46 protein-coding genes (2 of these 46 cut by a window edge) are annotated in these 57671 nt (G+C 71.1%); 22 read left to right on the forward strand and 24 right to left on the reverse strand.

What is annotated here, in order from left to right; all coding sequences use genetic code 11:
- Positions 1–490 carry the 3' portion of a substrate-binding domain-containing protein gene (locus tag Q9S36_RS16450; protein ID WP_311286045.1) on the forward strand. It extends 497 nt beyond the left edge of the window, so only the last 490 of its 987 coding nucleotides appear in the window; its start codon lies off the left edge, out of view; its stop codon occupies positions 488–490.
- A gap of 108 nt (positions 491–598) precedes the next feature.
- Here the strand turns inward: Q9S36_RS16450 and galE are convergent, their stop codons facing one another.
- Entirely contained in the window at positions 599–1576 is a 978-nt protein-coding gene (gene galE, locus Q9S36_RS16455) for a UDP-glucose 4-epimerase GalE (protein WP_311286046.1), read from the reverse strand.
- A gap of 45 nt (positions 1577–1621) precedes the next feature.
- Entirely contained in the window at positions 1622–2299 is a 678-nt protein-coding gene (locus Q9S36_RS16460) for a ThuA domain-containing protein (protein ID WP_311286047.1), read from the reverse strand.
- Between the two features lie 59 nt (positions 2300–2358).
- Here Q9S36_RS16460 and Q9S36_RS16465 point away from each other — a divergent pair, with 59 nt between their 5' ends.
- Entirely contained in the window at positions 2359–3480 is a 1122-nt protein-coding gene (locus Q9S36_RS16465; protein WP_311286048.1) for a glycerate kinase, read from the forward strand.
- Between the two features lie 113 nt (positions 3481–3593).
- On the opposite strand, the gene Q9S36_RS16470 is transcribed toward Q9S36_RS16465, so the two are convergent.
- From Q9S36_RS16470 to Q9S36_RS16505, 8 genes are all read right to left on the reverse strand, one after another.
- Positions 3594–4175, reverse strand: coding sequence for a fasciclin domain-containing protein (locus tag Q9S36_RS16470; RefSeq protein ID WP_311286049.1), 582 nt, complete (start codon positions 4173–4175; stop codon positions 3594–3596).
- Between the two features lie 94 nt (positions 4176–4269).
- Positions 4270–5715 (reverse strand): aldehyde dehydrogenase (NADP(+)), encoded by a 1446-nt coding sequence (locus tag Q9S36_RS16475; RefSeq protein WP_311286050.1) that lies wholly within the window; start codon positions 5713–5715, stop codon positions 4270–4272.
- Positions 5716–5815: 100 nt separating this feature from the next.
- A complete protein-coding gene (locus Q9S36_RS16480) occupies positions 5816–6904 on the reverse strand; it encodes a mandelate racemase/muconate lactonizing enzyme family protein (RefSeq protein ID WP_311286051.1) in 1089 nt (362 codons plus the stop codon).
- On the reverse strand, positions 6901–7800 hold the full coding sequence (locus tag Q9S36_RS16485; protein WP_311286052.1) for a 5-dehydro-4-deoxyglucarate dehydratase: 900 nt from the start codon (positions 7798–7800) through the stop codon (positions 6901–6903). The genes Q9S36_RS16480 and Q9S36_RS16485 overlap by 4 nt, the downstream gene beginning before the upstream one ends.
- Positions 7797–8738 (reverse strand): NAD(P)-dependent oxidoreductase, encoded by a 942-nt coding sequence (locus Q9S36_RS16490; protein WP_311286053.1) that lies wholly within the window; start codon positions 8736–8738, stop codon positions 7797–7799. Before Q9S36_RS16490 ends, Q9S36_RS16485 begins: the two co-directional genes overlap by 4 nt.
- Positions 8735–10114 carry a Gfo/Idh/MocA family oxidoreductase gene (locus Q9S36_RS16495; RefSeq protein WP_311286054.1) on the reverse strand — a complete coding sequence of 460 codons (1380 nt, stop codon included), beginning with the start codon at positions 10112–10114 and terminating at the stop codon, positions 8735–8737. The genes Q9S36_RS16490 and Q9S36_RS16495 overlap by 4 nt, the downstream gene beginning before the upstream one ends.
- 74 nt (positions 10115–10188) lie before the next feature.
- Complete coding sequence (locus tag Q9S36_RS16500; RefSeq protein ID WP_311286055.1) at positions 10189–11187, reverse strand: LacI family DNA-binding transcriptional regulator; 999 nt, start codon at positions 11185–11187, stop codon at positions 10189–10191.
- Between the two features lie 14 nt (positions 11188–11201).
- Positions 11202–12236, reverse strand: coding sequence for a LacI family DNA-binding transcriptional regulator (locus Q9S36_RS16505; protein ID WP_311286056.1), 1035 nt, complete (start codon positions 12234–12236; stop codon positions 11202–11204).
- A gap of 71 nt (positions 12237–12307) precedes the next feature.
- Here Q9S36_RS16505 and Q9S36_RS16510 point away from each other — a divergent pair, with 71 nt between their 5' ends.
- Positions 12308–14644 carry a beta-L-arabinofuranosidase domain-containing protein gene (locus tag Q9S36_RS16510; RefSeq protein WP_311286057.1) on the forward strand — a complete coding sequence of 779 codons (2337 nt, stop codon included), beginning with the start codon at positions 12308–12310 and terminating at the stop codon, positions 14642–14644.
- Between the two features lie 78 nt (positions 14645–14722).
- The gene (locus Q9S36_RS16515) at positions 14723–15760 is read left to right on the forward strand and encodes an aldo/keto reductase (protein WP_311286058.1); all 1038 of its coding nucleotides are present in this window, start codon (positions 14723–14725) and stop codon (positions 15758–15760) included.
- A 66-nt stretch (positions 15761–15826) separates the two neighbouring features.
- Here the strand turns inward: Q9S36_RS16515 and Q9S36_RS16520 are convergent, their stop codons facing one another.
- Genes Q9S36_RS16520 through Q9S36_RS16530 form a run of 3 tightly spaced genes read right to left on the reverse strand, consistent with a single transcriptional unit; the run spans position 15827 to position 19151 of the window.
- A complete protein-coding gene (locus Q9S36_RS16520; RefSeq protein ID WP_311286059.1) occupies positions 15827–16720 on the reverse strand; it encodes a sugar phosphate isomerase/epimerase family protein in 894 nt (297 codons plus the stop codon).
- Positions 16717–17934: a dihydrodipicolinate synthase family protein gene (locus tag Q9S36_RS16525; RefSeq protein WP_311286060.1), complete on the reverse strand. Its 1218-nt coding sequence runs from the start codon at positions 17932–17934 to the stop codon at positions 16717–16719. The genes Q9S36_RS16520 and Q9S36_RS16525 overlap by 4 nt, the downstream gene beginning before the upstream one ends.
- Positions 17935–17939: 5 nt before the next feature.
- Positions 17940–19151 (reverse strand): Gfo/Idh/MocA family oxidoreductase, encoded by a 1212-nt coding sequence (locus tag Q9S36_RS16530; RefSeq protein ID WP_311286061.1) that lies wholly within the window; start codon positions 19149–19151, stop codon positions 17940–17942.
- Between the two features lie 434 nt (positions 19152–19585).
- On the opposite strand from Q9S36_RS16530, the gene Q9S36_RS16535 reads away from it, so the two are divergent.
- Positions 19586–21772: an alpha/beta hydrolase-fold protein gene (locus Q9S36_RS16535; protein WP_311286062.1), complete on the forward strand. Its 2187-nt coding sequence runs from the start codon at positions 19586–19588 to the stop codon at positions 21770–21772.
- Between the two features lie 83 nt (positions 21773–21855).
- Here the strand turns inward: Q9S36_RS16535 and Q9S36_RS16540 are convergent, their stop codons facing one another.
- Together Q9S36_RS16540 and Q9S36_RS16545 are read right to left on the reverse strand one after the other, a co-directional pair.
- Positions 21856–23382 (reverse strand): alpha-N-arabinofuranosidase, encoded by a 1527-nt coding sequence (locus tag Q9S36_RS16540; protein ID WP_311286063.1) that lies wholly within the window; start codon positions 23380–23382, stop codon positions 21856–21858.
- A gap of 105 nt (positions 23383–23487) precedes the next feature.
- Positions 23488–24540, reverse strand: a complete 1053-nt coding sequence (locus Q9S36_RS16545) for a LacI family DNA-binding transcriptional regulator (protein ID WP_311286064.1) — start codon at positions 24538–24540, stop codon at positions 23488–23490.
- A gap of 145 nt (positions 24541–24685) precedes the next feature.
- On the opposite strand from Q9S36_RS16545, the gene Q9S36_RS16550 reads away from it, so the two are divergent.
- From Q9S36_RS16550 to Q9S36_RS16595, 10 genes are all read left to right on the forward strand, one after another.
- Entirely contained in the window at positions 24686–25345 is a 660-nt protein-coding gene (locus Q9S36_RS16550) for a GntR family transcriptional regulator (protein ID WP_311286065.1), read from the forward strand.
- A 139-nt stretch (positions 25346–25484) separates the two neighbouring features.
- The gene (locus tag Q9S36_RS16555) at positions 25485–26471 is read left to right on the forward strand and encodes a sugar phosphate isomerase/epimerase family protein (RefSeq protein ID WP_311286066.1); all 987 of its coding nucleotides are present in this window, start codon (positions 25485–25487) and stop codon (positions 26469–26471) included.
- Positions 26468–28270 (forward strand): dihydroxyacetone kinase family protein, encoded by a 1803-nt coding sequence (locus Q9S36_RS16560; RefSeq protein WP_311286067.1) that lies wholly within the window; start codon positions 26468–26470, stop codon positions 28268–28270. The genes Q9S36_RS16555 and Q9S36_RS16560 overlap by 4 nt, the downstream gene beginning before the upstream one ends.
- 2 nt (positions 28271–28272) lie before the next feature.
- Positions 28273–29226, forward strand: a complete 954-nt coding sequence (locus Q9S36_RS16565) for a 3-hydroxyacyl-CoA dehydrogenase family protein (protein WP_311286068.1) — start codon at positions 28273–28275, stop codon at positions 29224–29226.
- Positions 29227–29425: 199 nt separating this feature from the next.
- Positions 29426–30778 carry an extracellular solute-binding protein gene (locus Q9S36_RS16570; RefSeq protein WP_311286069.1) on the forward strand — a complete coding sequence of 451 codons (1353 nt, stop codon included), beginning with the start codon at positions 29426–29428 and terminating at the stop codon, positions 30776–30778.
- Between the two features lie 71 nt (positions 30779–30849).
- Entirely contained in the window at positions 30850–31800 is a 951-nt protein-coding gene (locus Q9S36_RS16575) for a carbohydrate ABC transporter permease (protein WP_251452070.1), read from the forward strand.
- Complete coding sequence (locus tag Q9S36_RS16580) at positions 31797–32681, forward strand: carbohydrate ABC transporter permease (RefSeq protein WP_311286070.1); 885 nt, start codon at positions 31797–31799, stop codon at positions 32679–32681. Before Q9S36_RS16575 ends, Q9S36_RS16580 begins: the two co-directional genes overlap by 4 nt.
- Positions 32682–32767: 86 nt before the next feature.
- Entirely contained in the window at positions 32768–34279 is a 1512-nt protein-coding gene (locus tag Q9S36_RS16585; RefSeq protein WP_311286071.1) for an alpha-N-arabinofuranosidase, read from the forward strand.
- A complete protein-coding gene (locus Q9S36_RS16590; protein WP_311286072.1) occupies positions 34276–35682 on the forward strand; it encodes a glycoside hydrolase family 5 protein in 1407 nt (468 codons plus the stop codon). The genes Q9S36_RS16585 and Q9S36_RS16590 overlap by 4 nt, the downstream gene beginning before the upstream one ends.
- Before the next feature lie 15 nt (positions 35683–35697).
- Positions 35698–36675, forward strand: a complete 978-nt coding sequence (locus Q9S36_RS16595) for a LacI family DNA-binding transcriptional regulator (RefSeq protein ID WP_311286177.1) — start codon at positions 35698–35700, stop codon at positions 36673–36675.
- Between the two features lie 49 nt (positions 36676–36724).
- Here Q9S36_RS16595 and Q9S36_RS16600 read toward each other — a convergent pair whose 3' ends face one another.
- The 6 genes from Q9S36_RS16600 to Q9S36_RS16625 form a co-directional block, all read right to left on the reverse strand.
- Positions 36725–39307 (reverse strand): glycosyl hydrolase, encoded by a 2583-nt coding sequence (locus Q9S36_RS16600; protein WP_311286073.1) that lies wholly within the window; start codon positions 39305–39307, stop codon positions 36725–36727.
- Positions 39304–41391 carry a beta-galactosidase gene (locus Q9S36_RS16605; protein ID WP_311286074.1) on the reverse strand — a complete coding sequence of 696 codons (2088 nt, stop codon included), beginning with the start codon at positions 41389–41391 and terminating at the stop codon, positions 39304–39306. Before Q9S36_RS16605 ends, Q9S36_RS16600 begins: the two co-directional genes overlap by 4 nt.
- Before the next feature lie 57 nt (positions 41392–41448).
- On the reverse strand, positions 41449–42102 hold the full coding sequence (locus Q9S36_RS16610; RefSeq protein WP_311286075.1) for a DUF624 domain-containing protein: 654 nt from the start codon (positions 42100–42102) through the stop codon (positions 41449–41451).
- 24 nt (positions 42103–42126) lie between these two features.
- Complete coding sequence (locus Q9S36_RS16615; protein ID WP_311286076.1) at positions 42127–43062, reverse strand: carbohydrate ABC transporter permease; 936 nt, start codon at positions 43060–43062, stop codon at positions 42127–42129.
- Positions 43059–44057 carry a sugar ABC transporter permease gene (locus Q9S36_RS16620; protein WP_311286077.1) on the reverse strand — a complete coding sequence of 333 codons (999 nt, stop codon included), beginning with the start codon at positions 44055–44057 and terminating at the stop codon, positions 43059–43061. The genes Q9S36_RS16615 and Q9S36_RS16620 overlap by 4 nt, the downstream gene beginning before the upstream one ends.
- Positions 44058–44149: 92 nt before the next feature.
- Positions 44150–45442 carry an extracellular solute-binding protein gene (locus Q9S36_RS16625; RefSeq protein ID WP_311286078.1) on the reverse strand — a complete coding sequence of 431 codons (1293 nt, stop codon included), beginning with the start codon at positions 45440–45442 and terminating at the stop codon, positions 44150–44152.
- Positions 45443–45778: 336 nt separating this feature from the next.
- Between Q9S36_RS16625 and Q9S36_RS16630 the strand changes: the two genes are divergently transcribed.
- Genes Q9S36_RS16630 through Q9S36_RS16655 form a run of 6 tightly spaced genes read left to right on the forward strand, consistent with a single transcriptional unit; the run spans position 45779 to position 53202 of the window.
- Positions 45779–46444, forward strand: coding sequence for a DUF624 domain-containing protein (locus tag Q9S36_RS16630; RefSeq protein ID WP_311286079.1), 666 nt, complete (start codon positions 45779–45781; stop codon positions 46442–46444).
- A gap of 31 nt (positions 46445–46475) precedes the next feature.
- Positions 46476–48002 (forward strand): extracellular solute-binding protein, encoded by a 1527-nt coding sequence (locus Q9S36_RS16635; RefSeq protein WP_311286080.1) that lies wholly within the window; start codon positions 46476–46478, stop codon positions 48000–48002.
- A 58-nt stretch (positions 48003–48060) separates the two neighbouring features.
- Positions 48061–49035, forward strand: coding sequence for an ABC transporter permease subunit (locus Q9S36_RS16640; RefSeq protein WP_311286081.1), 975 nt, complete (start codon positions 48061–48063; stop codon positions 49033–49035).
- Positions 49035–49916 carry a carbohydrate ABC transporter permease gene (locus tag Q9S36_RS16645; protein WP_311286082.1) on the forward strand — a complete coding sequence of 294 codons (882 nt, stop codon included), beginning with the start codon at positions 49035–49037 and terminating at the stop codon, positions 49914–49916. Before Q9S36_RS16640 ends, Q9S36_RS16645 begins: the two co-directional genes overlap by 1 nt.
- Positions 49913–50560 carry a DUF1961 family protein gene (locus Q9S36_RS16650; RefSeq protein ID WP_311286083.1) on the forward strand — a complete coding sequence of 216 codons (648 nt, stop codon included), beginning with the start codon at positions 49913–49915 and terminating at the stop codon, positions 50558–50560. The genes Q9S36_RS16645 and Q9S36_RS16650 overlap by 4 nt, the downstream gene beginning before the upstream one ends.
- On the forward strand, positions 50557–53202 hold the full coding sequence (locus Q9S36_RS16655) for a Tat pathway signal sequence domain protein (protein ID WP_311286084.1): 2646 nt from the start codon (positions 50557–50559) through the stop codon (positions 53200–53202). The genes Q9S36_RS16650 and Q9S36_RS16655 overlap by 4 nt, the downstream gene beginning before the upstream one ends.
- A 10-nt stretch (positions 53203–53212) precedes the next feature.
- Here the strand turns inward: Q9S36_RS16655 and Q9S36_RS16660 are convergent, their stop codons facing one another.
- The 3 genes from Q9S36_RS16660 to Q9S36_RS16670 form a co-directional block, all read right to left on the reverse strand.
- On the reverse strand, positions 53213–54184 hold the full coding sequence (locus tag Q9S36_RS16660; RefSeq protein WP_311286085.1) for a hypothetical protein: 972 nt from the start codon (positions 54182–54184) through the stop codon (positions 53213–53215).
- Position 54185: 1 nt separating this feature from the next.
- The gene (locus Q9S36_RS16665) at positions 54186–55271 is read right to left on the reverse strand and encodes a Gfo/Idh/MocA family oxidoreductase (RefSeq protein ID WP_311286086.1); all 1086 of its coding nucleotides are present in this window, start codon (positions 55269–55271) and stop codon (positions 54186–54188) included.
- 116 nt (positions 55272–55387) lie between these two features.
- The gene (locus Q9S36_RS16670; protein ID WP_311286087.1) at positions 55388–57163 is read right to left on the reverse strand and encodes an ABC transporter ATP-binding protein; all 1776 of its coding nucleotides are present in this window, start codon (positions 57161–57163) and stop codon (positions 55388–55390) included.
- Between Q9S36_RS16670 and Q9S36_RS16675 the strand changes: the two genes are divergently transcribed.
- Positions 57162–57671, forward strand: partial view of a rhamnogalacturonan acetylesterase gene (locus Q9S36_RS16675; protein ID WP_311286088.1) — the 5' portion only. It continues 243 nt past the right edge of the window; only the first 510 of its 753 coding nucleotides appear in the window; the start codon lies at positions 57162–57164; its stop codon lies off the right edge, out of view. The genes Q9S36_RS16670 and Q9S36_RS16675 overlap by 2 nt on opposite strands.

Here is a 57671-nt window from a genome sequence, read left to right on the forward strand (position 1 = left end):
CCTCGCCGTCGAGCACCTGAGCGCCCTCGGCCACCGCACGGTGCACCACCTGGCGGGACCGGGCTCGTCGTTCGCCGCCGCCGAGCGTGAGCGGGGCTGGCGTGAGGCCCTTGCCGGGGTCGGGGCCCCGGCATCCGGTCTTCTTCGCGGTGATTGGACCGCGGGGTCGGGCTATCTCGCGGGGCTCGCTCTGCCCGCCGATGCCACCGCCGTGTTCGTCGCGAACGACCAGATGGCGCTGGGAATGCTGCGTGCCCTCGCCGAGACCGGGCGCGACGCCCCCGGGGCGGTGAGCGTGGTCGGCTTCGACGATGTCGCGGATGCCGCGCAGTACCGTCCGCCGCTGACGACGGTGCGGCAGGACTTCGACCTGCTCGGCGAGCGGGCCGTCGCGGCGCTGGTGGCGGGTATCGAGGCGGGCGGGGCCGTGGGCGCCGAGACGGTGCCGACGACGCTCATCGTGCGCGAGAGCACCGCCGCCCCGCGCTGACGGCCGCCGAGCCAGCCCCTGCCGTGCCGCGTGCGCACGTGTCACACCCGTGCGGGAGTTTCACGCACGCGGGGGCGGCGTGCGCACGCGCCCCCGCAACGGCGGGGGTCAGGAGGCGGTGCGGCGGGCCTCCCAGCCACTGCGGACCATCTCGTCGACGGAGTAGCGGTTCGCCCAGTCGAGGTCGCGTGCCGCGAGGTCGCCCGTGGCCACGATGCGGTCGGGGTCGCCGGCACGGCGCGGACCGATCTCGGGCAAGAAGTCGATGCCCGTGACGCGGGCCATCGCGTCCATGATCTCGCGGACCGACAGGCCGTTCTGCGAACCGAGGTTGTAGGCGGCCTCGACGGGCTCGGCGGCGACCATCCGCTGGGCGGCGACAACATGGGCGGCGGCGATGTCGGCCACGTGCACGTAGTCGCGCACGTTCGTCCCATCGGGAGTGTCGTAGTCGTCGCCGAAGATCTTCGGGGTGCGCCCCGCGACGAGAGCCTCGAACACGAGGGGGAAGAGGTTGTGGGGGCTGGTGTCGTAGACCGACGGGTCGCCGGAGCCGACGACGTTGAAGTACCGCAGCGACGTGTGGCGAAGCGGCGCCTCGGTGCCGGCGGTCGCGACCGCCTGGTCGCGGATCAGCCACTCGCCGATCAGCTTGGACTCGCCGTACGGCGACGCGGGCCGCTTGGGCAGATCCTCGGTGACGAGCTCCACGTCGGGCGTGCCGTAGACGGCGGCGCTGGACGAGAAGACGATCCTGCTCACGCCGGCTGCGGCCATCGCCTCGAGCACGACGCGCGTGCCGTCGACGTTCTGCTCGTACGTGTGCAGCGGGCGGGTGACCGAGACCCCCGCGTACTTGAAGCCGGCGACGTGGATGACCCCCTCGACCTGGTGCTCGCGCAGCGTCCGCTCGACGAGGTCGCGGTCGAGGATCGAGCCGCGCACGAGCGGCACGCCCTCGGGCACGAAGCCCTCGTGTCCGCTCGAGAGGTCGTCCAGGACGACGGGCGGGAGGCCGGCGGCGGCGAGTGCGCGGACGACGTGGGCGCCGATGTAGCCGGCGCCTCCGGTGACGAGCCAGGACATGGGTCTCCTCGGATCACGGTGGGGGTCGGCATCCATTGTGCCCGGTCAGCCGCGCGCGCGTCGGCCCGCCCAGTCGGCGGACTGCCGGATGAGGCGCTGCACGTCCGGCGAGTCGTATGCGCGGGCGTCGTGTCCGAAGGCCGAGACGACCGCCCGGGCGGGCGCCTCGCGGACCCAGACGAGCGGATGCCGCGTGCCCTCCAGCTCGTGCGCGACGAGCACCTCGATGTCGGTGTCCACGATGAGGTCGCTGTAGAGCTCGTCCGTCGCCGCGATCTCGTCGAGCCCGGCCACGACGGGGTGGGATGCCGCGACGGCGACCCGCGCCGGCCCGAGCGGCGGGTGCCACGACGTTCCGGGCAGCCACTCACCGCCGATGGCCGCGCGGTAGGCGGGGTAGTCGCGCAGCGACGCCGTCGCGCTGTGCAGGGCCAGGATGCCGATGCCGCGCTCCAGGGCGGCGTGCAGTCCCTCGGTTGCGGCCGCCGGGGGAGTGATCGCGACGTCCGGTCCGTCGCCGGGGTTCCGCCACGGGTCGCCCGCCGACACCACGAGGAGGTCGACATCGCGCAGCCGGGTGAGGGCACGGTCGACGTCGTCGTCGATGTCGACGGTCCAGCCGTCGTCGCGCAGGATCGTGGCGACCGCGGCGCCGGTCGCCTCGTAGGGGTGCCAGGGGTCGGCGTACCGTCCGGTGCCGACGGCGATGAGGGCGTGGGGCATGCCTCGACCTTATCCCAGGCGGGATAGCGCTTTCCCGACATTTCGGGGACAATGGGGGGATGCCACGCACCATCGTCCTCGCCCCCGACAGCTTCAAGGGCACGATCGGTGCGGTAGCGGCGGCGGCCGCCCTCGCCGAGGGCTGGCGCTCGGTCGACCCCGTCGCCCGCCTGCGCGCTCTGCCCATGGCGGACGGAGGCGAGGGCACGCTCGACGCTTTCGCCGCCGCCGTTCCCGGGGCCCGCCGCATGCCGGTGACCGTCACCGGGCCCGAGGGGACACCGGTCGCGGCATCGTGGCTGCTGTTGCCGCCGACCGCCGACACACCGGCAGGGACCGCCGTCGTGGAGCTGGCGTCCACGAGCGGCATCGAACTGCTCGGCACGCCGCCGCGGCTCCGCCCCTTCGACGCCGACACCCGCGGGTTCGGCGAGGCGATCGCCGCGGCCCTCGCACGCGGCGTCTCGCGCCTGGTTCTCGGGATCGGCTCGAGCGCCTCCACCGACGGCGGTGTCGGCATGCTGACCGCGCTCGGCGCGCGATTCACGGATGCCGCGGGCGAACCCCTCGTGCCCGGCGCCCGCGGGGTGGGCGCAGTCGTCCACGCGGACCTCTCGGGCCTCGCGCCCCTGCCCGTCGGGGGCGTGCACGTCCTCAGCGACGTGACAAATCCGCTCCTCGGCGACCGCGGAGCCGCCTCGGTCTTCGGGCCGCAGAAGGGCCTGCCTACCGCCGACATCCCTGCGACGGACCGCGCGCTCGCCCAGCTCGCGCGTCTCCTGCCGGCAGACCCCGAGACTCCCGGCGCCGGCGCCGCGGGCGGCACCGGCTTCGGCCTGCTCGCCTGGGGGGCACGACTTGTCCCGGGGTCGACCGCGGTCGCCGATCTCATCGGGCTCCCCGCCGCGCTGGAGGAGGCGGATCTCGTGGTCACCGGCGAGGGCTCGTTCGACGGTCAGTCGGCGGCCGGGAAGGTCCCGGCTCGCATCGCGGAGCTCGCCGATCGTTCGGCGACAGCGGTCGCGCTGGTGGCGGGGCGGATCGCGCCCGATGCCGACGCGGCGCGGTTCGCGGCATCCGTCTCGCTCACCGTGCTCGCCGGCTCGGCCGAGGCCGCGATGGCCGATCCCGCACGCTGGCTGCGGGAGGCCGGAGCGCTGCTCGCGCACAAGCCGGCCTGACCGCTCCCCGGCCCAACCCGGGCTGACCGCTCCACGTGCGTGCCCGCCGGGCGACCGGCACACGCCACGGGGCGGGCGACGCCTTGCACTCGTCGCCCGCCCCGTGGCGAGGGTCAGCTGCCGGGGACCAGCACCCGGTCGATCGTGTGGATGACGCCGTTCGAGGCCTGGATGTTGGAGGCCTTCACGACGATCTTCGGGTCTGTGAGCGCGGGCGACTCGTCGACGAGGTTGACGCCGCGCACGGTGACCGCTCCGCCGTTGGCCATCTCGATCGTGCCGGCGCGGACGGCGCCCGGGAAGGTGACCTCGCCGCCGACGGCGTGGTAGAGCAGGATGTTCCCGACCTCGGCCGGCGAGTACGCCGTGGCGATCGTGGTCAGCGCATCGGCCTCGCTCGCCGGCGCCGTGCCGGTGAGGTCGGTCACGAGCTTGAGGAACGCGGCGTCGGTGGGAGCGAAGACGGTGAGCGAGGCGTTCGGGTCGTCGAGGACCTCGACCAGCTCGGCGTAGATGACCGCCTGCACGAGCAGGTCGTAGTCGTTCGGGTTGTCATCCGGTGCGCCACCGCCGGAGGCGGCGATCGCGATGTCGACGATCGAGTCGTGGTCGTCCGCGTAGGCGGGCGCGGCGCTGAATGCGAGGGCGGCGACCGCGGTGGCGGCGGTGGCGACGGCGAGACGTGACTTCTTCATCGGAGTGCTCCTTCGTTGCGGGGGTGCGGCTGATGCCGACACCATGTGTTCCGCTGGACGGGCTCCGGTGGATGCACCTCGCGCCGAATTGCGATCAGGGCACGCGCAGCTCACCGTTCCGGCGGTGGGGGAGCAGGCTGAGGGTGTCGTCGCGCAGCACGGCGGGGAGGAGCCGCTGCGGCGCGTCCTGGAAGACCACCGGGCGCAGGAAGCGGCGGATCGCGGTGGCGCCGACCGAGGTGTGCAGCGAGGTCGTCGCCGGCCAGGGGCCCCCGTGGTGCTGCGACCACGTGACCGCGACACCGGTCGGCCAGCCGGCGAACAGCACGCGCCCCGCGCGGCGCTCCAGCAGCGCGAGCACGTCGGCGACGTCGTCCTCCTTCTCGCTGTGGATCGTGGCGGTGAGCGAGCCGGGCACCGCGCGGAGGGCGGCGAGCAGATCGTCGTCGCCGTCGTAGCGCACGAGCAGGGTGACCGGGCCGAAGCACTCCTCCAGAAGCGTCTCGGGGCGTGCCGCGACAGCCGCGGCATCCGTGGTCAGCACGATCGGTCGCGCCGATCCGTCCTCGGCGGGTGCGCCATGGGCGAGCACCTCGACCGACGCGTCGGCCTCGAGGTGTGCGATGCCCTCGGGGAAGGCGGCCGTGATCCGGTCGGTCAGAAGCGGTCCGCCGGCCGTGCTCGGCACGAGCGCCGCGACCAGGTCCTCGAAGCCGGCGTCCCGCGGCACGAAGACGACCCCGGGCTTGGTGCAGAACTGCCCGATGCCGAGGGTGAAGGAGCCCACGAGGCCCTGCGCGAGCGCGTCGCCGCGAGCGGCGACCGCCGCGGCGGTGACCACGACGGGATTGACGCTGCCGAGCTCGCCGTAGAACGGGATCGGGTCGGGGCGCCCCGACGCCAGATCGAACAGGGCGCGCCCTCCGCCGAGCGAGCCGGTGAACCCGGCCGCCTGGATGACCGGATGCTGCACGAGGGCGTTCCCGGCCTCGCGGCCTTCGACCAGCGCGAGCGAACCCGCAGGCGCGCCGGCGGCCTCGAGCGCGTCGGCGACGATCTCGGCGGTCCGCGCGGAGAGCCGCGGGTGCCCGGAGTGCGCCTTGACGATGACCGGGTTCCCCGCGGCCAGCGCCGAGGCGGTGTCGCCCCCGGCCACCGAGAACGCGAACGGGAAGTTCGACGCCGAGAACACCGCGACCGGCCCGACTCCGGTGAGCATGCGGCGCAGCTCGGGTCGAGGGGGCGTCGCGCCGGCATCCGCGTCGTCGACGGTGAGCTCGAGGTACGAGCCCTCCTCGACGACCGTGGCGAACAGGCGCAGTTGGCCGGTCGTGCGACCGACCTCGCCGCGCAGTCGGGCCTCGCCCAGCCGCGTCTCGGCGTCGGCGATCGCGACGAGGTCGTCGGCGTGGGCGTCGAGGGCGTCGGCCGCTGCGCGCAGCCACGTCGCGCGCTCGGCGGCGCGCGCGGCCCGCCATACCGGGGCGGCGGCCTCGGCCGCCGCGGCGTACTGGTCGAGCTGCTCGGTCGTGGTGGTCATGCGGGTTCCTTCCGGGAGGTCGGCGGGACGCGGGGAGGGTGGTGAGCCGTCGGCTGTGTCGGCTCGCTGGAGCAGAGGGCGACGGGCGTGACGGCTCGCGTCATGAGAATCGGATGCCGAGACCGACGTGCGGCACCTCGGTCAGTGCGCCGTCGGAGATGGACACGGGAGACGGGTCGGCGAGGGCCCCGAGCGCGCCGAACCCGGCGTCCTCGACGTCCTCGACCATCGGCTCGGCCACGCCCGGGACCGGCCGCAGGCTCAGCGCGAGCTGACCCGACAGCTCGGGCAGCAGATGGGGGTGCAGCGCGGCGCCGTACTCGGCGGCGATCGCGGCGATGCCCAGGAACGGCGTGATGCCGCCGACGCGCACGACGTTCGGCTGCACGATCTGCACCGCGCCGGCGCGCAGGAACTCGTCGAAGCGGTAGACCGTGTGCAGGTTCTCGCCGAGGGCGATCGGGATGCCGCTGGACGACGTCAATCGCCGGGCCAGTTCGGTGTGTCCGTACAGATCGTCCGCGCGCAGCGGCTCCTCGATCCACGCCGGAGTCACCTCGGCGAGCACCTCGAGCGAGTCGGTCGCGCGATCGAGTTCCCAGCGCTGGTTGGCGTCGATCATGAGCGCGCGGTCGGGACCGAGCACCTCCCGCACCGCGCGGAGCCGGTCGAGGTCCTCGGCCACGTCGGGCTTGCCGACCTTGACCTTGACGGCGTCGAACCCCGCAGCAACCCACCGCTGCGCCTGCGCGACGAGCTCGTCGGCCGAGTAGTGCAGGTTCACCCCGCTGCCGTACGCGCGGGCGCGGGTGCGTGGTGCGCGGAGGAAGCCGGTGAGCGACGAGCCGTCGCTGCGGCACGCGGCATCCCACAGCGCCAGGTCGAGTCCCGCGAGGGCGATCGTCGTGAGACCGCCGCCCCCGGCCTCGTGCAGGTGCCGCCATGCCGGCAGCCAGCCTTCGCCGGGTTCGCCCGGTCCGCCGACGGCGAAGCGCGGGATGTCGTGCTGGAGCAGCGCGAGCACCGCCTCGGCCCCGATCTGGGGAGTCCACGACAAGCCCCAGCCCTGGGCGCCGTCCGAGCGCACCACGTGCGTGGCGATCACGCCGACCGACGTGACATCCGCCGCCCACGGACGCGTGAGCGGCACGCGCACGAGGCGGGCGTCGAGGGAGCGGATCGTGATCACAGCAGCGCGCGCCCGGCCTCGAGGATCTCGGCCAGCCGGGCTTCCTGCGCCGGCGTGGGGTCGATCAGCGGGGCGCGCACCGGACCGACCGGCAGGCCCGACAGCCGCAGGCCGGCCTTGATGAGCGACACACCGAACCCGGGCGTCTCGTCGCGCAGGCGCACGAGCGGCGAGTAGAAGCCGTCCAGGAGCGCGGCTCTGCGGGTCTCGTCGCCGTCGACGTACGCCCGGTAGTAGGCGTTCGCCACCGCGGGGATCATCGCGAAGGCGGCCGACGAGTACAGCGGGATGCCGATGCCGCGGTACGCCCCCTGGGTGAGCTCGGCGGTGAGCAGACCGTTGAAGAACGCGAAGTCCTCACGCCCTTCGGCGGCGACCGCGCGCACGATCTGCTGCGCGAGACCGACGTCGCCGACGCCGTCCTTGAAGCCGACCACTTTCGGGTTGCGCGCCAGGGTGCGCACCGATTCGACCGAGTATTGGGCGGTGCCGCGGTGGTAGATGACGACGGGAAGATCGGATGCCGCGGCGACAGCCTCGACATAGGCCACGAGTCCCGCCTGCGGACCGCCGACGAGGTAGGGCGGCAGCACGAGCAGTGCATCCGCCCCCGCGTCCGCCGCCGCGCGCGCGAGGGCCGTGGCGTGACCGAGCGGGCCGCCGGTGCCGGCGACGACCGGGACGCGGCCGGACACCGTCTCGGCCGCCACGCGCACGACATGCGCGGCTTCGTCCGCCGACAGCGCGTGGAACTCGCCGGTTCCGCACGCGGGGAACACCCCGCCGGGGTCATGCTCGAGAGTCGTGGCGACGTGGGTGCGCAGCAGCTCGTCGTCGACGCGGCCGGCGGCGTCGAAGGGCGTGACGGGGAAGAAGAGGATGCCGTCGAAGTTCACGCCAGCACGTCCTTTCGCTCGGGGTCCACGGCCGTGGCGTCGGTTTGGTCCAGGGCGGTGCGCCACGTGTGGGCGGGCGACCAGCCGAGCACCCGCCGGGCTTTCGCGTTCGAGAAGGCCGGCGCGGTGCCGGTCAGCCCGGCGGCGAGGTCGCCGCTGCCGGGGACGAACCGCGGCAGCAGGTCGGCGAGCGGTTCGCGGGCGAGGGCGTCGTCGGCGCCGACGAAGAAGACCTCGGCGTTCGGGATGTGAGGGAGCGCCTCGAGCAGCGTGTCGACGAACGAGGCGACGTCGCGGGCGTCGACGTAGTTGAACAGCGCCGGCGCCGAGAGGGCGGGGTCGGCGAGACGTTCGCGCACCGTGTGACCCTGCTGCGTCGGCGCTCCCGCCCATTCCTCCGGCGCGATGACGTAGCAGGGCCGGAAGGCGGCGAACCGCGTGGCCTCGCCGGTCTGCCGCGCGAACATCGCGATGGTCTGCTCGGCCAGAAGCTTCGACAGGGCGTACGCGTTCCACGGCCGCGGTGCGGTGTCCTCGTCCAGGGGGAACCGGTCGGGAAGCCACCCGGCGGGGGCGCCGTAGCCGAGGACCGTGGGGCTCGATGCCGTCACGATGCGGGGGATGCCGGCTGCAACGGCTGCGCCGACGGTGTTGAGCGCCAGCGCGGCGTTGGTGCGCAGGATCACATCCTCGGGTGCGCTGAAGGGCACCGCGATCGCCGCCAGGTGGACGAGCGCGTCCGCACGGGTCGCGGCCACGGCGCGCGACGCGGCTTCGGCGTCGGTGAGGTCGACGGCCACCTGTTCGATCCCGTCGAGCTCGACGGCCTGCGACACCGCACGGTCGAGGCTGACGATCTCGTGGCCGACCGCCGCGAGGCCTGCGACGAGGCTGCGGCCGAGGCGACCGGCGCCTCCGGTGACGACGATGCGGCTCACGAGTGCGCCGCGGCGGAAGGGCCGGCGGTGCCGGCGGCGGCGGGCGCGGCATCCTCACGGAGGAAGCGGATGCCGAGATCGGCGATCTCGACGGGGAGCCCGGTGGCGAGCGAGCGGTTGCCGGCGATGCCGACGGCGATGGAGCGCACCCCGTCGCGCCAGCCGGCGGGGCGCGCGAGCGGGTCGTCGCCGGGGCCTTCGAACACGTCGGCCAGGAGGAGGCGGTCGCCGCCGCCGTGTCCTCCGGCGAGGTTCTCGATCGGCACCTCGTACGGCGCCTCCCAGTGGCGCTGGACGATGAGGCGCTCCCCCTCGGGACGCAGCGACCCGGACCCGCCGGCGTCGACGGCGCTGGGGTCGAGCACGGGGTGGAGGCCCTCGTCGGCGAGGACGGCGCCGCGCTCGACGACATCGAGCTCGGCCCGGCCCTCGGTGCCGTTGACGGCGACGCGGTATCCCTCCCATGGCGCGTGGGCGTTGAGGGAGTAGCTCAGCGTCGCACCCGAGAGGTAGTCCACGACGAGGGCAAGGTTGTCTTCGATCGTGATGCCGTCGGAGAAGACGTCGAGGTCGCGGTGGTAGCCGTCGTGCTGCGCGGCATCGAGGTAGAGGGCGGCGAGGCGCTCGTCCTGGCGGAGATCGAGTTCGAACGCGTCGGCCCCGTCGTGGGTGCCGCGGGCGGGGCGGCCGGTGATGCCGCGGGCGGCGGCGTTGTCGGCGCCGTAGAACCGCAGTCCGCCCGAGGCGTAGACCCGACGCGGGCCGGAGCGGATCCACCAGTTGACCAGGTCGAAGTGATGACTGGACTTGTGGACGAGCAGCCCGCCGGAGTTCGCCTTGTCCCGGTGCCAGCGGCGGAAGTAGTCCGCGCCGTGCTTGGTGTCGAGCATCCATGAGAAGTCGATCGAGGTGACCTGCCCGATCGTGCCGTCCTGGATGACCTGGCGCAGGGCCGAGTTGCGCGGCGAATACCGGTAGTTGAACGTGATGACGACCTCGCGGCCGGTGCGGTCGATCGCGTCCTCGATGGCCGCGGCGCTCGGGCCGTCGATCGTGAGCGGCTTCTCGACCACGACGTCGGCGCCGGCATCCAGGGAACGCACGATGAGCGGCGCGTGCAGGTCGTCGCGGGCGCAGATCACCACCCGGTCGATCTTCTCGTCGCGGACCATCCGCTCGAGGTCGTCGGGCCCGTAGACGGCGGGCGCCGCCGCACCTGCCGCCACGACGCGATCGACGTGGAACGCCGCGCGCACCGGGTTCGGCTCGCAGATCGCCGCCAGGACCGCGCGGTCGGCGTACGTGCCGGTGATCGCGTCGACGTACATCTGGGCGCGGTGTCCGGCTCCGACGACGGCGTAACGGCGATGACTCATCTCACTCCTCCAGGAAACGTTTTCTCAGGGTAGCACGACGATCCACCGGCCGGGCGGGTGCCGGGTGGATGCGGTCAGGCAGGGGCGGGCCCGGTCGAGCCTCGGGCGACGAGCTGCGGACGCAGCCACAGCGGCTCCCGCGGCTCGGCGCCGTCGAGCAGGTCCCGCATGCGCTCCCACGCCTGAGAGCCCAGCTCCGTGGCGGGCACGGCCGCGGTCGTCAGCGGGGGCGTGGTGTACGCGGCGAAGGGGATGTCGTCGAAGCCCACGATGGAGAGGTCGTCGGGAACAGGGCGTCCGGCGGACTGCGCGGCGCTCAGCAGGCCCATGGCCACCAGGTCGTTGAACGCGACGGCGGCCGTCGCCCCCGAGGCCAGCACGGCGGCCGCGGAGGCGGCTCCCGCGTCGAAGTCGACACCGCACGGCAGCTCATCGACGACGACATCGGGATGCGCGGCGCGGAAGTCCGCGATCGCCTCGAGACGGGCGGCGTTGGCGACGCTGCGCGCGACGCCGGCGAGGAAGACGATGCGCCGGTGGCCGAGGCCGTGCAGGTGGGCGAGCTCGTCCGCCAGTGCGCTGCGGTAGTCCGCGCGCACGGCCGGCGTGGCGCCCGCCGAGCGGTTGACGAGCACGACGGGGCGCAGGCCGCCGACGAGCCGCTCCAGCTCTTCCTGCGGCAGTCGCGGAGCGCACAGCACGATGCCGTCGGTGCGGCGGCGGGTGGCGGCGGCGAGCACACGCTCCTCGTCGACGGACTCGGCAGAGTCGGCGACGAGGACGTGGTAGTCGTCGGCGGCCGCAGCGCGGCTGAGTCCGCGGAGGATGGCCTGGAACGTCGGGTTGCCGAGGTCGGGCACGACGACGGCGACGGTCTGGGTCCGACCGAGCACGAGTGAACGCGCGACGGGACTGGCGGTGTAGTTCAGCTCCGCGGCGGCATCCTGCACCCGCGCGACGAGGGCCGGGTCGACGGTCGGGTTGCCGTTGAGGGCGCGCGAGACCGTCGACAGCGACACGCCGGCCTTCGCTGCGACGTCGTTGATGGTGACGCCCTTAGGGGGTCTGGGCATGGGGATCCGGACGATCAGGCGCGCTCAGGCGTGGAGCCGCGGACCACGACGTCGAGGGGCAGCGGCGGCAGCGACGGATCCCAGTCCTCCTCGAGCACCGCGTGAAGCGCCCGGTAGCCGAAGTCCTCGAGGGGGACGTGCACGGTCGTCAGGCCCGGGCGGATGTCGCGCCCGGTAGGGATGTCGTCGAAGCCGGCGACGGCGAGGTCGGACCCGACCTCGCGCCCGGCGTCGCGGATCGCGGACATGGCGCCGATGGCGACCACGTCGCTGATCCCGAAGACCACCGTTCCCGCCGGCACGCCGGCGGCGAGCATCCGCTGCGCCCCCTCGTAGCCGGCGTCGCGCGTGAAGCCCGCGCGGATGACATCTCGGACGACGCCGCCGCCGGCGGTGAAGCCCTCCGTGAAGCCGGTGACACGGTCGTCCGAGGTGCGCACGCCCTCGCGGGCTCCGACGATCACCGCGTCGCGGTACCCCAGCTGCGACAGACGCGTCGCGAGCGCGCGCGAGCCGCCGAGGTTGTCGACCGTTACCGAGCGGATGTCGGCGCCGACGGGTCCGAGCGCGACGACCCGGCCGCCCATGGACTGGAAGGCGTCGAGCTCCGACTGAAGGCCGGCCCCGTCGGGGCCGTCGGTGCGGGATGCCGCGAGGATGAGCCCGCGCGGACGCTGACCGCGCAGGGCCCGCACCAGCTTCGCCTCGCGCTGCGGATCGCGCTCGGTGATGGCGATCGTGACGACCAGCCCGGCCTCGTCGGCACCGCGGGCGACGCCCGACGCGAGTTGGCCGAAGTACGGGTCGGCGATGTCGGCCACGAGCAGCGCCACGATCGCCGCCGTCCCGCGCGCGGTCGCCTGCGCAGACAGGTTGGCGGTGTAGCCCAGCTTGTCGGCGGCCGCCTGCACGCGGTCGCGATAGCTCTCGGCCACCTTCCGCGTGGATCCGTTCAGCACGCGCGACGCGGTGGCCAGCGACACACCCGCCTCGCGGGCGACGTCGTGCAGAGTCGCCGAACCCCGGGTATGCGTCGCGATCTCGCTCACAGCCCGAGTCTAGGCCTCCGGCCCGGCATCCGACACTATGGTGGGAAGCGTTTTCCGTCCCCAGGAGCATCATGCCCGCCACGAGCACGCTCGTTCGATTCCTCCCTCCCGCCGCCGTGCAGCTGAGGGAGGGAGCGGACCTCGCAGCGCAGCGCACGGTGCGCGAGACCCTGCTGCGCCTCGATCCCGACCGGCTGCTGGCTCCCTACCTCCGCGAGGCAGGACTGAGCGCGCGGGCCGAGCCGTACCCCGGCTGGGAGTCGGACGGACTCGACGGCCACACCGCCGGTCACGTGCTCTCGGCCGCGTCCACTCTCGCCGCGCGCGGCGACGACGCGCCGATCGCGGCCCTCGTCGAGCACCTCGTCGGCGGTATGCGCGACGCGCAGCAGGCGATCGGCACCGGCTATGTCGGAGGAGTTCCCGACGGTGTGGCCCTCTGGGAAGAGGTGCTCTCCGGAAGAGTCGAGGCGGGAGCGTTCTCTCTGAACGGCCGGTGGGTGCCGCTGTACAACCTGCACAAGACCCTCGCCGGCCTCCTCGATGCGACCGAGCTCGTCGGACACCCCGTCGCCGACGCGGCGCTCGCCGACCTCGGCCACTGGTGGCTGCGCACCGCTGCCGCCCTCGACGACGGCGTCTTCGGCGCGCTGCTGGACTCGGAGTTCGGCGGGTTCACCGAGGCGTTCGCCCGCCTGGCGATCCTCCGCCGCGACCCGGCCCTGCTGGCGCTCGCGCGCCGCTTCGCCCGTCCCGCGTTCGTCGAGCCGCTCGTCGCGGGCCGCGACGAGCTCGACGGCCTGCACGCCAACACGCTCATCCCCGTCGCCGTCGGTCTCGCCACGATCGAACGGGCCGCCCGCGAGGTCGACCCGGATGCCGTCGCCGACGTCGCTGCGCGCGAGGGTGCCGCGGCGCGGACCTTCTTCGACACGGTGGCCGGGCGTCGCAGCATCCCCCTCGGCGGTGACAGTGTCGCAGAGCACTTCCACGCCGCCGAGGACTTCTCGAGGATGTTCGTGGCGCGCGAAGGGCCCGAGACCTGCAACACCCACAACATGGTCAAGCTCGCTGCCGAGCTCCACGCCCTCACCGGCGACGACGCGTATCTGCACTGGGCGGAGCGGGCACGTCTGAACCACCTGCGTTCGGCGCAGCATCCGGGTCACGGCGGCCTGGTCTACTTCACCTCGCAGCGCCCCGGGCACTACCGCGTCTACTCGCCCGAGGCCGAGGGGTTCTGGTGCTGCATGGGGTCCGGTTTCGAGGCGCAGGCCCGCCACGGTGCGCTCGTGTACGCCGAGTCGGCCGGGACCGACGCGGCACCCGGCGAGCTGCGCATCAACGCGCTGGTCCCCTCGTCGGTGCGCACGCGGGACCTGCTCGTCGAGATCGATCCGGCGGAAGCCGCGGCAGGCGTCGACGCGTGGCGGGTGACGGTGACGGCGGATCGACCCCTCGCGCGGGCGGTCAGCATCCTCATCCCCGACGGTGTCGAACACGCGCGCATCGAGACCGCACCGGGCGTCGTCGCCGACGTCGCCGCGGGGACGCGATGGACCGCCGGGACCACGTGGTCCGGGCGCACGACGTACCGGATCGAGCTGCCGCGACGACTGCGCGTCGAGACGGCGCCCGACGGGTCGGCGTGGGGGTGGGTGGTCGACGGGTCGGAGGTGCTCGCGCAGCGCATTCCCGACGAGGCCCTCTCGTACCGCGGCACCGGAGCGCGGATGGGCCACATCGCGCTCGGGGCGCTGCGCCCCCTGGCAGAGGCGCCGATCCTCGACCCCGCCGATGTGGCCGCCGCCGAGCGGCTCGCCGACGGCCGCGTCCGCGTCGCCGCTCTCGAGGGCGCCGCGATCGACCTCGAGCCGTTCGCCGGCATCCATGACGCGCGGTACACCGTCGCCTTCCCGCTCGCGGATGCCGCGACCGCGGCCGCCCGTCGCGTCGAGCTCGCCGGCATCGACGCCGAGGCCCTCGACCTCGAGGCGCGCACGTGCGACGCCGTCGTCTTCGGGCAGCAGCAGCCGGAGTCCGATCACGCGCTCGTCGCCGACGACGAGGACACGGGCATCGTGGGCGACGTGCGATGGCGGCGGACCGCCGGGGCGATCCGGTTCACTCTGCGCGACTGGACCGGCACGGCCGACCGGCTCCGTGTGGAATGGTTCCCCGCCGAGGAGCCGGGGGGCCTCCGGGTGCATGCCGGCGGCGCCGTCGTCCTCGACCGCACGCTGACCCCCGAATCGACCGAGACCGTCTGCGAGGTCGACATGCCGGCGAGCCCGGGCGCCCTCGAGTGGAGCATGATCATCGAACCGACCGGTTCGATGATCGACCGGGTGGTGCGCACCCCGCGCCTGCGTGGAGTGCGACTGCTCACCTCGGTCGCCGACCGCTGAACCGTGACCGTCCCTTCTCTTCCCACCCGACCTTCCCGCTCGCCGTCCCCACCCGCCGTCCCCACCGCAAGGAGCACCATGCCCATCGCCGCCGATGATCACCGTCTCGACGCCGCCTACACGGCCGCGCCCGGCCGCTATTCCGATGTGTCCTACCGTCGCGCCGGGCGCAGCGGCATCCCCCTTCCGGCCATCTCGCTGGGGCTCTGGCAGAACTTCGGACGGAACCGCTCCGCCGACCGCCAGCGCGAGATCGTGACGCACGCGTTCGACCGCGGGATCACCCAGTTCGACCTGGCCAACAACTACGGACCCCCGTACGGCGAGGCCGAGCGGACCTTCGGCGGGATCCTCGCCCGCGACCTGGCGCCCTATCGTGATGAGCTGTTCGTGGCGACCAAGGCCGGCTACGACATGTGGCCGGGTCCGTACGGCGACGGCGGCTCGCGCAAGTACCTCTTCCGCTCGCTCGAGCAGAGTCTCACCCGGCTCGGCACCGACTACGTCGACGTCTTCTACTCCCACCGCCTCGACACCGAGACGCCCCTCGAAGAGACGCTGCAGGCTCTCGTCGACATCGTCCGCAGCGGCAAGGCGCTCTATGCGGGCATCTCGAACTACCCCGCCGACCTCACTGCGGCGGCCGCCGACTACCTGGCTGCTCAGAACGTGCGGCTGCTGCTGCATCAGCCGCGCTACTCGCTGTTCTCTCGCGAGCCCGAGGGTGCGCTGTTCGAGACCCTCCTGGAGCGCGGCATCGGCAGCGCGGTGTTCTCGCCGCTGGCGCAGGGGCTCCTCACCGACAAGTACCTCGGGGGAGAGGTGCCCGAGGGGTCTCGCGCCGCCGACAGCTGGTACCTCGACGGGTCGGCCATCACCGAGGACTACCTGACCCGCATCCGGGGCATCAAGCGCATCGCCGACGAGGTCGGCCTGCCGGTGGCGGGCCTCGCCGTCGCGTGGGTGCTGCGGCATCCGGCGGTGACGACGGCGATCATCGGAGCCTCGCGCCCCGGCCAGATCGACGACGCCATCGCGGCCAGCCGGGTGCCGCTCGAGGACGCGGTGCTCGAAGCGCTCGAGGAGTTCGCGCCGCCCGCCGGCTCGTCGCTGTGACGACCGGACCCGCCTGCGCGCCGGCCCGAGGGGCGGCGCGCAGGCGGGTCCGGGTGGTGCGTGTGCTCAGCCGGCGACGCGCGTGCGCAGGTGCGGGCTGACGGCCCGGCCGAAGGCTTCGGCGGTCTCGCGGACGATGGTGTCGGCGCCGCGCGACCAGATGTCGGCGTTGAAGATCTCGACCTCGATGTCGCGGTCGTAGCCCGTGGCCTCCACGGCGCGGGTGAGCGTGCCGAAGTCGATCACCCCGTCGCCCGGGTAGTGGCGGCTGAGCAGCACGTCCGCCGGCAGCGGCGTCTTCCAGTCGCACACCTGATACGTCGCGATCCGACCTTCGCGGCCGGCGCGCTCGATCTGGGGCAGCACGTCGGGGTCCCACCAGATGTGGAAGGTGTCCACGGTCACGCCCACGACGCCCGAGGGGAAGTCGCCGGCGATGTCGAGGGCCTGCCCGAGCGTGGACACGACGCAGCGGTCCGAGGCGTACATGGGATGCAGCGGCTCGATGGCCAGCTCGACTCCCGCCGCTTGCGCGACGGGTGCCAGCTCGCCGATCGCGTCGCGGACGCGCTCCCGCGCGCCGGCGAGGTCGCGCGAGCCCTCGGGAAGGGCGCCGGCGACCAGCACCAGCACCGGCTGCGAGCCGGGGGCGGCCGCTGCAGCCAGGGTGGCCGCCTCTTCGATCGCGAGGCGGTTGTCGTCGATGGCGGCGCGACGCTCGGGACCCTCGGGCATCGTGAAGAAGCCCGAACGGCAGTGCGTCGAGAAGCGCAGCCCCGAGTCGGCCAGCATCCGCGCGGCGGTGGCGAGTCCGACCTCCTGGACGGGCTCGCGCCACAGGCCGATCGCGGGGATCCCCGCGTCCACCGTGGCTTTCAGCGCCTCGGCCAGGTTCGCGTGCTTGACGGTCCCCTGGTTGATCGACAGGCGAGGATCGACGATGCCGCCGACCCCGGTCACGAGATGACTCCCGGCACGTCGATGCCGTTCACGCGCAGCATCCCGTGCCAGCGCACCGCGGCGAGCTCGGGACGCTCCAGCGCGCCGGACGCGTTGGCGAGCTCCACGATGCGCGACAGGTGGGGAAGACTCCGGGCGGAGTGCAGGCCGCCCACCATCTGGAACGCGCTCTGGTGGCCGTTGAGCCACGACAGGAAGGCCACGCCCGTCTTGTAGTAGAACGTGGGGGCGGCGAACACCTGGCGGCTGAGCTCCTCGGTCGGACCGAGGATCTCGAGATAGCGGGCGGGGTCGCCGGCGTCCAGCGCCTGGATCGCCGCCGAGGCGACGGGCGTGATCGCCGCGAAGGCGCCCAGCAGTGCGTCGGAGTGCTGCCGGGATGCCGCCGGGTCCCGCTCGGGCTGTGCCGCATCGGGGACGTCGGCGCCGCCGATGAGGCCGACGTAGTTGAAGTCGTCGCCGGTGAACATGCGCACGCCCTCGGGGAGGCGCTCGCGCACCGACACCTCGGACGCGGCATCCAGCAGGCTCATTTTGACGCCGGCGATCTTGTCGGCGTGCTCGCCGATGATCTCGAGCAGCACCGCCGACGCCTCGCGCCAGTCGGGCGAACCGAAGTAGCCCTCGAGGATCGGGTCGAACGCGGTGCCCAGCCAGTGCAGGACGACGGGGGTCGTCGCCGACTGCAGCACCTCGCGGTACACGCGCCGGTAGTCGTCGGCGGACTCCGCAGCGCGGGCGAGGTGGCGCGAGGCCATGAGCACCGGCCCGGCGCCCTGCTCCTCGGTGAAGTGCAGCTGCTGCTTGTAGGCGTCGATGACCTCGTCCACCGAGACGAGCTCGGCCTCGAGATGGTCGGTGTTCACGCCCACCACGACCGAGCCGCCCTCTTCACGGGCCACTTCGGCCGAGCGCGAGATCAGCTCGCGTGTGGCCGCGGCATCCAGCCCCATGTTCCGCTGCGCGGTGTCCATGGCGTCGGCGACGCCGAGACCCCACGCGTACACGGCACGGCGGAAGTCGAGCGTGGCGTCCCAGTCGACGTCCGCAGGCCGGCCCGGCGTGTTGTCGGCGTGGATCTTCGGCACCACGTGCGCGGCGGCGTACGCGACGCGGCTGCGCAGCGGGCCGTCGGGCCGGGTGTATCCCGGGGCATCGGCGAGGGCGACCCGCGAGAGGGCGCCGTCGCCGGCGAGCAGGGTGAGGTGGCTCATGGGGGTCAGTCCAGGCTCAGCGCGGGCAGCTCGACCCGGCGACCCTCGCGGCTGGACTGCAGGCCCGCCTCGGCCAGCAGCACGCCGCGCGCGCCCGACAGCAGGTCGAACTCGTAGTCGGTGCCCTCGGCGAACGAGACGAGGAACTCCTCCCACTGCTGCTTGAAGCCGTTCTGGAACACGTCGTTCGTCGGAACTTCGGCCCAGTCGGCGTCGTAGTCGTGGCTGTCGGCGAGGTCGGGGTTCCACACCGGCTTGGGGGTGGCGTTGCGGTGCTGGATCTTCGCGCCGAACAGACCCACGACGGCCGAGCCGTGCGTGCCGTCGACGTGGAACTCGACGAGCTCGTCACGGTTGACGCGCACGGTCCACGAGGAGTTGATCTGAGCGACGATGTCGCCCTCGAGCTCGAAGATGCCGTAGGCGGCGTCCTCGGCGGTGGCGGTGTAGTGCTCGCCGTTCTCGTCCCAGCGGTCGGCGATGTGCACGGCGGCCTGGGCGTAGACCGACTTGACCTCGCCGAACAGGTTCTCGAGCACGTAGTTCCAGTGCGGGAACATGTCGACGATGATGCCGCCGCCGTCCTCGGCGCGGTAGTTCCAGCTGGGTCGCTGCGCCGGCTGCCAATCGCCTTCGAACACCCAGTAGCCGAACTCGCCGCGCACCGAGAGGATGCGTCCGAAGAAGCCGGAGTCGATGAGGCGCTTGAGCTTCTGCAGGCCCGGGAGGTAGAGCTTGTCGTGCACGACACCGGTCTTGACGCCTGCGGCGGCGGCGAGCTTGGCCAGTTCGAGCGCCTCGTCGACGGTCTCGGCGGTGGGCTTCTCGGTGTAGATCGTCTTGCCGGCCGCGATCGCCTTGCGCAGGGCGCTGGCGCGCGCCTTCGTGACGAGGAAGTCGGCGTAGATCTCCCAGCGCGGATCGGCGAGGGCGGCGTCGAGGTCGGTCGTGTAGTCCTCGATGCCGTGCTTGGCGGCGAGGTCGGCGAGCTTGGCCTCGCTGCGGCCGACCAGGAGCGGCTTCACGGTGATCTTCGACCCGTCGGGCAGTTCGACGCCGCCCTGATCGCGGATCGCGAGGATCGAGCGCACGAGGTGCTGGCGGTAGCCCATGCGTCCCGAGACGCCGTTCATGATGATGCCGACCTCGCGCACCGACGGGGTGGCGGCGGAGTCGGTGGTGGGGGCCTCGACCGGTGCGAGCGTCGTGTCGGTCATGGGGTCCTTCTCTCTGTCGGATGCGTCCGGACGTCGCGGTCTCGGACGCGATTTCGCACGCAGGTGCGGGTAAACGCTTTCCAGTAGTGTGCCATGCGACATCGGCCTCCGCAACCGCGAGTGTCGGCGTCGAGGGAGCGCGAGCTCGGGTTCCATTGTGAGTCGCAGATGTGCAACGTTGTAAAAAAGTCTTGACCAGCTCGCTCCTCGTGCGCAACGATGGGCGTCGAGGGGATTTACGACGTTGTAAATGTGGTTCTCACGACCGAGATGTCGGGATCTCATCACCTGTCCGGCGGCGAGCGCGAGGTTCGGTGCCGGGTGCTGGAGTCGCGCATGACGATGTGCGCGATCGATCATGAGAGGAATCGATGGTGATGATCAACGATCACGCGCGGCCGAGCCGGAGGCGCTCCCGTCGCAGCTGGGTGGCTATGGCCACCGTGGCGGCAGTGGGGGCGACCTCGCTGCTTGCGACACAGTCGGCAGCAGCCGCCGAAGACCCCTGGGTCGGCGAGCTGCTCAACAATCCGATCGCCGATGTGTACCGGTTCACCGTGCCCAACGCGGCGGTCGAGCCGGCAACAGGTGTCGCGGGCTCCGTCGTCGCGGTCGAGGGCAACTTCGCGCCGGGCAAGACCTGGACGACCCTCAACATGGGCTCCAGCGGGGGGAACTGGTCGTCGACGATCGGCCCCCTCGAGCCGGGCTTCTACTACTACCAGTACTCCGCTCGCCCCTCATGGGGTGAGGACGCCGTTCCGTTCCGCAACCCCGCGAGCCCTCAGGAAGTGACGTCCAACCCGGCGATGAACACGCTGTTCGTCCCCGGCCCGGGCGCCGAGTGGCTCGCCGACGTACCGGAGGGCGGGGCTCTCGAGGAGATCTCCTACGCCAGCACGGTGTCGGACGAGGAGCGTTCGGCGCTCGTGTGGACGCCCCCCGGATACGACGAGGACCGTGCCGAGCCGTACCCGGTGCTCTATCTCCTGCAGGACGAGGGGCAGAGCTACCGGGAATGGGTGGAGCTCGGCCGTCTTTCGCAGATCCTCGACAATCTGACCGTCGACGGCGACGCCGAGCCGATGGTCGTGGTCATGGGTGACGGCGAGGTCGATGACGTCCGCGACGAGGTGGTCAAGAACCTGGTCCCTGCCGCCGAGGACGCATTCCACATCTCCGACGACGCCGAGGATCGCGCCATCGCCGGTATCGGGCGCGGCGCCGACCAGGCTCTCAGCCTTCTGGTCGACGCCACGAAGGAGTTCTCGAACGTCGGCTCGTTCTCGGGTGGCCTCGAGGGCGACCTGGGCAACGGCAGCGGGAAGATCAGCAAGGGCAAGGCGAAGCAGATCAACGACGCGACCGATCTCATCCGCCTGTACGTCGGCAACGTCACCGACCCGAGCTACAACGCGACGGTCGACCTCGCCGACAAGCTCGATGCCGCCGGCGTCGAGTTCCAGGCGGACGGCTCCGACCCCGAGACCGGCGGCACGTGGGACACGTGGCAGAAGAATCTGCACGACTTCGCGCAGCGCGTGTTCCAGGCCCCGGGCGACACGGGACCGAGTGAGGGCCATCTCCCGCTCGAGCCGCACGCGCTTCCGGCGCCCGGCACGACCCCCACGCCGTGGATCGACGAGAACGGCGTCGTCACCTTCGAGACCGGCACCGAGTTCGCCGACGCGAACAACGTGACGGTGTGGGGCAACTTCGGCCCCGCCGGCAGCTGGCCGCGCACGCCGATGACCAAGCAGGACGACGGGCGCTGGCGTCTGACGATGCCTGTCGAGTCGGGCTCGTACTACTACAAGTTCGTCGTCGAGGGCGTCGATCACAAGGACCAGACCAACCCCACGACGGTGCTCTCCGAGCGCAACTGGAGCACGTTCCAGGTGCCCGGCGACGACACGCTGCGTGGCGAGTACACGACGCCGGTCGCTCCCGAGGCGCGGGGCGACGTCGAGGTCATGAACTACACGAGCAGTGCGAACGGCAACCCCGAGCGCTCCGCCTACGTGTGGACGCCCCCGGGCTACGACGCCGAGCGGGAAGAGCCCTACCCGGTGTTCTACCTCCAGCACGGCGGAGGGCAGACGTGGACGGACTGGATCGAGGTCGGCTTCGCCGCCCAGATCCTGGACAACCACTACGCCAAGGGCGAGATCGTCCCGATGGTTGTCGTGATGGCCAACGGCAACGGCGTGAACTTCCCCAACGAGATCACCCAGCGCATCACCGTGGCCGCCGAGGCGCAGTACAACGTCAGCGACGAGGGTGGGCAGCGGGCCCTCGCGGGCCTGTCGATGGGTTCGGGTCACACGCTGACCACGCTCTGGGCGCACCCGGGCGAGTTCGCGTACATCGGCGGGATGTCGGCGTTCGGCAGCGTTCCCGCGGGTGCGGACGTCGACGCGATCAACGAGGGCACCGAGCTCATCCGGATCTACTCGGGCGACACGCAGGACTTCACCTACGGAGCGACGCTGAGTCTGATCGACAGCATGACGAACCGCGGGGTGGAGCATGAGTTCGCTCCGATCATCGCCGGTCCGCACAGCTGGGATGTGTGGCAGAAGTCGCTGATCGACTTCCTGCCGAGGCTCTTCCAGGGCTGACACGCCAGCCTGACGCCGCAGCCGGCGTGGGTGACCCGGGAGACCCGGTCACTCACGCCGGCTGTTCTTGGGTGCGCGAAGGGTCAGGCGAGCCGGAGCGCCGCCCAGGACACCGGGGGCAGCATGAGGCGCAGGCCCGTGGCGTCGACCGTCGCGTCGCCGAGGGGTCGCACGCCCACGCGCTCGCGGTCGTCGAGGGAGTTGGCGGCGTAGATGTCGTCCTCGTGCAGCAGGTGCGATTCGGCGAGCGAGACCTCGCGCCCCAGCTCGCGCACCAGGGGTGCAAGATCAACGGTGAGGGATGCCGCAGCCTCGGTCGAGCGGTTCACCAGGAACAGCGACACACCCTCGTCATCGATCGTGGCGACCGCGTTGACGGCGGCGACCTCGCCGAAGCGCTCGCTGGTGACGGTGCCGGCATCCACCGGAACCCGGACGGCACGGTCGCCTGCCAGGCGCGAGGTGATCGAGAACGGGAAGAACGTCGTCTGCTTCCAGGCGGGTCCGCCCGGCTCGGTCATGATCGGCGCGATCACATTGACCAGCTGAGCGAGGGATGCCGAGCGCACCCGGTCGGCGTGCTGCAGCAGCGTGATGAGCAGATCGCCGAAGACGACCGCGTCGAGCGCGTGGTAGCGATCCTCGAGCAGGCGCGGGGCGACCGGCCACGCCCCGCCCTTGAACTCGTGACCGGACTCGCTGCCGTCCTCGTTGTGCAGGTACCAGACGTTCCATTCGTCGAACGAGATCATGATGCGCTTGTCGCTCTTCTTCTCGGCGGCGACGCTGTCGGCGATCGCGACGACCGACTCGATGAAGCGTGCCATGTCGACGCCCGAGGCGAGGAACTCCTGCGCGTCGCCGCCCCTCTCCTGGTAGTACGAGTGGCACGAGATGAAGTCGACGTCGTCGAAGGTGTGGCCGAGCACGGTGCGCTCCCACGAGCCGAACGTGGGCATGCTGCTGGCCGAGGAGCCGCACACCACCAGCTCGACGCCGGGGTCCAGCATCCGCATCGCCTTGGCCGTGCGCGAGGCGATCCGGCCGTAGTCGTCGGCGTTGCGGTGCCCGAGCTGCCACGGTCCGTCCATCTCGTTGCCGAGGCACCACATCGACACCCCGAACGGATCCGGGCGTCCGTTCGCGGTGCGCTGACGGGTGAAGGCGGTGTCGGCCGACGCATTGGCGTACTCGAGCAAGTCCAGCGCCTCCTGCGTGCCGCGGGTGCCGAGATTGACCGCGAGCATGAGGTCGCTGCCGACGAGCTCGAGCCAGTCGGCGAACTCGTGCAGTCCGATCTCGTTCGTCTCGGTCGAGTGCCATGCCAGATCGAGGCGCCGGGGGCGCTCGTCCTTGGGGCCCACGCCGTCCTCCCACCGATAGCCCGAAACGAAGTTGCCGCCGGGATAGCGGATCGTCGAGACCCCGAGCTCTTTCACGAGCGCCACCACGTCCTGCCGGAACCCGTGGCCGTCGGCCTCCGGGTGGCCGGGCTCGAAGATGCCGTCGTAGATGTGGCGACCGAGGTGCTCGACGAAGCCGCCGAAGATGCGGCGGTCGATGGCGGCGATCTCGTTGTGGGGGTCGAGTCGGGCGCGGGCGTCGGTCATGATGCTCCTAATCGGGGAGGGGGATCGGTGCCGGCGCGGAGTCGGCAAGCGCTTTCCTAGCTTGACTGCTCGCCGTGGCCGACGCAACAGCGGGGCGCCGGCGCCTCAGGACAGCGGGGGCAGGGGAGGGTCGGCGGGGGAGGTCTCGCCGGTGGATTCCCTCGCGACGAGGCGGAAGTCGGGCACGACGCGGCGCGGCGACTGACGGTCGCCCTTCTCGTTCATGCGGTCCAGGAGCAGATCGACGGCGGTGGCCGCGATCTCCTCGCGTCCGGGATCGATGCTCGACATCGAGGGCACCGAGAAGCGCGACTCGTCGATGTTGTCGAACCCGATGACGGCGACGTCATCGGGAACCCCGATCCCGGCCTCTCCGAGAGCGCGGAGCGCGCCGAGGCCGAGGGTGTCGTTGAGGGCGAAGATCGCGTCGAACTCCACGCCCTCCTCGATGAGGCGACGGGTGGCCTGCGCGCCGGTCTCACGGTGCCAGTGGTCGGCGGCGCGCACCAGCTGCGGGTCGAACGCCACTCCTGCATCCTCGAGCGCCTGGCGATAGCCCCGCACCCGGAGGTTCGCCGAGCTGGGGTCGTCACTCGGGTGCTCCGCGGCGCCGATCACGGCGACGCGGCGGCGACCGAGTTCGAGAAGGTGGGCGACGGCGGCCCGCGCGGACGAGGTGTTGTGCATCGTCACGTGATCGGTCGGGCCGTCGAAGATGCGCTCTCCGAGCAGGACGAGCGGGAATCCGACGTCCAGTGCGCCCACGTCGCTCGGTCCGAGACTGACCGGGCTGAACAGCATCCCGTCCGTCAATCGCAGGCGACCGCCGGTGAGGGATTGAAGCTCTTTCTCGCGGTCGCCGTTGGTCTGCTCGATGACCACGGTGAGTCCGCGGTGCTCGGCGGCGCGGATGACGGCGTCGGCGAGCTCGGCGAAGTAGTTCTCCCGGAGCGCCGGCACGGCGAGTCCGATGACGCCGGTGCGGCCCGACCGCAGGCCGCGCGCCGAGAGGTTCGGCCGGTAGCCGAGCTCCTCGATCGCCTGCAGCACCCGCTGGCGCGTGGAATCGCGGACGTGCGGATACTCGTTGACCACGTTCGACACCGTCTTGATCGACACACCTGCCGCTCGCGCGACGTCATGCATCGTGGGACTCATCGATGCCTCCATTCGAGGCGGGTCGGGCCCGCGCGATCTCTGTACTCTAGCCGGGCGGACCCGGCGGTGAGGGCGGCGGCGTCCCGGGCCGCGTCGCTATGCTGTCGGGGTGTCGACCAGTGGGGGGCGAGGCTCCCGCCCGGGGGTGATCACACCGCGCCTCGTGGTGGACGACGTCTACGACGCTCTCGTGAGCCTCATCGTGGACGGGCATGTGCCCCCGGAGGGCGCGCTGAGCATCGATGCCCTCTCGCGCGAGCTCGGCGTGTCGACCAGCCCGGTGCGGGAAGCGCTCACGCGTCTGGAGGGCACCGGACTCATCCGTCGGATGGCGCTGCGGGGGTGGCGGGTCGCGCCGGCGCTGACGCGGGAGGAGCTCGCCGATCTGGTCGATGCGCGCCTCCTGATCGAGCCGGGCGCGGCGGCGCTCGCGGCGGGGCGCGCCGACGCTCTTCTCGTCCGGTCGCTGGACGAGAGCGTGTCCGAGCTGGGAACGGCTCCCAAGGGCGCTCGCTACGAATCCTTCCGCGACTACTACGAGGCGGACCGGCGCTTCCATCGCACGATCGTCGCGGCCGGCGGGAATCCGTTCATCGAGCAGGCGTACGAGGCGCTCGGGGGGCAGTATCAGAGGTTCCGGCTCTTCACCGGCACCGGGGTCACCGACGCGGCGCCCACCATGGCCGAGCACGGCGCGGTGCGCGACGCGATCGCCGCCGGCGACGCCGACGGGGCGGCCGAGGCCATGCGCGCACACCTGCGCGGCGTGCGTGAGCGCGCTCTCGCCGAGCTCGCCGACCGCTGAGTCCCGCCCGACGGCCCGCGTGCCCGGATGCCGCGGCGTGGCGTCGGCCGGCATCGCGACCCACCGGGTGGAAGGCAGGCCGCCGCCGCGGGCATCGTGAGATCGTGTATCGTGCACGATACGTGATCAAGGGGGACTCATGCCGCTGACCGCTCACACGTGGCCCATCGCCGCAGCCCTGCTGCCCTTCGCGCCCGAGCGCCTCGGCGCATCGAGCCCGGACGAGGAACGTGGCCGTTGGGCCCGCACCTTCCGCGAGGTCGCCGAGGCCGGTTTCGAGCACGTCGATCTCACCGACACGTGGCTCCCCTTCGGAGATCTCGACCGCCGGCAGACCGCCGAGATGGCGAGCACCCTGTCCGAGGCGGGACTGTCCGCACCGTCGATGTCGGTCATCCGTCGCAGCGTCATCGACGAGGCAGACGGCGACGATCACCTCGCCTACAGCCACCGCTGCATCGACGTGGCCGCCGAGCTGGGGGCGGGAGTCGTCTCGGTGGGGCTCCACCGCCCGCTGACCGCGGCCCAGCGCGGGCGGCTGTGGTTCTGGACCGCGGAGGGGCATCGTGACCGACCCGAGGACACCGACGCGTGGGACCTCGCCGTTCGGCGCTTCAGCGAACTCGGCCGGCACGCCGAGGATGCGGGGCTCCTGCTCTCGCTCGAGATGTACGAGCACACGTTCCTCGGTTCCGGAGAATCGGCGGTGAGGCTGGTCGAGGAGATCGGCTCGGACGCGGTGGGTCTCAACCCCGATGTCGGCAACATCGTCCGCCTCCACGAACCGGTCGAGGACTGGCGGGAGCTGCTGCGCGCGACGCTGCCGTACGCCAACTACTGGCATGTGAAGAACTACACCCGCGACGAGGACCCCGATGCGGGCTTCGTGAGCACCGTTCCCACCTACCTCGAGAGCGGCGTGATCGATTACCGGACCGCGATGCGCATGGCGCTGGACAGCGGGTTCCGGGGCGTCATCTGCACCGAGCATTACGGTGGCGACGGGCTCAGCATGAGCGCGGCCAACCGAGAGTACCTGCGTGGGCGCATCCTCCCGCGTGACCCGGTGACCGGTGAGGGGCGGAGTCGCGTCCGCCAGCAGCTCGCCGCGGGGGTGGAGGCATGACACGCATCCACAACGACCCCGACCGGTTCGTCGACGAGGCGCTCGAGGGGCTCGTCCTGGCCCACCCCGGTCGCCTGCGGCGCGTCGACGGGGGCGTCGTGCGCCATCCTGCGGCGGCCCGAGGGCACGCGGCGGTCGTCATCGGCGGTGGCTCCGGACACTACCCCGCCTTCGCCGGCCTGGTCGGGCCGGGTGTCGCGACCGCCGCCGTGTGCGGCAACATCTTCACCTCGCCCTCGAGCGCGGCGGCGATGCGGGTGGCGCGCGCCGCCGAGACCGGTGGCGGCGTCCTCTTCTCGTACGGCAACTACGCCGGCGACGTGCTCCACTTCGGCGAGGCCGAGCGGCGACTGCGGGCGGAGGGCATGGACGTGCGCACCGTCCTGGTCACCGACGACGTCGCGAGCGCCCCGGTCGACCAGGCGCAGAAGCGCCGGGGGATCGCCGGCGACCTCTGCGTGTTCCGCATCGCCGGCGCGGCCGCCGAACGCGGCGACGACCTCGACGAGGTCGAGCGCCTGGCCCGGAAGGCGAACGACCGCACGCGGTCGCTCGGCGTCGGGTTCGCCGGCTGCACCCTGCCCGGTGCGGACAGCGAGCTGTTCACGGTGCCCGACGGCATGATGTCGGTCGGGCTGGGGATCCACGGTGAGCCGGGGATCCGGGACGTGCCCCTTCAGTCCGCGAGCCGGCTGGCCCGCACACTGGTCGAGCCGCTGCTCGCGGAGCGACCCGCGGGTGCGGGGGCGCGGGTGTGCGCGATCGTGAACGGGCTCGGCGCGGTGAAGTACGAGGAGCTCTTCGTGCTGTTCCGGGACATCGCCGGCGAGCTGTCGGCGGCGGGGCTCGAGATCGTCGCGCCGGTGTGCGGCGAACTCGTCACGAGCCTCGACATGGCGGGGGTCTCCCTCACCCTCCTCTGGCTCGACGACGAGCTCGAGCAGCTGTGGACGGCGCCCGCCGATGCCCCTGCCTTCGTCCGTCGCGGACCCCTGCGCGAATCCGCCGGCGCGGCTCCCGAACCCCGGGACGAGGAACCGGCCGCCGTCGCGGATGCCGCGAGCGCGGTGCCGGCTTCCGAGCGGTCGCAGCGCCATGCGCGCGAGGCCGCGCGGCTGATCCGTGTCGCCCACGACGCCGTCGCGGAGCGCGCGGGCGAACTGGGCGACCTCGACGCCGTCGCCGGGGACGGCGACCACGGCACGGGGATGGTCCGGGGCCTGCACGCGGCGCTCGCGGCCTCCGCCGACACCGCCGCCGGAGCCGCCGCGCTGCTCGTGCGCGCCGGCGACGCCTGGTCGGACGAGGCCGGCGGCACCTCCGGCGCGCTATGGGGGGCGGCGCTGGTGGCGCTGGGCGAAGGGCTCGGCGACGCCGATGAGGCATCGCCGCCGCATCTCGCGCACATCGTCGATCTGGCCGTGCGGAGGCTCGCCGCGCTGGGTGGCGCCGAGCCGGGCGATAAGACGATGCTCGATGCCATGCTCCCCTTCGGCGAGACCCTGCGGCAGGCGGTCGACCGCGCCACTGCGCTCGACCGCGCGCTCGACGAGGCGGCCGCCGCCGCCGAGCACGCCGCATCGGCGACGGCGGCGCTGCGTCCGCGGCGCGGCCGCTCCCGACCGCTCGCCGAGCGGAGCGTCGGCCACCCCGATCCCGGTGCGGTCTCGTTCGCGATCATCGCCCGCGCCGTGGCGGACGCCGCCGCGTCAGGACCCTCAGGCGCGGCAACCGAGGGCACGTCGTCCGCGTCCGCTCCGAAGATCGCACCCACCGTCACGCACGAGGAAGAGGAATGAACATGATCGCCACCGTCGCCGTCGTCGGATCGGGGTACATGGGAGGCGGGATCGCGCAGGTCCTCGCGCTGTCGGGCAGGGCGGTGCGTCTCGCGGATGTCTCCGCCGAGCACGCCGCGCGCAGCCGCGATCGCATCATCGCCGAAGCGCACGACTTCGCCGGGCGCGGGCTGTTCCCCGCCGACGCGGGCGACATCGTCGCCGCCGCCGTCACCGCCGCCGACACGATCGAGGATGCCGTCTCGGGCGCGGACTTCGTCGAAGAGGCCGTACCCGAGATCCTCACGATCAAGCACGACATCCTGCGACGCATCAGCGCGGCGGCGCCGCCGGCCGCGATCATCGGCTCGAACACGTCGACGATCGCGATCTCGCGTCTCGCCGAGGCGGTCGCCGAGCCCTCCCGCTTCATCGGCGTGCACTTCAGCAACCCGGCTCCCTTCATCCCCGGGGTCGAGGTGATCCCGCACGCCGCCACAGCGCCCGACGTGGCCGGCGACGTCATCGCTCTGCTCGCGGAGTGCGGCAAGACCGGTGTCGAGATCGCAGACGTGACCGGCTTCGTCCTCAACCGCCTGCAGTACGCCCTGTTCACCGAGGCCTCGCGCCTGGTCGAAGAGGGCGTCGCGGATGCGCAGTCGATCGATCTCATCGCCCGCACTACCTTCGGATTCCGGCTGCCCTTCTTCGGGCCGTTCGCCATCGCCGACATGGCGGGCCTGGACGTCTACGACTTCTGCTACACCTCGCTGTCCGAGGCCTATCCCGACCGGTTCGCCGCGCCCGCCGCCCTCACCGAGCGCGTCTCGCGCGGGGAGATCGGGGTCAAGAGCGGACGCGGGTTCACCGCGACGCCGCCGGAGCGCGCGGCAGCGCTCGTGGCGTACCGCGACGCCGCGTATCGCGCCATGGCCGACCTGGTGCGCGACGTGGGCCCCGCGCCCATCGACTACTGACCTCGTCTCGTCCGGGCGAGTTCCCGCAACAGTTCGGGAAATTTTCGAGCCTTCCTCTTGACAGCGTCCGAGAGTGCGCGATTTAGTTGTACAACGTTGAAGTACAACGTTGTACACAGCAGCCTCACCGGCATCCCGAGATCACCGGTGAGCTGGATGCACCGACAAAGATGTCCGACATTCCGAAAGGGAAGATCCTGTGAAGACGAAACCAGTCCTCGCCGCATCCGCAGTGCTCGTTCTCGCAGCCGCGCTCGCCTCGTGCTCCGCAGGCGGCGGTGGCGGCAACGGCGGCAATGACGCCACGAACTGCACGAACACCATCCCCAAGTCCGACCTGCCCGTCGTGACCATGTGGGCGTGGTACCCGAACATGGAGCTCGTCGTCGACAACTTCAACGAGCAGAACGACGAGGTCCAGGTGTGCTGGACCAACGTCGGCCAGGGCGGCGACGAGTACGACAAGTTCCAGACGGCGATCACCGCCGGCACGGGCGCTCCCGACGTGATCATGGTCGAGGCCGACCGCATCCCGACGTTCCAGATCCAGGAGGCCCTGGTCGACATCAGCGACATGGGCTACGAAGACGTCAAGGACCACTACAGCGAGGGCGCCTGGAAGGACGTCTCGGTCGGCGACGGCGTCTACGGCGCTCCCGTCGACGGCGGCCCCATGGGCATGATCTACCGCGCCGACGTCTTCGAGGAGTACGACATCACGCCGCCGACGACGTGGGCGGAGTACGAAGAGGCCGCCCAGAAGGTGAAGGACGCCGGCGGGCCGCTCTTCGGCGACCTCGGCGCGAACGTGCCGGCGGTCATGATGGCGCTGCAGTACCAGAACGGCGCGCAGCCGTTCACGTACGACCCCGCCTCGCCCGAGACCATCGGCATCGATCTCGCGGACGACGCCTCGAAGGAGGTCCTCGACTACTGGGCCGGGCTCGTCGAGAAGGGGCTGGTCGGCACGCAGGACCAGTTCACCCCGGAGTACATCTCCGGTGTGATCGGCGGGGACTACGCCACCTACATCTCGGCGGCGTGGGCACCCGGATACCTCACCGGCGCCGGCGTCGGCGAGGGTGAGGATGCCGGGGTGTGGGCTGTCGCGCCGCTGCCGCAGTGGGACGCCGACAACCCGGTGTCGGTCAACTGGGGAGGCTCCGCCTTCTCGGTCACCAGCCAGGCCTCGGATCCCGAGCTGGCCGCCAAGGTCGCGTTCGGCGTCTACGCCGACGACGAGTCGCTGCTGGACGGCTGGCAGAACCAGGTCATCTTCCCGCTGAACCTGAAGGCGCTGAACTCGCCGGAGTTCGTGGACTACGAAGTGCCGTTCTTCAACGGGCAGCAGGCCAACAAGGAGGTCTACGTCCCGGCCGCCAACGCCTACACGGGTATGACGTACACCCCGTTCGGGCAGTACTACTACGACGCGTTCACCGAGCAGCTCGCGGCGATCAACGAGGGCTCGGTGTCGGGTTCCGAGGCGGCCGACCGCCTGCAGGAGGACGTCGTGGCCTACGCCGAGGAGCAGGGCTTCACCGTCGAGTGACCCTCTCATGGGCCGGCCCCCGGCGGGCCGGCCCGTGAGCCTCGTTCGGCACCGAAACGAAAGATCCCCCCATGACCGTTGACCTCGCCGAGGGCGCGCCCTCGGATATCGACCGCCCGACCCGCACCTCCCGGCGCACTCGACGCCCCTCGCGGCAGAGCGCCGTGGGATGGGCGTTCGTCTCGCCCTTCGCGCTGGTGTTCCTGGCGTTCCTCGTCGCGCCGCTGCTGTACGCGCTGTATCTCAGCCTCTTCCAGAATCAGCTGATCGGAGGTACGCGCTTCGTCCTCTTCGACAACTACGTCAAAGCGTTCACCGATCAGAACTTCCTCGACGGCGTGTGGTTCGTCGTCCGCTTCTCGATCGTCCTCATCCCGCTGCAGATGGCCGTCTCGCTGGCGGTCGCCCTCATCCTCGACGTCGTCACCACCCGTTTCGCGCGCTTCTCGAGGCTGATGATCTTCCTGCCCTATGCGATCCCGGCCGTCATCGGCGCACTGATGTGGGGATTCCTGTACAGCAAGAGCTTCGGTCCGCTCGCCGAGCTCTTCGGGATGTTCGGCGCCGTCGGCCCCGACTTCCTCAGCCGTGATCTGATCTTCTTCGGCCTGCTCAACATCGTCACGTGGCAGTGGGCCGGGTACTACATGATCATCCTCTACGCGGCGCTCCAGGGCATCGATCCCACCCTGTACGAAGCGGCGCGCATCGACGGCGCGAGCCAGTGGCAGATGGTGCTGCGCATCAAGATCCCGCTGATCGCGCCGGCGCTCGTGCTGATCCTGGTCTTCGCCCTCATCGGCACGCTGCAGTTCTTCAATGAGCCGCAGATCCTCCGGTATCTGGCGGCGGGCGCCATCAGCGCCGACTTCACGCCCAACATGTACGCGTTCCAGCAGGCGTTCGCGCTGGCCAACTACAACTACGGCTCGGCCATCTCGTTCGCCCTCGGCGCGGTCGTGTTCGTGTGCGTGTACCTGTTCATGTTCCTCACCCGAAAGCGCGGGGGCTTCCTGTCATGACCACCACCACCGCGATCCGCCCGGCCACGCGCAGACGCAACCGCCACCTTCCCCTGCAGGTGCTCCTCGGCTTCCTGCTCGTCTACTTCCTGATCCCGTTCTGGTGGGTCATCGTCAACGGCTCGAAGAACGCCGCCGGGCTGTTCGGCGGGGGGAGCGCCCTCTGGTTCGCCGAAGAGATCGATTACTGGGGCAATCTGGTCCAGCTCTTCAGCTTCCAGGACGGCATCTACGCCCGCTGGCTGCTCAACTCCGCCCTCTACGCCGTCACCGGCGGCATCGGGGCGACGGTCCTGGCGGTGGCCGCAGGCTACGGCTTCGCCAAATACCGCTTCGGCGGACGCCGGCTGGCCTTCTCGGTGCTGCTGGGGTCGGTCATGGTCCCGACCACGGCGCTCGTCATCCCGACCTTCATCATGTTCTCGCAGCTGGGCATCACCAACACGATCTGGGCCGTCATCCTGCCGTCGCTGCTCAACCCCTTCGGTGTCTACCTCATGCACGTCTATGCGCGCGAGGCGGTGCCCGACGAGCTGCTGGACGCCGGCCGCGTCGACGGCGCGGGCGAGCTGCGGATCTTCCTGCAGGTGGCTCTGCCCATGCTCCGCCCGGCCATCGTCACGGTCCTGCTGCTGTCGACGGTGGCGTCGTGGAACAACTACTTCCTGCCGCTGGCGATGCTGTCGGACAACCGGCTGTACCCGGTCACCGTCGGCATCGGGCTGTGGCAGGGGATCGCCTCGGCCAACAACGCCGGCGGCACGTCGCTGTGGAGCATCATCATCCTCGGCTCGCTGGTCTCGGTGATCCCGCTGGTGATCGCGTTCCTCACCCTCCAGAAGTACTGGCAGGGCGGTCTGTCCATCGGCAGCCTCAAGTGACGGCCGCTTCCGACGATGCGACTCCGCAGGCCGCGCCTTCGGTGACTCCGCCCCCGACCTTCCCACCTACCAGATCAGAGACATCCATGACCCGCGCCCACCTCACCATCGATCCGTCGTTCGTCGTCGGACGCGTCGACCGCCGGGTGTTCGGCTCCTTCGTCGAACACCTCGGCCGCTGCGTCTACGACGGCATCTACGAACCCGGGCATCCTCGCGCCGATGAGGACGGCTTCCGCGCGGACGTCATCGAGCTCGTCCGCGAACTCGGCGTGACGACCGTCCGCTATCCCGGCGGCAACTTCGTCTCGGGGTATCGCTGGGAGGACGGGGTGGGTCCGCGTGAGCAGCGCCCTCGTCGCCTGGACCTGGCCTGGCACTCGACCGAGACCAACGAAGTCGGCCTGGACGAGTTCGCGCGGTGGATGGACAAGGTCGGCGGCGAGCTGATGTACGCCGTGAACCTCGGCACCCGCGGAGTGCAGGACGCCCTCGACGTCCTCGAGTACGCCAACCTGCGGTCGGGCACGGCGCTGTCGGATCAGCGCGTCGGCAACGGGACGACCGAGCCCCACGGCATCCGGATGTGGTGTCTCGGCAACGAGATGGACGGTCCGTGGCAGCTCGGGCACGGCACAGCCGAGGACTACGCCCAGCTCGCGGGCAAGACCGCGCGGGCGATGCGCCAGATCGACCCCGATCTCGAGCTCGTCGTCTGCGGCAGCTCGAGCGCGCAGATGCCGACGTTCGGGACGTGGGAGCGCGTGGTCCTGAACGAGACCTACGACGACGTCGACTACATCTCGTGCCACGCCTACTACGAGCCCAAGGACGGCGACTACGGGAGCTTCCTCGCCTCTGCGGTGAACATGGACCGGTTCATCGAATCGGTGATCGCGACCGCCGACCACGTGAAGGCGGTGCGCGGCAGCAGCAAGACGATGAACATCTCGTTCGACGAGTGGAACGTCTGGTACCAGTCGCGCTTCAACGAGGTCGACAAGATCACCGACGCCGAGCACTGGCCGGTGGCTCCTCGTCTGCTCGAGGACGTCTACACCGTCGTCGACGCCGTCGTCCTGGGCAACCTCCTGATCTCGCTCGTCCGCCACGCCGACCGCGTGACGGCAGCTTCGCTCGCGCAGCTGGTCAACGTCATCGCGCCGATCATGACCGAGCCCGGTGGCCAGGCGTGGCGGCAGACGACCTTCTTCCCGTTCGCCGTCACCTCGGCGCTCGCCCGCGGCGTGAGCCTCGAGCTCAAGCTCGACAGTCCGACCTACGACACCGCCGCGTACGGCGAAGTGCCCCTGGTGGACGCGGTCGCCACGCACGACGCCGAGTCCGCGCGCTCCGCGGTGTTCCTGGTCAACCGCAGTCTGACCGAAGAGATCACCGTCGACATCGACGCGGGACTGCTCGCGGCGGCATCCATCGACTCGGCCCGATCGCTGTACGACGACGACATGCACGCGGCCAACACGCTGGCGGAGCCGGAGCGGGTCGGGCTCCGCGACAACACCTCGGCTCGCCTCGTCGACGGCACCGTCACCATCACCCTGCCGCCCGTGTCATGGACGGCGCTGGAGCTGTCGTGACCGGCTCGGCCACGGGGATGCTGCGGGTGGACGGCACGCGGATCGTCGACGGCTCGACGCCGGTGACGTTGCGCGGCTTCGGCCTGGGCGGCTGGATGAACATGGAGAACTTCATCACCGGCTACCCGGGGACGGAGTCCCAGCAGCGCCGGGCGCTGCTGTCGGTGCTGGGCGAGGACGGCTACGCGCGCTTCTTCGATCGGTTCCTGTCGGCGTTCTTCACCGACGCCGATGCGGCATTCCTGCGCGGACTCGGCCTCAACTCGCTGCGCATCCCGTTCAACTACCGCCACTTCGAGGACGACGACGCCCCGTTCGTCATCAAGGAGGAGGGCTTCCGCCTGCTGGATTCCGTCGTCGACGCATGCGCGCGGCACGGCATCTACACGATCCTCGACCTGCACGCCCTGCCCGGGGCGCAGAACCAGCATTGGCACAGCGACAACCCCACCCAGTGGGCGAGCTTCTGGAGTCAGCGCCAGTTCCAGGATCGCGTGGTGAACCTGTGGGAGCATGTGGCCGCCCACTACCGGGACAACCCGTGGGTGGCCGGCTACAACCCGGTGAACGAGCCCGCGGATGCCGTCGGTGCCACGATCCGCCCGTTCTACCAGCGTCTCGAGGCTGCCATCCGGGCTGTGGACCCCGACCACATCCTGTTCCTCGACGGCAATCGCTACTCCACGCAGTTCGATCAGCTGGGCGACCCCATGCCCAACTGCGTCTACACCGCGCACGACTACGCGCTGCCCGGCTTCGCCGACGGCGGCCCCTATCCCGGTATCAGCCGAGGCCAGTATGTTGACCGCGATCGTGTGGAGGAGACCTTCCTCGAACGGACCCGCTACATGCGCGAGACGGGGACGCCGATCTGGGTCGGGGAGTTCGGGCCGGTCTACACCGGCGACCCGGCGCGGGACGAGGAGCGGTCGAGGCTGCTGGCGGATCAGCTGGAGATCTACGCGCGGCACGAGGCCAGCTGGGCGCTGTGGACCTTCAAGGACATCGGGCTGCAGGGCGTGCTCACCGCGGACCCCGAGTCGGAGTACCTGCGCCGCCTGGCCCCGGTGCTCGAGAAGAAGGCGCGACTCGGGGTGGATTCCTGGGGCTCGACGGATGCCGGGGTCCGCACGATCCTGGAGCCGATCGAGCGGCTGTTCGAAGCCGAGTTCCCCGACTTCCAGCCCTACCCGTGGGGCGCGCGCCGGTGGATCCACGGGCACGTCCGCCACGTCATGCTGGCCGAGGCGATGGTCGGCGACTTCGCGCGGGCCTTCGAGGGGGTCGCGCCCGCACGGGCAGGCGAGCTGCCGGACGCCTTCGCCTTCGAGCGATGCCGCGTCCGCGAACCTCTCGCCGCCGTGCTGCGCAGTGCCACCGGAGTCGACGGCGCCGGACGGTGAGACGTGGCGCGCCGGGTGACGCTCGCCGGCATCGCGGAGGATGTCGGGGTGTCGATCACGACGGCGTCGAAGGTCCTCAACGGCGCCGCTGACGTCGCTCCGGGCACGCGGGCGCGCGTGGAGCGCGCGCTGCAGACGAGCGGTTACGTTCGCGGGCCCCGGGCGCGCGGCGCCGACGTGGTGGAGGTCGTCCGCGGCGCGGTCCGGGACGCCTCGGCGGTCGAGGTGATCGACGGGATCCAGCGGGCGCTGTCGGCTGCCGCATGCACGACCCTCCTCATCAGCGGGCCCGACGGCGACGGCGATATCCGCTGGTTGCGCGGCTGCCTCCGCCGCGCCCCGGTGGCGGTCATCGTGTTCGGGGATCCCGGCACGCGCGCGCAGGCCGTGCTGCGAGCACGCGGCATCCGCCTCGTCATCGTCACGCTGAACGCGGGCGACATCGAACCCGCGGCCGACCCGGTCGCGCGGGTGGGTGCCGCCGAGGCTGCGGGCGGCTTCCTCGCGATAGACCACCTGCGCACGCTCGGGCATGTCCGCATCGGCCTCGTCGCCGACCTCGCGCAGTCGGTGCGCGTACGCCTCCGCCTGGCCGGGTGCAGGGTGGCGGCCGAGCAGCGGTCCGTGACGCCGGTCGAGCTCATCGAGGGGTGGACGGGGGCGGCAGCGGCGCCCCGCCCGCACGAGCAGGCGGCGCGGCTGTGGGGTGTCGGCTCCCCGCCGACCGCGATCGTCAGCCTGACCGACGCGGCCGTGCTAGATGTGCTCCGGGTGCTGCGGGAGCGACCGCAGGGGGTGTCCGGGGCAGTCTCCGTGATCGGCTTCGACGATGCGGTTGCGACCAGGTCGCTCGGCCGGGTCACGACCGTCGCGATGCCTGCCCGCCGGGTCGGCGCCGAGGCCGTGCGGCTGGCGCTCGCCCCTTTCACGGAGGGAGCGCGGGCGACGACGGCTGTGGCGGTGGTGCCCGAGCTGGTCGTGCGGAGCGGGTGAGGGGCCCGCATCTCGAGGACGAGGGTGACCGTCCGCCTCCGTGCGTCGGTCAGGCCCGGTGCAGCGTGAGGACGGGGACGGTGAGGATGCCGGACGAGGTGTCGGCGGTGGCGATCTCGAGGTCCTGGAACACGAATCGCTCGCCCCACGACCGGGCGGCCTCGCGGGCGCGCCCCTCGACGTGCGGGTCGGCGGCCAGGGCGCTCGCCGCGGTGTTCGACACGGCGACCCGCAGGGTGTGCGCGCCGGCGCTGAGGATGCCGAGGTCGACGCGGTACGGCGGGCGCCACGCGATACCCGCTTCGTTCCCGTCGACCTCCACGACGGCGATCTCGCCGATCGGCGGGGCGTAGGCCGCCCGGAAGGACGGGCCCGACGCCTCCCACGGGATGCCGCCCAGATCGACCCCGTCGCCGAAGTCGATCACCGCGCACGCGGAGTGCTCGAGCACGATCGTGCGCTGGTAGACCGCCGTACCGGAGTGGTTTCGGAGGGCGGCGTCCTCCTCCCAGCGGTGGGGCAGACGGATCGCACGCGCCGGCCCGGTTCCGGCCGCGACGGTCCAGTGGCCGTCGAGGAGCTTCCGGTCGGTGGTCGTCGGCACCGCGGGGCCGCCTGCGTCGGCGTCGGTGTCCGCCGCGCGGCGCTCGAGCGACCCGGGGGCGGGCGACCCGGGGGTGGGCGACCCGGATGCGCCGCTGACCGTGGTCGCCACCACCGCGTCGAACGGCTCCAGCACCACCCGCGTTGTGCCCGCGGCTCCCGCCCGCGACAGCAGCGTGCCGGATGCCGGGTGCCACACCTCCAGCGAGCGACCCGCGCCGAGGGTCCAGCCGAGCCGTCGGGGCGTGGTGTTGACGATGAGGTGAACGCGGACGCCGCCGGTCTCGCGCACTGCGACGCCGACGCCGGCGGGCGGCTCGCCGAGCGGAGCCCGGCGCGCGAGTTCGGAGCCGAGACCGGTCGGGTCGAGCGCGCGTCCCAGCTCGACCGCGCCGCCCACGCGGACCACATCCGCGCCCGACGCGATCGCCGCGCGCAGCCACGCCGCCGTATCGTCGTCGACGGTGCCGACATGCGGGAGGACGACGACGGGGTACGTCGACGGATCGAGTCCCTTCATCGCGGTGTCGTCGACCAGGTCGAAGTCGGCGCCGGCCGCGCGGATCGCCGCGGGGACCGCGTCTCCGATGTGCGCGCGGCAGCGGCGGAGCAGGTCGATGCCGCCGGCGTCCTGCGTCCTGGCGAAGGCGGCATCGGCGGTCGGAAGGTACAGCGCGACCTGGCGGAAGGGGCGGCCCTGCCGCATCAGCCACGACAGCTTCGACAGATAGCGGGTGAGCTCGGGCATCGCGCGCCACCACGGGTTGCGGTCGTCCAGGCATCCGGCGGCATAGAAGAACCACCCGAGGCCGTCGGCGTCCGGCGGCGAGTAGGGCCACCCGTGACCGACGAACTGGTTGATGCCCGACAGCAGGTGATCATGCGCCTCCGCGACGAGGTCCAACGGCGTGGCGCGGAACGACGGCGAGTGCACCCACGTCCATGTCTCGGCCGAGACGACGGGGCGACGGTGCAGGCTCGCCGCGGACGACGCCCAGCGGCTGGGCGTGACCCGGTCCCATCCCCAGCTCTCGCCCTCGAACTCGTGCGCATGCCGGTAGCTGCTCACCGAGACGGGAGGCTCGCCGTACGCCTGGATGCGCAGCCGGAGCCCGCGCTCGTCCGCCCACTGCGCGAGCGGGGCGATGAAGTTCTCCTCGACCAGTTCGGTCAGGGTCCGCAGGCGATCGGCGCGGACCCGCTCGGCGCGCGGCCCCGCCTCGTCGAGGAGCCACAGCTCATCGAGCAGGTCGTAGCCCCGCCGGGTGCGGAACTCCTCCGGCAGGGCCGGCGTCCAGTCGGCGTGGAAGGCCTCGAGGCTGTCGCAGAACACCGAGTGGATGTTGGCCGCACCGGCGGCTTCGACGAGAGGTTCGCCCACCGCCCGCAGGTGCCGCTCGAGAGCGTCGCGCGAGCAGTGATCGAGCACCGGGCCCTCGGCGCCGGCCGAGGCGCGCTTGACCTGCTGGCCGGTGAGCCGCGAGACCGCGACGCGGACGCGCCGGGCGGACGCGTGCGGATCGAGCACGACAACGCCGCCGTCCAACGGCACGCGCCGAGGCTCATCGCCCTCGTTCACGACGAAGGCGGCGACGGGCTCGTCGCCCGGCTCGACGGGGATCGCCGTGCGGGCTCCCGCGGCCGGAACCGACAGCTCCACCCACTCCAACCGGCGGGCGGCGACGGTCGCGTCGATGTGCGGTCCGCCGTACGGCCAGCCGCTGCCTAGCGTCAGATCGAACCGCAGCCCCAGTTCTCCCGCGCGCTCGGCGGCGAAACGGAGCGCGCGGCGATGCTGCTCGCCCAGGAAGGGCGGTGAGGTGGTCGTGAGCGGGTACACCGCCGCCACCTCGACACCGCCGATCCCGGCATCCGCCATGGCGGTCAACTCCCGGTCGAGCTCGGACGCGACGACATCGGGCCCGAACCACCACCAGCGCATCATCGGCGCCGTGCTGCGGCCCGCGGCATCCATCGCCTCGATCAGGGAACGACCCGCGGTCGCACCCGGAGCCGAGGCGCGCGTCACGTCGCGGCGAGAGCGTCAGCCGGAACGGCCGCGCCCGGGCGGGTGACGGAGTCCGCACCCGCCGTCGCGCCCGGCGACGCCACACGGGCGAACAGCACGCCCTGGGGCTCGAGGGTACGCCGCGTCACGCGCTCGCCGGATTCGACGTCGGTGGCGTCGAGCTCGAGGTCGACCGCGCGGTCGCCGTGGTTGATGACGGTGACCAGGTCGCCCCGGCGAGCCACCTCGACCTGAGCGGGCAGCCCGGCGATGACGGGCTCGACTCCGGATGCCGCGACCACCGCCCCGACGAGCGCATCCACTCCGGCGGGATCGGGCATCGTCGCGACGTACCAGGCCTCGCCTGCGCCGTGACGATGGCGGGTGACGGCGGGGTGCCCCGCCGACCGGCCTTCGGCGAACGTCGCGAGGACCTCGGCGCCCACGGGCTCGACGACCTCGGCGACGAGCGTGCCCCGCGCCTCGATGCCGTCCACGGTGAAGCCGATCGTCTCGCCCGTGCCGGACGTGACGCCCGCGGACTGCGCGCCGACGCCCATGCCGCCGGTCGAGGCGCCGCCCAGCGCGCCGAAGTCCTCGAAGCGGATGCCGAGCGCGCCGCCCAGCTGGGTGACGAATCCGCCGGGTCGGAACTGGTCGTGCTCGTCGACGATGTCGGTGAAGGGGCCGGTGAGCAGCGTTCCGCCGCCCTCGACGAATGCGGTGAGCGCGGCGGCGCCGGCGTCTGGCAGCAGATACAGGGCGGGGGCGAGGACGAGATCGTAGCCGTCGTCCACCTCTTCGGGACCCACGATGTCGACCATGATGCCGCGGCGGTGCAGTGCCCCGTACCACTCCAGCGACATCGCGAGGTAGTCCAGCTGCACCGGGTGGTCCCGCTCTTCGACGGCCCACCAGTTCTCCCAGTCGAAGACGAGGGCGGCCCGCGCGTCGCGGCCGGGTGCCGGCAGCTCGCCGAGCCCCGCCAGCTGGGCGCCCAGGTCCGTCACCGCGTGCCACGTCTTCGTCCGGGTGCCGGCGTGGGGGAGCATCGCCGAGTGGAACTTCTCGCTGCCCGCACGGGACTGCCGCCACTGGAAGAACATGATGCCGTCGGCGCCGCGGCCGATCGACTGCGCGGTCTCGGCGGCCAGCATGCCGGCGGCCTTGCCGGGGTTGGACGGACGCCAGTTCACGGCATCCGTCGCCTGCTCCATGAGGATCCACGGGGTGCCCGGCTTCAGCGAGCGGATGAGGTCGCGCTGGAAGGCGGCGTCACGCACGCGGTGCGGGTTGGTCGGATCGGGATAGCAGTCGTCGGCGATGACGTCCATGAAGGGCGCCCACCGGCGGTAGTCGGCGGGTTTGAACGGCCCCATGAAGTTGGTGGTGATGGGCTGGGTCGCACCGGCCGAGAGCAGGATCTCGCGCTCCATGCGGTAGCACTCCAGCAGCATGTCGCTGGTGAAGCGGCGCCAGTCCAGCATGGACGACGGGTTGTGGCTGTAGGGGGCGAGCCGTGGCGGGAAGATCTCGTCGAACGATCCGTACCGCTGCGACCAGAAGCTCGTGCCCCACGCGTCGTTGAGCACCTCGATGCGCTCGTAGCGGCGGGCCAGCCAGTCCCGGTAGGCGTCGCGCGCGGCATCCGAGAAATCCATCCACAGATGGCATCCGTACTCGTTGCCGACATGCCACATCACCACGCCCGGGTGGCCGACGTACCGCTCGGCGAGACGCCGCACGAGCTCGCCCGCCAGGCGCCGGTACGTCGGCGACGACGGCGCGAAGTGCTGGCGGCTTCCCGGCCAGTACGATGCGCCGCTCTCATCGGCCGGCAGCGTCTCGGGATAGTTCGCGCTCACCCACGGCGGGGGCGAGGCCGTCGCGGTGGCGAGGTTCACGCCGATCCCGCCGGCGTGCAGCTTGTCGATCACGGAGTCGAGCCAGGCGAAGTCCCACACGCCTTCGCGCGGCTGGATCCGCGACCACGCGAAGATGCCGAGGCTGACGATGTTGACGCCGGCTTCGCGCATGAGGCGGACGTCCTCGTCCCACACCTCCTCCGGCCACTGGTCGGGGTTGTAGTCGGCGCCGTACAGCACGGAGTCTTCTCCTGAGGGGTCGCGAAGGATCGGATGGTCGAAGGGGAGGGGCCTCGGTCAGCGGATGCCGCGACGCGGACGCTCCGGGATGGCCACGACCGCGAGGGCGGCGCAGCCGAGGGCCGGCACCACGAGAGGCACCAGCACCCACGTCACCACGACGACGAAGCCCGCGGTGGCGGCGAGGTAGAGCGCCCCGGGGACATCTGCCGCGACGGTGCGGGGGACGGACCGCACTGCGGCGCGCCAGCCGGAGACGGGGTCCCACCGGCCGGCGGCGGCGAGCACCGCCACGCCGACGAGCGCCAGCCCCACCCAGCCGACGACCTCGACGGCGGGGCCGCCGGGGAGGGCCCCGGAGCGGGCGAGGTCGATGTCGAGGACGAGGATGCCGGTGAGGACGACCGCCACGAGACCGACCAGCGAACCGCCGAGCAGTGCGCGGCGGAGGTCGGCCCAGAACGCCGAGAGCGGCGAGCCCTCGGCGTGCACGTACCGGCGCAGGTGACGGATGCCGGCCGCCAGCGCCGCGGGCAGGGTGACCAGGGGCAGTGACACCAGCGTCACCAGCAGACCGACCTGGAGCACCTCGCCGAAGAGGGCGAACTTCGCCGTCGCGCCGGGGAACCGCTCCGCAGGGCGCTCCTGCAGGGTCGGTCCAGACCCGTCGCGGTCGGCGCGCTGTGCGGCGCGGTGCTCCTTGCGGTCCATCGTGGTTCCTCGCTCTCGGCGGGGTCAGCCCTTGAGGCCCTGGGTGGCGACGCCGTCGACCAGGAACCGCTGGAAGACGATGAAGAAGAGCAGGACGGGGACGAGGGCGACGAAGGACGCGGTGACGGTGGCGCCGTAGTCGCTGGTGGATGTTTGGTCGTTATAGAGGCGGAGGGCGATGGGGAGGGGGTAGTTCTCGGGGCTGGTGAGGTAGAGGAGGGGGCCGAGGAAGTCGTTCCAGGACCAGATGAACGCGAAGATCGCGCAGGTGATGAGGGCGGGTTTGATCAGGGGCAGGATGATGGCCCAGAAGATGCGGATGTGTCCGGCGCCGTCGATGCGGGCGGCTTCATCCATGTCGCGGGGCATCTGCCGCATGAACTGGACGAGGAGGAACACGAAGAACGCTTCGGTGGCGAGGAACTTCGGCAGGACGAGGGGCCAGAAGGTGTCGACGAGGCCGAGGTTGTTGAACAGGATGTACTGGGGGATGATCACGACGTGGAAGGGCAGCAGCAGGGTGCCGATCATCGCGGCGAAGAAGATCGCCAGGCCCTTGAACTGGATGCGGGCGAAGGCGTACGCGGCCAGCGCTGAGGAGAGCACGGTGCCGATGACGGCGAGGGCCGCCAGGACGAAGCTGTTCCAGAAGAACTTCCACATCGGCACGCCGGCGATGCCCTCGGCGACTTTGAGGTAGTTGTCGATGGTGGGGTTGTCCGGGATGATGCCGGGGTTCTGCCCGAACTCGGCGTTGGGCTTGAAGGTGGAGAACAGCAGCCACACCAGGGGGTAGAGCACGATCGCGGTGATCGCGATCAGCGCGACCAGCCAGATCGCGGTCTGCCAGGTCTTGCGCTTGACCTTGCGCTTGGTGGGCGGGACCGGGGTGGTCTGCTGGGCGGCGAACACGGGGGTCGATGCGGCGGCCGAGGTCGTCGCGGCGTTGGAAGTGCTCATCGGTTGTCTCCGGAGTAGTGCACCCAGTTGCGCTGGGTGCGGAAGAGGATGAAGGCGATGATGGCGACGACGACCAGCAGCACCCACGCGATCGCGGCGGCGTAGCCCATCTGCCCGTCGGCGAAGCCGCGCTTGTAGAGGTAGAGGGTGATGAAGTTGGTCATCCCGGCCGGGCCGCCCGAGCCGTTGCTGATGATGTATGCCGAGGCGAAGACCTGGAACGCGCCGATCAGGCCCAGCAGCAGGTTGAAGAAGATCACCGGGGACAGCATCGGCAGGGTCACCGCACGGAAGCGGTGCAACGCGTTCGCGCCGTCCATCTCGGCCGCTTCGTAGAGTTCCTTGGGGATCTGCTTCAGGCCGGCGAGGAAGATGACCATGGTCGCCCCGAACTGCCACACCGCGAGGATGATCATGGCCGGCAGCACCAGGTCGGGGTTGCCGATCCACCCGCCGAGGTCGATGCCGAAGAAGGACAGCGAGGTGTCGACGGGGCCGTCGCCGGCGAACATCGCCCGCCACACGATCGCCACACTCACCGACCCGCCGATCAGCGACGGGGCGTAGAACGCCGACCGGAAGAACCCCGCACCCTTGTCGCGGTAGTTCAGCAGCATCGCCACACCGAGGGCAGCGGCCAGGGTGATCGGCGTCCCCACCAGCACGTACACCAGGGTGATCTGGGCGGACTGGATGAAGTTCGGGTCGTTCGTGAACAACCGCACGTAGTTGTCCAGCCCCACCCACCGCGGCGGCTGGAAGATGTTGTACCGGGTGAACGACAGGTACAGCGAGTACACCATCGGGATGATCGTCAACCCGAAGAACCCCACCAGCCACGGAACCAGGAACCCGTACCCCGCGAGGGTCTCCCGACGCGCCCGCTGCTTGAGGCCCGGACGCTCGCCGCCGGCCTCGGGTCGGGACTTGCGCAGCAGGCCTCCGCGCGAGGACTTCTCGCCGGTGACGATCACTCTCGTGGCTGTCGTGCTCACGTTGTTCTCCAGATCGGAAGGTTCTCGGGTCGACCCCGGAGGGGCGTGGGGTCCGGGGGCGCGCAGCCGCAGCATCCGCGCCCCCGGAAGGATTACGAGTTGAGGACGACGTCCATCTCGGTGAAGAACTGCGAGACAGCCTCTTCCACCGTGATCGTCCCGAAGTTCAGCTCGACGCCGAGCTGACGGAACTTCTCCTCGAGCGTGCCGTAGCCGACGATCGGCACCGGCGGGGCGTCGCCCAGACGGTCGGCGATCGACGCCTCGTAGTCGCGCACCTGCTGGCTCAGCGGGTCGAGCTCGGCGGCCTCGAGCGCGGTCTCCGAAGCCGGCAGGCCACGGTTCGTGCCGAAGATCTCACCGGACTCGGGCGAGTTCACCAGGAAGTTCACCAGGGTGGCGGCGGCCTCGGGGTGCTCGGTGTTCGCGGCGATCGCGTGCAGCATCGACGGCTTCAGGTACAGGTCCTGCGCACCCTCGACGGTGACGGGCGGGGCGACCAGGCCGAGCTCGGTGTAACCCTCGCCCAGGTTGCCGAGGTAGCCGGCGCCGAAGTTGTCCCAGGTCAGCTCGCTGGCGGTGTTGGCCGTGTCGAAGGCGCCCAGCGGGGCGAGCTCCTCAGCGGTCTGCTGCGGGATGCCGATGCCGTCGCGGATGGGCTGGCCCGACTCCCAGAACTCGGTCAGGCGCGCCTCGTCGAAGCCGGGCTCGCCGTCCTCGCTGAAGAGGTACGAGCCCTCGGAGCGCAGCTGCAGCTCGAAGTTCTGGATACGGCCGGTGTAGTCGCCGCCGCCCCAGAACTCGCCGCCCGCGGCGTCGGTGATCTCGCTCATCCAGTCGGTGTAGTCCTCCCACGACCCGCCGGCGAACTCTTCGACGCCTGCTTCTTCGAGCAGGACGGGGTTGGTGAACAGGCCCCACGCGTTGGTGGAGGTCGGGATTCCGTAGGTTGCGTCCGCGACCACGCCGATGTCGAGGATGTTCTGCGGCAGCGGGTCGGTCTCGATGATGCCGCCCAGGAACGGGTCGAGCTCGAGCAGCAGCCCGTTCTCGGAGTACTGGCGCAGGTACGAGTAGTCGAACTGCATCACGTCGGGCAGGTTGCCGCCCGCCGCCTCGGTCTGACGCTTCTCCCAGAACTCGGGGAAGCCCAGGAAGGTGGTGCTCACCGAGATGTTCGGGTATTCCTCCTCGAACGCCGCGACGGCTTCGTTGTAGAGCTCGGCGCGCACGTCGTTGCCCCAGAACGCCAGATCCAGGCTGACTTCCTCTTCGGGGTCGAGCGTGCCGGCCGGCTCAGCGCCGCCTCCGGCGCATCCGGCCAAAGCGACGGCTGCGCCGGTCGCGAGTGCGACGGCGGCGAAAGTCCGCTTCTTGCTGAACATCCTTGTCCTCTCCTGAACGTCTGCGTTCGATTCTTCCGCTCGCGACGTTCGTTGTCCGTTGGTGCGGTGCAGGCGCGTCCTGTGTAGGGAGGACTGCGTGAGTCTCCGGGTACTGGAAAGCGCTTGCCCGCAACGGTACCGGGTGAAAAAACGTTTCGCAACTACTTCTTCTGCCTGCCCGGACACGATCCGATAACGGCCTCGGTGGCCGGCGTGAGGGTTCGGTGAGATCCGCACGTCCCGGGTTGACTCGTTTCAATACTCGGGCTACGGTTCTTCGGAAAACGTATTCCCGGCACCGAATGCGGTGCCACACGTTCCATCGACGGAGATCGAATGAGCACGAGCACGACGGGGGGCGCGCCCGGCACCGGCTGGGCCGTTCGGCTTCACGGCGCCTTCGAGTGGGTGACGTGGATCATCACGGTCAACGCCCTCTGGTACGGGTTCGCCCTTCTCGGCGGCGTCGTCCTCGGTGTCGCACCGGCTTCCGCCGCCGCAGCCGAGCTCACCCGGCGTCGCCTGCGCGGCGAGGCGTTCCCGGCACTGCGGAGCTTCGCGCGTGCGTGGCGCCGCGAGTTCGTCGCGGCCAATGTCGCGCTGGGGCCCGCTTTCGCCATCACGGGGATGCTGGGGTTCGGCATCCTCTCCGTGGCGCAGGCCGGCGCACTCGGCACGCCCATCGCCGTGGTGATGATCGGGGCCTCGTGTCTCGCCGCGGCGATCACGACGGTCGCGGTGTCGATGTTCGCCCACTACGACCTGCCCCGGACGGCCTACCTCGTGACGGCCAGTCGATTCACCCTCGGCAACCTCCCTCACATCTCGCTGCTGGTGCTGGCGGCCGTCGTGGTGGTCACCGCGAGCCTGCTGCTCCCCGGCCTCATCCCGTTCGTCTCGCTCGGTGCCTGGATCACCGCGAGCACAACCCTCTGCGTGGCGTTCTTCGCCGCCAACGACCGACGGCTCGCCGAGGCGGCCGCCCCCGTACCCACCACCTGATCGCACGACACACGGAACGAAGGAGCTCCTCATGAAGCACAGCAGGAAGATCACCGGAATCGGCGTGGCCACCGTCGCCGCCCTCGCCCTCGCGGGGTGTTCCGCGGGCGGCGGTGAGGAAGCCGCCGAGCTCGACAGCGTCGAGATCATGGCCCCCTACCTCGTGACCAATGCCCCCGAGGACGGCAACGATCTCGAGGTCGCCATCGAAGAGGAGATCGGCGTCGACCTCGACATCACGTGGGTGCCCAACTCGTCCTACGGCGACAAGGTCAACATCACCCTGGCGGGCGACGACCTGCCGCACGTCATGGTGATCCAGGGCAAGGACCCGGGCTTCGTGCGCAACGCCGAAGCGGGTGCGTTCTGGGATCTCACCGACTACCTCGGCGACTACCCGAACCTCGACACCACCTTCCCCGAGGTGCAGCAGGCCTCCAGCGTCAACGGCAAGGTGTACGGGATCTTCCGCGCCCGCGACGTGATGCGCGAGGCGGTCATCATCCGCAAGGACTGGCTGCAGAACCTCGGCCTTGAGATGCCGACCACGACCGAAGAGCTGCGCGAGGTCGCGACCGCCTTCACCGAGGACGACCCCGACGGCAACGGCCAGGACGACACGTACGGCATCATCGTGCCGAAGTGGCCGGGCACCATCGGGACGAACAGCCCCTGGGACGCGATCGAGACCTGGTACGGCGCCGGCAACCGCTGGACCGAGCGGGACGGCGAGCTCGTGCCGAACTTCACCACCGACGAGTGGCTCGAGGCGGTCCAGTTCGAGCGTGAGCTCGTCGAGGACGGCGTCGTGAACCCCGACTTCGCCACGTTCGACTCCGCCAACTGGAACGAGCCCTTCCTCAACGGCAAGGGCGGCATCATCCTCGACGTGCACTCGCGCGCCGGTGTGCTGATGAGCCTGTTCAAGGAGTCCGACCCCGAGGACTTCCAGGACTACGTCGACGTCACCGGCAACCTCGTCGGCCCCGACGGTGAGCTCCACGCGCTTCCCACCACCGGCTACAGCGGCTTCCTCGCCGTGCCCAAGGCCAAGGTGCGCACCGAGGCCGAGCTGCGGGCCGTGCTCGAGGTGCTCAACGACCTCAACTCCGAAGAGGTCGGACCCATGCTCAACAACGGCATCGAGGGTGAGACCTACACGCTCGAGGGCGACCTCGCGGTCGCCGTCGACGACGCGCCGCAGACCCTCAAGGACACGGTCATGAGCTTCGCCCAGCTCGGGATGAACGTCACCGGATTCCAGGGCTACCTGCCCAAGCAGCCCTCCGAGTACGAGCAGGAGATGTACGACAAGCGCAAGGCGATCGAGGCGTCCGACCTGGAGTCGGCCGAGTTCGACCCGTCGGCCCCGTACGTGTCTCCCACGTACGTGTCGAAGGGCGCTCAGCTCGACACGATCGTCTCGGATGCCCGCATCCAGTACATCGCGGGGCAGCTCGACCTCGCGGGGCTTCAGGACGCCGTGGAGCTGTGGCGCTCCAGCGGCGGCGACCAGGTGATCACCGAGATCAACGAGCTGGCCGGCGCCGACTCCTGATCGACGACCGGGGCGACGGTGACCTCATCGTCGCCCCGGTCTCATCGAGAGGCATCCCATGACCACCACGCTCGACAACGCCGTGACGGCGACCGAGACGATCACCGTCGAGAAGCGGGCGCGACGCCGACGCGGCGTGCGCGTGCACTTCACCCAGTTCAAGTGGCTGTACCTGCTGCTGATCCCGGGGATCATCTACTTCGTCCTCTTCCGCTACTGGCCGATGTTCGGCGCGGTGATCGCGTTCAAGGACTACGTCCCCTTCCTCGGCATCGCCGACAGCCCGTGGGTGGGCTTCCGCCACTTCGAGGACTTCTTCGCCAGCCCGGACTTCCCGCGGCTGCTGGCCAACACGCTGATCCTCGCGCTGCTGAGCCTGCTCATCGCGTTCCCGCTGACGATCATCGTGGCCCTGCTGCTGAACGAGATGCGCCTCATGGTGCTCAAGCGCACCGTCCAGACGCTCATCTACATCCCGCACTTCCTGTCGTGGACGGTGGTGGCCTCGCTCACCTACCTGCTGTTCGCCCTCGACATCGGGCCCCTGTTCCAGCTGATCAACGGGATGCTGGGCACAGACGTGAACTTCCTCGCCGACCCCGCGTGGTTCCGGCCCATCATCGTGCTGCAGGACATCTGGAAGAACACCGGCTGGGGGACGATCATCTTCCTCGCAGCCCTGGCCGGCGTCGACCAGGCCCAGTACGAGGCGGCCATCATCGACGGGGCGGGCCGGTTCCAGCGCGTGTGGCACATCACCCTTCCCTCGATCATGCCGACCGTCGTCGTCATGCTCGTGCTGCAGATGGGGCAGGTGCTCAACACCGGCTTCGAGCAGATCTACCTCATGACCAACTCGCTCAACCGCTCGGTGGCCGACGTGTTCGACACGTACGTCTACTTCATGGGCATCACCCAGGGCAGCTACAGCTACAGCACCGCCGTCGGCCTCTTCAAGGCCGTCGTGGGCGTCGTGCTCATCTTCGGCGCCAACTGGCTGGCGCGGCGGTTCAACCAGACGGGAATCTTCTGATGGCTCGCGAGAAGTACCGCTTCAACACCCCGGCGGGACGCGTCTTCGACGTCTTCAACGTCGCGCTCATGATCGCGGTCGCCGTCGTCGCGCTGGTGCCCTTCGTCTACGTCCTCGCGGGCTCGTTCGCCACCGAGGCGGAGCTGGCGACGCGATCGTTCTTCCTCTGGCCCGAGACGTTCTCGCTGCGCGCGTACGAGTCGATCTTCACCAGCCCCGCGTTCGTCCGCGCCATGATCACCACGATCGCCGTCACGGCGGTCGGGACCCTGGTGCAGCTCATGCTGACGGCCACGATGGCCTACCCGCTGAGCAAGGCGAACCTGCCGGGAGGACGGATCATCCTCTCGCTCATCGTGTTCACCATGGTGTTCTCGGGTGGCATGATCCCGACGTTCCTGGTCGTGAAGGACCTGGGCCTGCTGAACAACTACTGGGCGCTCATCCTCCCGATGGCGATCAACCCGTTCAGCCTGATCATCATCAAGAACTTCTTCCAGCAGCTGCCCGGCGAGCTGGAGGAGTCCGCGAAGATCGACGGCGCCAACGAGCTGCAGACGCTGTGGAGCATCATCCTGCCGCTGTCCAAGCCCGTGCTGGCGACGTTCGCCCTCTTCTACGCCGTCGGCATCTGGAACGACTTCATGTCGCCGCTGCTGTATCTCAACGACAGCTCGATGTGGACGCTGCAGATGTTCCTGCGCCAGGTGACGGTCGCGACCGACCTGTCGGTGGTCGAGCAGGACCCGACCCAGCTGCCGCCCGCGCAGGGGATCAAGTTCGCCGTCATCATCGTCGCGACCCTGCCGATCGTGCTGTTCTACCCCTTCCTGCAGAGGCACTTCGCGAAGGGGATGCTGATCGGCTCGGTGAAGGGATGACGAGCCTGCTGTACCGCAACCCTCTCCGCGACCCGGCCGACATCTCCGACTGGATCGCCGAGGGCCCGGTGGCCGCCCGCGCCGCCGGGGACGGGCTGCTGCTCTCGAGCGCGGGCGGATTCGACGACCACTGGACGCTGTGGTGTCCCGAGGAGTTCGGCGACGGCATCCGCATCTCGTGGGAGTTCTCGCCACGGCAGGAGCCCGGCCTGGCGATGCTCTTCTTCGCGGCGTCCGCGGCCGCCGGCGGGGGGATCTTCGACCCCGGGCTGGTCCCGCGGACGGGCGCGTACCCGCAGTACCACTCGGGCGACATCCGCACGCTCCACGTGTCGTACTTCCGCCGTCGCTGGGAGGACGAGCGCGCCTTCCACACCTGCAACCTGCGCAAGTCGCCCGGCTTCCACCTGGTGGCCCAGGGCGCCGACCCGCTGCCCCCGGTCGTCGATTCCCGCGAGGCGTTCTACCGCGTCGAGGTCGTGAAGGACGGCGCCCGCGTCGCCTTCTCGATCGACGGGCTGCCCCTGTTCGCCTGGACCGACGACGAGTCGACCGGCCCGCACGTCCGCGGCGGCCGCCTCGGGTTCCGCCAGATGTCTCCGCTGACCGCCGCCTACCGCAATCTCGAGGTGCATTCGCTATGACCGATCCCTCCGTCACCGTTCCGCTGCGGTGGCTCGACGACGCACCGCCCGCCGACCTGCCGGCCGGTGCCACGTGGGGCGTGCCCCTGCCGCGCGGCGCCGTGACCTCGGCCGCCGATCTGCGGCTGCGCCCGGTCGGAGGCGCGGCCGCGGCGGGACAGTTCTGGCCGCTGGCCACCTGGCCGGACGGGACGCTGAAATGGGCGGGCGCCGCCCTGGGCGCCACCGCGTCGCCCGGTGACTACGAGATCGTCGCGGATGCCGCATCCCACGTACCCGTCCCCGAGTCGGGCGTGCGCGTCGACGAGACGGACGACGGGGTGGTCGTCGACACCGGTGCCGCGCGGCTGGAGTTCGAGCTGCCCGGTGCCGGACGCGACGTCGACGTGCTGGTCCGCCGACTGTCGCGCGGTGCGCGCGTCGTCGCCGAGAACGTGCGCCTGGTGAGCCTGCTGCAGGACGGGATGCCCGAGGGCGACGGCACACTGACGCGCACCGCGTTCCGCTCGCGCGTCACCGGAGTCGAGGTGGAGCAGCGCGGACCGGTGCGTGCGGTCGTGCGCATCGACGGCGTGCACCGTGCCGAGGGCGGCGACCGGCAGTGGCTGCCCTTCACCGTGCGTGCGGTCGCGATGGCCGGTTCCCACGCGGTGCGGCTCGTCCACACGATGGTCTGGGACGGCGATGCCGACACGGACTTCCTCGCGGGCTACGGCCTGCGGGCCGACGTTCCGCTGCGCGCCGCGCTGCACGACCGGCACGTGCGCCTCGCCGGCGCCGACGGCGGATTCTTCGCCGAGGCGGTGCGCGGCCTCACGGGGCTCCGCCGTGACCCGGGGCCCGAGGTGCGGGCGGCGCAGATCCGCGGCGAGCGGACCCCGCCGCTCGACCAGTGGAACCCCGAGGTGTCCGGCCGGCTCGACCTCATCCCCGCGTGGGGCGACGTCACGCTCACCCAGCTCAGCGCCGACGGCTTCGGCATCCGCAAGCGCACCGCGCCCGGCCACGCGTGGATCGACGCCGCCGCCGGCACCCGAGCCGAAGGATATGCGGCGATCAGCGACCCCGAGGGAGGCCTGGGCATCGGCATCCGATCGTTCTGGCAGTCGCACCCCGGCCAGCTCGACGTCAGGGGGATGGCGGGGACCTCGGCCGAGGTGACCGCGTGGCTGTACGCGCCCGAGGCGCAGCCGATGGACGTGCGGTTCTACCACGACGGTCTCGGACAGGACGATTTCGCGACCCAGCTCGAGGGTCTCGAGATCACGTACGAGGACTACGAGCCCGGGTTCGGCGACGCCCACGGGATCGCCCGCACGCACGAGCTCACCCTGTTCGCGTACGACGCGACGCCGGCGATCGAGCGGGCGGCCGACGAGGTCGCCCAGCTGCAGCGACCCCCGCTGCTGCAGCCGACCCCCGAGCACCTGCACGCCGTGGGCGTGTTCGGCGACTGGGCACCCGCCGACCGCTCGACTCCCGTGCGCGGCGAGATCGAGGACAGCATCGACGTGCTGCTGGGCTTCTACCTCGGCCAGGTCGACCAGCGGCGGTGGTACGGATTCTGGAACTACGGCGACGTCATGCACGCCTACGATCCCGACCGGCACGTATGGCGCTACGACGTGGGCGGCTACGCCTGGGACAACAGCGAGCTCTCGCCGGACCTGTGGCTGTGGTACTCCTATCTGCGCACCGGCCGCGCCGACGTCTTCCGTCTCGCCGAGGCGATGACCCGCCACACCGGCGAGGTCGACGTCTACCACCTCGGGCGGTGGAAGGGGCTGGGGTCACGGCACAACGTGCAGCACTGGGGATGCAGTGCGAAGCAGCTGCGGATCTCGAGCCCGATCTACCGCCGGTTCCTGCACTATCTCACCGCAGACGAGCGGATCGGCGACCTCCTCACCGAGCTGCGCGACAGCGACGAGCGGTTCCTCGACACCGATCCCACGCGCAAGGTCCGGCCGGATGCCGCGACCTACCGCCCCGACCGGGGCGCGCTGGCCGTGGGGCTGGGAACGGACTGGGGCGCGCTGGCCGCGACGTGGCTCGCGGACTGGGAGCGCACCGGCAACGAGCGGTCCCGGGACCGGCTGCTGGGGACGATGGCCGACATCGCGGCCCTCCCGCACGGCTTCCTCACCGGCGAGGCCCTCTACGACATCGAAACCGGCCGCTTCGACACCGCGCGCGACCAGATCTCCGTCTCGCACCTGAGCGCCGTGTTCGGGCTCGTCGAGGTGTGCAGCGAGCTGATCTCGCTCGTCGACGTCCCGGGGTTCCGGGACGCGTGGGTCCACTACTGCCGGCTCTATCTTTCAACTCCCCAGGAACAGGCCGCCGCCGTCGGGGCTGCGCTCACCGGCATCCATCTCGAGCAGGCGCACAGCCGCCTGACCGCCTACGCCGCCGCCGCGACGGGCGACGACGCGCTCGCCGCCCGCGCGTGGGAGGCGTTCGAGGGGATCGGCGAGTGGCTGGTGCATCGGCGCGACCTCGTCATCCGTCGCATCGAGGGTCCCGAGGTGCTGCGTCCCGTCGACGAGGCCCCGAGTGTGTCGACGAACGACGCCGCGCAGTACGGCCTCGCCGCGATCCAGAACCTGGCCCTCATCGGCGCGCACCTCCCCGAGGAGTAGCCCGAGCGGGTCAGCGGTCGCAGACGAGCGTGCCGTCGACGATGCGCAGCCTCGCCACGTGCACGGCGCTGCGACGGGCGAGGCCGGCATCGGCGTCCTCGATCTCGCCGCCGTCCCACCAGGGGTGGGTGAAGTAGTACAGCAGTGCGGCGTCGGCCCGCACGACCACCATGCCGTGGCGTCCGACCTGCACCCCCTCGGCGGCGGGGCCGCTCTCGCCGAGGATCACCGCGTCGGGTCCGCCCTGACGCTCCCACGAGACGGTGTCCGTCGAGCGGTACACGGCCATGCCGCGCCACTCGTCGGTGAGCATCCACCACACCCCGCCGAGCGAGAACACGTACGGGCCCTCGTGGGGTCTGCCCGCTATCGCGGTGCCTTCGCCGCGCCACGAGCCCAGATCATCGGATGCCGCGACCTTCGTCACCGAACCGGCGGCCTCGTCCTTGTACCAGAGCCGCCAGCGACCGTCAGGGCAGCGGGTGACGGCGGCATCGATGACGCGGTCGCTGTCGAGAGTCAGCGGCGCCCCCCGCGTCCAGGACGTGAGGTCGCCGGAGGAGTACTCGACGATGCGGCGCGGATGCCCGGCCCACTGCCAGGGGATGCCGTCGATCTCGGTCAGGTACATCCGCCAGCGGCTGCCGTCGTGCACGACCTCCGGCGCCCAGTGGGTCTCGGCGACGGTGACCGGCGGGCCGTCGGGGTCGAGACGCAGACCGGCGGCGTCGGGCTCGAGGGTGCCCGCATAGTCCCAGCGCAGGCCGTCCGGGCTCTGTGCCACTCCGATACGACTGCCGTGCACCCACGCCACACCCGGGCCGGGATCGGGATGATCGGCCCGGCGCTGGGTGTAGAACATCCACCACCCGGTCGACGGGTCGTGGACGACCGTCGGGTCGGTGGCGCCGTCGTAGATCGGGTCGCGGTAGATCTCGCCCGGAGCGGGGCCGGCAGGAGCGATGGGGCTCGGATCGATCACGTCAGCGGCGAAGGTCGGTGACCGGGCTGGCGAAGCCGCGCCGGTGCGTGGGGTGGGCCGCGAGGTCGGCGGGGGTGACGGGGCGTCCATCGGCGTCGGCCGAGGCGTAGATCGCCGCGACGAGTTCGAGCGAACGGGCGGGGGCGTCGGCCGTGGGCGGCAGCGGCCGCTCGTCCAGGATCGCGTCGAACACGTCGCGCAGGAGCGGGCCGTGATCGCTGCGCTCCTCGGCCTCGGGGAAGGCCCACGCCGCGGCGTCGGCCTCGAACCCCGGCGCGGGGGTGAGCGACCAGTTCTCGTGACCGTGGCCGTACAGATGATCGACGGTCACCGTCGCCCGCTGCGTGTCGATGCGGAGCGAGCTCGTCTCGCGCGGCGAGACCGCGCTGGCGACGACCTGGGCGACCACGCCCCGCTCGAACAGGACCGTCGCGGTCGACGCGTCCTCGGTCTCGGTCTCGCGGTCGAGGCGCCATAGACGCGCCTCGACGCGCGCCCAGTCTCCGAGCAGGAACGCGAGCAGGTCGAGCTGGTGGATGCCGTGCCCGAGCGTCGTTCCGCCGCCCTCGGTCTCCCACTTCCCGCGCCACGGCACGGCGAAGTAGCCGGCGCCGCGGAACCACAGGGTCTGGCACTGGGCCAGGAGCGGGCGGCCGAGCGCGCCCGAGTCGAGGAGGCGCTTGACGTGCGCCGCGGCGGTGCCGGTGCGCTGCTGGAACACCACGGCGAGCTGCTTTCGTGCGGCGTCGGCGGCCGCGCGCATCTCGTCAAGCTCATCCAGGCTCGGTGCGGGGGGTTTCTCGACGACGACGTGGGCGCCGGCGGCGAACGCGGCCACCGTCTGCTCGCGGTGGACCCCCGGGGGCGTGCAGATCAGCACGACGTCGGGACGCTCGGTGGCCAGCAGCGACGCCAGGTCGTCGTGCACGGCGGCGATCCCGTAGCGTGCGGCGAAGTCGCGGGCGGCGTCCGGCGAGATGTCGGTCACGGCGACGAGTTCGGCGCGGGGGTGGGCGGCGACGGCCTGGGCGTGCAGATTGGCCACCGCCCCGGTGCCGACGAGGGCGCAGCGGAGGGTCTGGATCATGCGGTCGTGTCTCCTTCGAGGCGGCCGGCGGGTGCCGGCATCCAGCCTACGGGCTCAAGCCGGAAAGCGCTATCCGGCCTGCAGGCTCGTGCCGTGCTGCGTGAAGCGCCCCGCGTCTACCGGGGGAGCCCGGCCTGCGTGACGTGCAGCTGTGCGTAGCGGCCGCGACGGGCGAGGAGCTCCTCGTGGCCGCCCTGCTCGACGATCGAGCCGTGCTCGAGCACCACGATCGTGTCGGCCTGGCGGATCGTGGACAGGCGGTGGGCGACCACCAGCGTCGTGCGCCCGCGCATGAGCCGGGTGAGGGCGTCCTTGACGAGCTCTTCGGACTCCGGGTCGAGGGCGGACGTCGCCTCGTCCAGCAGCAGGATGCGGGGATCCCGCACGAGGGCGCGGGCGATCGCCAGTCGCTGACGCTGGCCGCCCGACAGACGCGCTCCGCGCTCGCCCACGACCGTGTTCCACCCGTCGGGCAGGCTGTCGACGAACTCCAGGGCGTTGGCGTCCTGCAGTGCGGCGCGCAGCCGCTCGTCCGAGGGGTCGTCGAGGCCGTAGGCGATGTTCTCGCGGATCGTCCCCTCGAACAGCACCGACTCCTGCGGTACGACCGAGACGGAGCGACGGACGGTGCGCAGGTCGAGTTCCTGCATGTCGTCGCCGTCGAGCAGGATGCGGCCGGATGTCGGTCGCACGAAGCCCAGCACGAGATTGAGCATCGTCGACTTGCCCGAGCCGGACGACCCCACGAAGGCGACGGTGCGGCCGGGCGGGATGTCGAGGGTGACGTCGTGGACGGCGTCGCGGTCGGCGCCGTCGTAGCGGTGCGTGACCGCCTCGAGCTGCAGATGACCGCCCACGGCGGCCACCTCGCGCTTGCCGGCGTTCTGCTCGAGGTCGGGCTCCTGCAGCACCTCGGAGATCGAGCGCATGGACTCCAGACCGCGGGCGCCGACCGGGATCAGCATGAGCAGCGACGTCAGCCCCTGCGTCAGCAGCGCGAAGTACGTCGACAGCAGCACGACCTCGCCGGGGGTGATCGGAAGGATGCCGGTGAGCGAGAACACGGCGGCGAGCATGAGGCACGTGACGCCGAGCAGCTGCATCGTGACCCACGAGATCGAGGCCACGTGCCCGTTGAGCATGTCGAGGTGAAGGCCCGCGCGGCGCACCCCGTCGGCGCCGGTGGCCACACGCGAGACCGCGGTGCTCTCGAGTCCGTGGGCGCGGGTGACCGGGATCAGCGAGGCCATCTCGCCCACGCGCGCGGCGAACCCCTCGACCTCGCGCCGGAAGGTCTCGTTGCGCGCCCGCGACCGGCGGCTGAGCGCCCAGCGCAGCACGAGCGCGATCGGCACGGCGAGGGCGTACACGGGAAGGAACTGCGGCACGGCGATCGCCGTCATCGCGATCGCGCCGATGAGCACCATGATCGACGACAGCAGCGGGTGGGTCACCTGCTGCAGCATGAGCTCGATGTTCTCGACGTCGCGGACCACCTTGGTCTGCACGATGGAGGCGCTCACCCGCGTGTGGTAGCCGATCGACAGGCTCTGCAGGCGCGCCGCGAGGGCGTTGCGCAGATCGGCGCCGGTGTCGCGCACCACCGTCATGAAGTTCCGCGTGTAGACGATGTGGTTGGGATAGTTCTGCAGCAGCAGGATCGCCGCGATCCCGAACCAGATGAGCACGGTCGTCACCGACCCGCCGGTGGCGACGATGTCGATGATCTCGGCGGTCACGACCGGCAGGAACCACAGCGGCACCTCCTTCATCGCGAACGCCAGGATCGCCACCGTCATGCGGCCTGGCCGACGCGCGAGAAGCCGCAGCACGGAGCGTGCGGGACGCGGGCCCTCGATCACGCGTATCGTGCCGGTAAACGCTTTCTGCATGGCTGACATGCTACGACGGGATGCCGCACCCGGCGCCATCCCTCCGGGACGGGACGGGAAGACGACCATGACGTATCACCTCGCGGGGGACTCGACGGTGGCCCCGCCTCAGCCCGCCGAGCTGCCGCTCACCGGCTGGGGCTCGTACCTCACCGATCACGTGGATGCGCCGGTGCGCAACCTCGCGTTCGGCGGGGCGACGACGGCGTCCTTCGTCGCGGCGGGGTCGTGGCGGTCACTGCTGTCCGAGGTCGTCGCCGGAGACACCGTCGTCATCCAGTTCGGCCACAACGACCAGAAGGATCCTGCGCTCGACGCACGCGGCGGGTACCGCGAGCGGCTCGCCGGGTTCGTCTCGGACGTGCGTGAGCGCGGCGGGATCCCGGTGCTGTGCACGTCGTGCGAGCGGCGATGGTTCGATCACGACGGCGACCCGGAGCGGGTCGTGCCCACCCATGGCGACTACCCCAACGCCGTGCGCGACCTCGCGCACGAGCTCGACGTGCCC

The sequence above is a fragment of the Microbacterium sp. ARD31 genome (assembly GCF_031844425.1).

Bases quoted from the DNA above. Each gene is read 5' to 3' on its own strand.
- Q9S36_RS16495 (WP_311286054.1), bottom strand. From the start codon at position 10,114: ATGAGTCATCGCCGTTACGCCGTCGTCGGAGCCGGACACCGCGCCCAG.
- Q9S36_RS16530 (WP_311286061.1), bottom strand. From the start codon at position 19,151: ATGACCGACACGACGCTCGCACCGGTCGAGGCCCCCACCACCGACTCC.
- Q9S36_RS16510 (WP_311286057.1), top strand. From the start codon at position 12,308: ATGCCCGCCACGAGCACGCTCGTTCGATTCCTCCCTCCCGCCGCCGTG.
- Q9S36_RS16560 (WP_311286067.1), top strand. From the start codon at position 26,468: ATGACACGCATCCACAACGACCCCGACCGGTTCGTCGACGAGGCGCTC.
- Q9S36_RS16580 (WP_311286070.1), top strand. From the start codon at position 31,797: ATGACCACCACCACCGCGATCCGCCCGGCCACGCGCAGACGCAACCGC.
- Q9S36_RS16610 (WP_311286075.1), bottom strand. From the start codon at position 42,102: ATGGACCGCAAGGAGCACCGCGCCGCACAGCGCGCCGACCGCGACGGG.
- Q9S36_RS16575 (WP_251452070.1), top strand. From the start codon at position 30,850: ATGACCGTTGACCTCGCCGAGGGCGCGCCCTCGGATATCGACCGCCCG.
- Q9S36_RS16465 (WP_311286048.1), top strand. From the start codon at position 2,359: ATGCCACGCACCATCGTCCTCGCCCCCGACAGCTTCAAGGGCACGATC.
- Q9S36_RS16635 (WP_311286080.1), top strand. From the start codon at position 46,476: ATGAAGCACAGCAGGAAGATCACCGGAATCGGCGTGGCCACCGTCGCC.
- Q9S36_RS16515 (WP_311286058.1), top strand. From the start codon at position 14,723: ATGCCCATCGCCGCCGATGATCACCGTCTCGACGCCGCCTACACGGCC.
- Q9S36_RS16615 (WP_311286076.1), bottom strand. From the start codon at position 43,062: ATGAGCACTTCCAACGCCGCGACGACCTCGGCCGCCGCATCGACCCCC.
- galE (WP_311286046.1), bottom strand. From the start codon at position 1,576: ATGTCCTGGCTCGTCACCGGAGGCGCCGGCTACATCGGCGCCCACGTC.
- Q9S36_RS16585 (WP_311286071.1), top strand. From the start codon at position 32,768: ATGACCCGCGCCCACCTCACCATCGATCCGTCGTTCGTCGTCGGACGC.
- Q9S36_RS16540 (WP_311286063.1), bottom strand. From the start codon at position 23,382: ATGACCGACGCCCGCGCCCGACTCGACCCCCACAACGAGATCGCCGCC.
- Q9S36_RS16655 (WP_311286084.1), top strand. From the start codon at position 50,557: ATGACCGATCCCTCCGTCACCGTTCCGCTGCGGTGGCTCGACGACGCA.
- Q9S36_RS16630 (WP_311286079.1), top strand. From the start codon at position 45,779: ATGAGCACGAGCACGACGGGGGGCGCGCCCGGCACCGGCTGGGCCGTT.
- Q9S36_RS16535 (WP_311286062.1), top strand. From the start codon at position 19,586: ATGGCCACCGTGGCGGCAGTGGGGGCGACCTCGCTGCTTGCGACACAG.
- Q9S36_RS16460 (WP_311286047.1), bottom strand. From the start codon at position 2,299: ATGCCCCACGCCCTCATCGCCGTCGGCACCGGACGGTACGCCGACCCC.
- Q9S36_RS16565 (WP_311286068.1), top strand. From the start codon at position 28,273: ATGATCGCCACCGTCGCCGTCGTCGGATCGGGGTACATGGGAGGCGGG.
- Q9S36_RS16475 (WP_311286050.1), bottom strand. From the start codon at position 5,715: ATGACCACCACGACCGAGCAGCTCGACCAGTACGCCGCGGCGGCCGAG.
- Q9S36_RS16470 (WP_311286049.1), bottom strand. From the start codon at position 4,175: ATGAAGAAGTCACGTCTCGCCGTCGCCACCGCCGCCACCGCGGTCGCC.
- Q9S36_RS16555 (WP_311286066.1), top strand. From the start codon at position 25,485: ATGCCGCTGACCGCTCACACGTGGCCCATCGCCGCAGCCCTGCTGCCC.
- Q9S36_RS16625 (WP_311286078.1), bottom strand. From the start codon at position 45,442: ATGTTCAGCAAGAAGCGGACTTTCGCCGCCGTCGCACTCGCGACCGGC.
- Q9S36_RS16665 (WP_311286086.1), bottom strand. From the start codon at position 55,271: ATGATCCAGACCCTCCGCTGCGCCCTCGTCGGCACCGGGGCGGTGGCC.
- Q9S36_RS16545 (WP_311286064.1), bottom strand. From the start codon at position 24,540: ATGAGTCCCACGATGCATGACGTCGCGCGAGCGGCAGGTGTGTCGATC.
- Q9S36_RS16670 (WP_311286087.1), bottom strand. From the start codon at position 57,163: ATGCAGAAAGCGTTTACCGGCACGATACGCGTGATCGAGGGCCCGCGT.
- Q9S36_RS16640 (WP_311286081.1), top strand. From the start codon at position 48,061: ATGACCACCACGCTCGACAACGCCGTGACGGCGACCGAGACGATCACC.
- Q9S36_RS16645 (WP_311286082.1), top strand. From the start codon at position 49,035: ATGGCTCGCGAGAAGTACCGCTTCAACACCCCGGCGGGACGCGTCTTC.
- Q9S36_RS16525 (WP_311286060.1), bottom strand. From the start codon at position 17,934: ATGAGCCACCTCACCCTGCTCGCCGGCGACGGCGCCCTCTCGCGGGTC.
- Q9S36_RS16650 (WP_311286083.1), top strand. From the start codon at position 49,913: ATGACGAGCCTGCTGTACCGCAACCCTCTCCGCGACCCGGCCGACATC.
- Q9S36_RS16500 (WP_311286055.1), bottom strand. From the start codon at position 11,187: ATGCCCAGACCCCCTAAGGGCGTCACCATCAACGACGTCGCAGCGAAG.